The sequence below is a fragment of the Rhodoferax saidenbachensis genome (assembly GCF_031457975.1).
GTDB classification, from domain to species: Bacteria; Pseudomonadota; Gammaproteobacteria; order Burkholderiales; family Burkholderiaceae_C; genus Allorhodoferax; species Allorhodoferax saidenbachensis_A.
Window position 1 is genome coordinate 1 of sequence record NZ_JAVDXO010000011.1, and the last position, 57,540, is coordinate 57,540.

At 59.5% G+C, this 57,540-nt stretch carries 49 protein-coding genes, 2 tRNA genes and 1 riboswitch (1 of these 52 only partly in view); of the genes, 17 read left to right on the forward strand and 34 right to left on the reverse strand.

From position 1 onward, the window contains the following. Window positions 1-606: 606 nt before the first annotated feature. From J2X15_RS18455 to cysS, 5 genes are all read right to left on the reverse strand, one after another. Window positions 607-699 (reverse strand) — tRNA-Ser (locus J2X15_RS18455). A 67-nt stretch (window positions 700-766) separates the two neighbouring features. Continuing rightward, window positions 767-1,741 carry a tRNA lysidine(34) synthetase TilS gene (gene tilS, locus J2X15_RS18460; protein WP_310345678.1) on the reverse strand — a complete coding sequence of 325 codons (975 nt, stop codon included), beginning with the start codon at window positions 1,739-1,741 and terminating at the stop codon, window positions 767-769. Between the two features lie 30 nt (window positions 1,742-1,771). Continuing rightward, window positions 1,772-2,749 carry an acetyl-CoA carboxylase carboxyltransferase subunit alpha gene (locus tag J2X15_RS18465; RefSeq protein WP_310345680.1) on the reverse strand — a complete coding sequence of 326 codons (978 nt, stop codon included), beginning with the start codon at window positions 2,747-2,749 and terminating at the stop codon, window positions 1,772-1,774. 13 nt (window positions 2,750-2,762) lie between these two features. Continuing rightward, complete coding sequence (locus tag J2X15_RS18470) at window positions 2,763-3,413, reverse strand: DNA-3-methyladenine glycosylase family protein (RefSeq protein ID WP_310345682.1); 651 nt, start codon at window positions 3,411-3,413, stop codon at window positions 2,763-2,765. Further along, window positions 3,413-4,792: a cysteine--tRNA ligase gene (gene cysS, locus J2X15_RS18475; protein WP_310345687.1), complete on the reverse strand. Its 1,380-nt coding sequence runs from the start codon at window positions 4,790-4,792 to the stop codon at window positions 3,413-3,415. The genes J2X15_RS18470 and cysS overlap by 1 nt, the downstream gene beginning before the upstream one ends. Before the next feature lie 224 nt (window positions 4,793-5,016). Here cysS and J2X15_RS18480 point away from each other — a divergent pair, with 224 nt between their 5' ends. The 5 genes from J2X15_RS18480 to J2X15_RS18500 are packed head-to-tail and all read left to right on the forward strand — an operon-like array spanning window position 5,017 to window position 9,479. Continuing rightward, on the forward strand, window positions 5,017-6,138 hold the full coding sequence (locus J2X15_RS18480; protein ID WP_310345690.1) for a nuclear transport factor 2 family protein: 1,122 nt from the start codon (window positions 5,017-5,019) through the stop codon (window positions 6,136-6,138). A 28-nt stretch (window positions 6,139-6,166) separates the two neighbouring features. Next, window positions 6,167-7,450, forward strand: coding sequence for a L,D-transpeptidase family protein (locus J2X15_RS18485; protein ID WP_310345692.1), 1,284 nt, complete (start codon window positions 6,167-6,169; stop codon window positions 7,448-7,450). 50 nt (window positions 7,451-7,500) lie between these two features. Beyond that, complete coding sequence (locus J2X15_RS18490) at window positions 7,501-8,148, forward strand: peptidylprolyl isomerase (protein ID WP_310345944.1); 648 nt, start codon at window positions 7,501-7,503, stop codon at window positions 8,146-8,148. A 3-nt stretch (window positions 8,149-8,151) separates the two neighbouring features. Next, window positions 8,152-8,658: a peptidylprolyl isomerase gene (locus J2X15_RS18495; RefSeq protein ID WP_310345694.1), complete on the forward strand. Its 507-nt coding sequence runs from the start codon at window positions 8,152-8,154 to the stop codon at window positions 8,656-8,658. 17 nt (window positions 8,659-8,675) lie between these two features. Then, window positions 8,676-9,479 carry a UDP-2,3-diacylglucosamine diphosphatase gene (locus J2X15_RS18500; protein ID WP_310345697.1) on the forward strand — a complete coding sequence of 268 codons (804 nt, stop codon included), beginning with the start codon at window positions 8,676-8,678 and terminating at the stop codon, window positions 9,477-9,479. On the opposite strand, the gene J2X15_RS18505 is transcribed toward J2X15_RS18500, so the two are convergent. Both J2X15_RS18505 and J2X15_RS18510 read right to left on the reverse strand, forming a co-directional pair. After that, window positions 9,454-11,076, reverse strand: a complete 1,623-nt coding sequence (locus J2X15_RS18505) for an HD domain-containing phosphohydrolase (protein WP_409034308.1) — start codon at window positions 11,074-11,076, stop codon at window positions 9,454-9,456. The genes J2X15_RS18500 and J2X15_RS18505 overlap by 26 nt on opposite strands. Before the next feature lie 58 nt (window positions 11,077-11,134). Continuing rightward, window positions 11,135-13,867, reverse strand: coding sequence for a DUF349 domain-containing protein (locus tag J2X15_RS18510; RefSeq protein WP_310345702.1), 2,733 nt, complete (start codon window positions 13,865-13,867; stop codon window positions 11,135-11,137). Window positions 13,868-14,747: 880 nt separating this feature from the next. On the opposite strand from J2X15_RS18510, the gene J2X15_RS18515 reads away from it, so the two are divergent. The 3 genes from J2X15_RS18515 to nrdR all read left to right on the forward strand — a co-directional run bounded on the left by J2X15_RS18515 (window position 14,748) and on the right by nrdR (window position 17,548). Continuing rightward, window positions 14,748-15,566, forward strand: coding sequence for a lytic transglycosylase domain-containing protein (locus J2X15_RS18515; protein ID WP_310345704.1), 819 nt, complete (start codon window positions 14,748-14,750; stop codon window positions 15,564-15,566). A gap of 18 nt (window positions 15,567-15,584) precedes the next feature. Next, a riboswitch (ZMP/ZTP riboswitch) is annotated at window positions 15,585-15,713 on the forward strand. A gap of 41 nt (window positions 15,714-15,754) precedes the next feature. Next, on the forward strand, window positions 15,755-16,999 hold the full coding sequence (glyA, locus tag J2X15_RS18520; protein ID WP_310345707.1) for a serine hydroxymethyltransferase: 1,245 nt from the start codon (window positions 15,755-15,757) through the stop codon (window positions 16,997-16,999). A gap of 99 nt (window positions 17,000-17,098) precedes the next feature. Beyond that, window positions 17,099-17,548, forward strand: a complete 450-nt coding sequence (gene nrdR / locus J2X15_RS18525) for a transcriptional regulator NrdR (RefSeq protein WP_310345709.1) — start codon at window positions 17,099-17,101, stop codon at window positions 17,546-17,548. A gap of 34 nt (window positions 17,549-17,582) precedes the next feature. Here the strand turns inward: nrdR and J2X15_RS18530 are convergent, their stop codons facing one another. From J2X15_RS18530 to J2X15_RS18555, 6 genes are read right to left on the reverse strand one after another with little or no spacing between them, the layout of a single operon-like run. Next, window positions 17,583-18,005: a type IV pilin protein gene (locus J2X15_RS18530; protein ID WP_310345711.1), complete on the reverse strand. Its 423-nt coding sequence runs from the start codon at window positions 18,003-18,005 to the stop codon at window positions 17,583-17,585. Window positions 18,006-18,024: 19 nt separating this feature from the next. Beyond that, window positions 18,025-22,671 carry a pilus assembly protein gene (locus J2X15_RS18535; RefSeq protein WP_310345713.1) on the reverse strand — a complete coding sequence of 1,549 codons (4,647 nt, stop codon included), beginning with the start codon at window positions 22,669-22,671 and terminating at the stop codon, window positions 18,025-18,027. A 16-nt stretch (window positions 22,672-22,687) separates the two neighbouring features. Beyond that, complete coding sequence (locus tag J2X15_RS18540) at window positions 22,688-23,263, reverse strand: pilus assembly PilX family protein (protein WP_310345715.1); 576 nt, start codon at window positions 23,261-23,263, stop codon at window positions 22,688-22,690. Window positions 23,264-23,288: 25 nt separating this feature from the next. Then, window positions 23,289-24,503, reverse strand: coding sequence for a PilW family protein (locus J2X15_RS18545; RefSeq protein WP_310345717.1), 1,215 nt, complete (start codon window positions 24,501-24,503; stop codon window positions 23,289-23,291). Further along, complete coding sequence (gene pilV / locus J2X15_RS18550; protein ID WP_310345720.1) at window positions 24,500-25,027, reverse strand: type IV pilus modification protein PilV; 528 nt, start codon at window positions 25,025-25,027, stop codon at window positions 24,500-24,502. Before pilV ends, J2X15_RS18545 begins: the two co-directional genes overlap by 4 nt. Window positions 25,028-25,035: 8 nt before the next feature. Next, window positions 25,036-25,671 (reverse strand): GspH/FimT family pseudopilin, encoded by a 636-nt coding sequence (locus tag J2X15_RS18555; RefSeq protein WP_310345721.1) that lies wholly within the window; start codon window positions 25,669-25,671, stop codon window positions 25,036-25,038. A gap of 89 nt (window positions 25,672-25,760) precedes the next feature. Between J2X15_RS18555 and ribD the strand changes: the two genes are divergently transcribed. Together ribD and J2X15_RS18565 are read left to right on the forward strand one after the other, a co-directional pair. Continuing rightward, window positions 25,761-26,888 (forward strand): bifunctional diaminohydroxyphosphoribosylaminopyrimidine deaminase/5-amino-6-(5-phosphoribosylamino)uracil reductase RibD, encoded by a 1,128-nt coding sequence (ribD, locus tag J2X15_RS18560; RefSeq protein ID WP_310345724.1) that lies wholly within the window; start codon window positions 25,761-25,763, stop codon window positions 26,886-26,888. Between the two features lie 53 nt (window positions 26,889-26,941). Beyond that, the gene (locus J2X15_RS18565) at window positions 26,942-27,571 is read left to right on the forward strand and encodes a riboflavin synthase (protein ID WP_310345726.1); all 630 of its coding nucleotides are present in this window, start codon (window positions 26,942-26,944) and stop codon (window positions 27,569-27,571) included. Here the strand turns inward: J2X15_RS18565 and rpiA are convergent. After that, the gene (gene rpiA, locus J2X15_RS18570; protein ID WP_310345728.1) at window positions 27,568-28,254 is read right to left on the reverse strand and encodes a ribose-5-phosphate isomerase RpiA; all 687 of its coding nucleotides are present in this window, start codon (window positions 28,252-28,254) and stop codon (window positions 27,568-27,570) included. The two genes, J2X15_RS18565 and rpiA, sit on opposite strands and share 4 nt — an antisense overlap. Before the next feature lie 45 nt (window positions 28,255-28,299). On the opposite strand from rpiA, the gene J2X15_RS18575 reads away from it, so the two are divergent. Then, entirely contained in the window at window positions 28,300-29,388 is a 1,089-nt protein-coding gene (locus tag J2X15_RS18575; protein ID WP_310345731.1) for a quinone-dependent dihydroorotate dehydrogenase, read from the forward strand. Between the two features lie 43 nt (window positions 29,389-29,431). On the opposite strand, the gene J2X15_RS18580 is transcribed toward J2X15_RS18575, so the two are convergent. Both J2X15_RS18580 and J2X15_RS18585 read right to left on the reverse strand, forming a co-directional pair. Beyond that, window positions 29,432-30,316 (reverse strand): DUF4394 domain-containing protein, encoded by an 885-nt coding sequence (locus tag J2X15_RS18580; protein WP_310345733.1) that lies wholly within the window; start codon window positions 30,314-30,316, stop codon window positions 29,432-29,434. Window positions 30,317-30,341: 25 nt separating this feature from the next. Further along, the gene (locus J2X15_RS18585; RefSeq protein ID WP_409034309.1) at window positions 30,342-31,439 is read right to left on the reverse strand and encodes an NAD(P)/FAD-dependent oxidoreductase; all 1,098 of its coding nucleotides are present in this window, start codon (window positions 31,437-31,439) and stop codon (window positions 30,342-30,344) included. 148 nt (window positions 31,440-31,587) lie between these two features. Here J2X15_RS18585 and J2X15_RS18590 point away from each other — a divergent pair, with 148 nt between their 5' ends. Continuing rightward, complete coding sequence (locus tag J2X15_RS18590; RefSeq protein WP_310345735.1) at window positions 31,588-32,271, forward strand: PilZ domain-containing protein; 684 nt, start codon at window positions 31,588-31,590, stop codon at window positions 32,269-32,271. A 74-nt stretch (window positions 32,272-32,345) separates the two neighbouring features. On the opposite strand, the gene J2X15_RS18595 is transcribed toward J2X15_RS18590, so the two are convergent. The 10 genes from J2X15_RS18595 to uvrB all read right to left on the reverse strand — a co-directional run bounded on the left by J2X15_RS18595 (window position 32,346) and on the right by uvrB (window position 40,727). Beyond that, window positions 32,346-32,420, reverse strand: a tRNA-Val gene (locus J2X15_RS18595). 40 nt (window positions 32,421-32,460) lie between these two features. Next, window positions 32,461-33,174, reverse strand: coding sequence for a DNA polymerase III subunit epsilon (gene dnaQ, locus J2X15_RS18600; RefSeq protein ID WP_310345737.1), 714 nt, complete (start codon window positions 33,172-33,174; stop codon window positions 32,461-32,463). Window positions 33,175-33,183: 9 nt separating this feature from the next. Continuing rightward, the gene (gene fdx, locus J2X15_RS18605; protein WP_310345739.1) at window positions 33,184-33,522 is read right to left on the reverse strand and encodes an ISC system 2Fe-2S type ferredoxin; all 339 of its coding nucleotides are present in this window, start codon (window positions 33,520-33,522) and stop codon (window positions 33,184-33,186) included. An 18-nt stretch (window positions 33,523-33,540) separates the two neighbouring features. Beyond that, window positions 33,541-35,397: a Fe-S protein assembly chaperone HscA gene (hscA, locus tag J2X15_RS18610; protein ID WP_310345741.1), complete on the reverse strand. Its 1,857-nt coding sequence runs from the start codon at window positions 35,395-35,397 to the stop codon at window positions 33,541-33,543. A gap of 8 nt (window positions 35,398-35,405) precedes the next feature. Beyond that, window positions 35,406-35,921 carry a Fe-S protein assembly co-chaperone HscB gene (hscB, locus tag J2X15_RS18615; RefSeq protein ID WP_310345742.1) on the reverse strand — a complete coding sequence of 172 codons (516 nt, stop codon included), beginning with the start codon at window positions 35,919-35,921 and terminating at the stop codon, window positions 35,406-35,408. Next, entirely contained in the window at window positions 35,918-36,241 is a 324-nt protein-coding gene (gene iscA, locus J2X15_RS18620) for an iron-sulfur cluster assembly protein IscA (RefSeq protein ID WP_105259531.1), read from the reverse strand. The genes hscB and iscA overlap by 4 nt, the downstream gene beginning before the upstream one ends. Before the next feature lie 48 nt (window positions 36,242-36,289). Further along, on the reverse strand, window positions 36,290-36,676 hold the full coding sequence (gene iscU / locus J2X15_RS18625) for a Fe-S cluster assembly scaffold IscU (RefSeq protein ID WP_105259532.1): 387 nt from the start codon (window positions 36,674-36,676) through the stop codon (window positions 36,290-36,292). 30 nt (window positions 36,677-36,706) lie between these two features. Further along, window positions 36,707-37,927 (reverse strand): IscS subfamily cysteine desulfurase, encoded by a 1,221-nt coding sequence (locus J2X15_RS18630; RefSeq protein ID WP_310345748.1) that lies wholly within the window; start codon window positions 37,925-37,927, stop codon window positions 36,707-36,709. A gap of 36 nt (window positions 37,928-37,963) precedes the next feature. Next, the gene (gene iscR, locus J2X15_RS18635) at window positions 37,964-38,500 is read right to left on the reverse strand and encodes a Fe-S cluster assembly transcriptional regulator IscR (protein ID WP_310345751.1); all 537 of its coding nucleotides are present in this window, start codon (window positions 38,498-38,500) and stop codon (window positions 37,964-37,966) included. 112 nt (window positions 38,501-38,612) lie between these two features. Further along, a complete protein-coding gene (gene uvrB, locus J2X15_RS18640; RefSeq protein WP_310345754.1) occupies window positions 38,613-40,727 on the reverse strand; it encodes an excinuclease ABC subunit UvrB in 2,115 nt (704 codons plus the stop codon). Between the two features lie 66 nt (window positions 40,728-40,793). Between uvrB and J2X15_RS18645 the strand changes: the two genes are divergently transcribed. The 5 genes from J2X15_RS18645 to rsxB all read left to right on the forward strand — a co-directional run bounded on the left by J2X15_RS18645 (window position 40,794) and on the right by rsxB (window position 46,706). Beyond that, window positions 40,794-41,837, forward strand: coding sequence for an NAD(P)H-dependent flavin oxidoreductase (locus tag J2X15_RS18645; RefSeq protein WP_310345757.1), 1,044 nt, complete (start codon window positions 40,794-40,796; stop codon window positions 41,835-41,837). A gap of 105 nt (window positions 41,838-41,942) precedes the next feature. Continuing rightward, a complete protein-coding gene (locus J2X15_RS18650; protein ID WP_310345759.1) occupies window positions 41,943-43,151 on the forward strand; it encodes an amino acid aminotransferase in 1,209 nt (402 codons plus the stop codon). A 76-nt stretch (window positions 43,152-43,227) separates the two neighbouring features. Continuing rightward, the gene (locus J2X15_RS18655) at window positions 43,228-44,556 is read left to right on the forward strand and encodes a phospholipase C/P1 nuclease family protein (protein WP_310345762.1); all 1,329 of its coding nucleotides are present in this window, start codon (window positions 43,228-43,230) and stop codon (window positions 44,554-44,556) included. Window positions 44,557-44,601: 45 nt separating this feature from the next. After that, window positions 44,602-46,026: a polyhydroxyalkanoate depolymerase gene (locus tag J2X15_RS18660; protein ID WP_310345764.1), complete on the forward strand. Its 1,425-nt coding sequence runs from the start codon at window positions 44,602-44,604 to the stop codon at window positions 46,024-46,026. After that, the gene (gene rsxB, locus J2X15_RS18665) at window positions 46,023-46,706 is read left to right on the forward strand and encodes an electron transport complex subunit RsxB (RefSeq protein ID WP_310345767.1); all 684 of its coding nucleotides are present in this window, start codon (window positions 46,023-46,025) and stop codon (window positions 46,704-46,706) included. The genes J2X15_RS18660 and rsxB overlap by 4 nt, the downstream gene beginning before the upstream one ends. Here the strand turns inward: rsxB and J2X15_RS18670 are convergent. From J2X15_RS18670 to scpA, 8 genes are all read right to left on the reverse strand, one after another. Continuing rightward, window positions 46,703-49,027, reverse strand: coding sequence for a methyl-accepting chemotaxis protein (locus J2X15_RS18670; protein ID WP_310345769.1), 2,325 nt, complete (start codon window positions 49,025-49,027; stop codon window positions 46,703-46,705). The genes rsxB and J2X15_RS18670 overlap by 4 nt on opposite strands. Window positions 49,028-49,152: 125 nt before the next feature. Next, window positions 49,153-49,626: a VOC family protein gene (locus J2X15_RS18675; protein ID WP_310345772.1), complete on the reverse strand. Its 474-nt coding sequence runs from the start codon at window positions 49,624-49,626 to the stop codon at window positions 49,153-49,155. Beyond that, entirely contained in the window at window positions 49,623-51,671 is a 2,049-nt protein-coding gene (locus J2X15_RS18680; RefSeq protein WP_310345775.1) for an acetyl-CoA carboxylase biotin carboxylase subunit, read from the reverse strand. The genes J2X15_RS18675 and J2X15_RS18680 overlap by 4 nt, the downstream gene beginning before the upstream one ends. A gap of 10 nt (window positions 51,672-51,681) precedes the next feature. After that, window positions 51,682-51,972 (reverse strand): helix-hairpin-helix domain-containing protein, encoded by a 291-nt coding sequence (locus J2X15_RS18685; protein ID WP_310345776.1) that lies wholly within the window; start codon window positions 51,970-51,972, stop codon window positions 51,682-51,684. After that, window positions 51,965-52,870, reverse strand: coding sequence for an alpha/beta fold hydrolase (locus J2X15_RS18690; protein WP_310345778.1), 906 nt, complete (start codon window positions 52,868-52,870; stop codon window positions 51,965-51,967). The genes J2X15_RS18685 and J2X15_RS18690 overlap by 8 nt, the downstream gene beginning before the upstream one ends. 11 nt (window positions 52,871-52,881) lie before the next feature. Next, the gene (locus J2X15_RS18695; RefSeq protein WP_310345782.1) at window positions 52,882-54,414 is read right to left on the reverse strand and encodes an acyl-CoA carboxylase subunit beta; all 1,533 of its coding nucleotides are present in this window, start codon (window positions 54,412-54,414) and stop codon (window positions 52,882-52,884) included. 36 nt (window positions 54,415-54,450) lie between these two features. Beyond that, entirely contained in the window at window positions 54,451-55,476 is a 1,026-nt protein-coding gene (gene meaB, locus J2X15_RS18700) for a methylmalonyl Co-A mutase-associated GTPase MeaB (protein ID WP_310345785.1), read from the reverse strand. Further along, on the reverse strand, window positions 55,473-57,540 hold the 3' portion of the coding sequence (gene scpA / locus J2X15_RS18705; protein ID WP_310345786.1) for a methylmalonyl-CoA mutase. Its footprint extends 104 nt past the window's final position; 2,068 of the gene's 2,172 nt are visible here — the last part of the coding sequence; its start codon lies beyond the right edge, outside the window; its stop codon occupies window positions 55,473-55,475. Before scpA ends, meaB begins: the two co-directional genes overlap by 4 nt.

Here is a 57,540-nt window from a genome sequence, read left to right on the forward strand (position 1 = left end):
CGGATTCGGTCTTCGTACGAATACATGAACTACCTCCAAGTAGTCCAAGATTTTGTCCGCACCCCCAGTGGATCAGTTTTCAACGGAAATCAACAGACAAGGATTCAGTCGCCCCAGACTACGTCTTCTGCTACCGTCTAGAGAAGCCCAGAAGACACGCATCACGAAATGCTCCGTGAACGGGTGGCCAATAAATGACCACAGACTTGTTGCAAGTTTTAGCTCGCGCATTCCAAACGAGCCTTCCAGCACCAGTTGATGCCAGCAAGATTGCCGAATTGCTCAGCAGGATTCAATTATGGATGATCCGTGACATAAATTCAATATGTGCGCCAGTGGCTGGCTGTGAACACGGTCACAGCGTGCGCTATTTCGCCTCAGAAGGCGGGGCCGCCTGGCACTCGCGCTACTTTCCACAGTCTGTCGCGGCAACGCGCCACACCGCAACTCGGTTGTGGAAACAATCCAGCCAAAATTCAGCGTGACCCTGCCCACTATTTCTCGTAAGCTCTCTTCGCTTCTCTTCGTGATTCATGGGTGAATTCATGGGAGCGCAAATGAAAAAAGCAGCCTAAGCTGCTTTTCCATTGGAGAAAACTCCATATTTGGCGGAGACGGAGGGATTCGAACCCTCGATGAGGCTCTACACCCCATACTCCCTTAGCAGGGGAGCACCTTCGGCCACTCGGTCACGTCTCCTAAAGGTCAGGCGAGATTATCGCACGACTCTGACCCGTTTTTCCTCAAACAGCGGCTTGGGTTGCGATCAACGGGATGTTGATGCTGGGTACCAGACCAACACAGGCCCTCTGCGCTCCACAAAACCCTGCGCCACCTTGATGTGGATGCGGTGACCGCGCGTGGTACAGGCCAGGATCTGCTGTTGCAACTCCGCCAACTGTGCCGTGCTCGGAATCACGCTATAAGCGTTGGCCAACCAATGGCGCAAGGCGTTGGCCTGGCGCGCGACATTCAGCACCTGCAAAGCCTTCACCATGGGCAAACCGTCGTTCGCACGACAGATGGTCAGTAGATCCGCAGCAGCCATTTCGTCCAGCAGCCCCTGAGCTTGGGCCGCGTGGGCAGCGCTGCGGGCCAACGTATCCCGAAACTGTGGGAACGCAGCCTCGAGCGCGGGCAGCAATTGGGCACGGATGCGGTTGCGGGTGAAGCGCTGGTCGGTGTTGGTCGGGTCTTCGACAAAGCTAGCCCCACGCTCAGCCAGCCATGCCCGAATGTCGGCCGCCGAGACCTGCAGCAGGGGCCGGTAAAAGTCCAGGCCGTCACGCTGCCACTGCGCCGGCATGGCGCTCAGGCCACGCAAACCCGCACCGCGGCTCAGCGCCAGCAACAGGGTCTCCACCTGGTCATCCGCGTGCTGTGCAAGTGCTATTGATTTAATAGCTTCTTGCGCATATTCCACGCGGGCTAGAGCACCAAAAGCCTTATAGCGGGCGATGCGGGCTGCATCTTCGGGGCTTTGACCCGATGCGTGCCCGGCATCCACTTTCAACACCCGCAGAGGCACATCCAGCTGCGCGCACAGCGCAGCGCAGCGGGTTTCAAAGTCGGCTGCGGCAGCCTGCAAACCGTGGTTGACATGCAGGGCCACCACCTGTCCCGGCCAACGCTCGGCACAGGTGATCAGCAAGGCAGTCGAATCCGCACCACCGCTGAATGCCACGCCCAAAGGCAAAGCGGGCTGAAAAGCCCGCAGGGCCGCATCCAGTGACTGGGTCATGGCGTGCGGCAGGTCGCCGGTGCAACCGGCCTATTTGCCAGTGGCCTTGGTGTCGGTAAAGCGGCCGTAGCTTTGCAGACGCTCGTAGCGGCGGTCCAGCAACTCTTTGACCTTGAGGTCGCTGATCTGGCGGTAGGCATCGCCCAGTGCGCGCTTCAAGAAGGCCGCGGCCTGTTTGGTATCGCGGTGCGCGCCACCCACGGGTTCGTTGACGATCTTGTCCACCAGACCCAGGGCCTTGAGGCGGTGGGCGGTGATGCCCAGCGCATCGGCAGCGTCCTGCGCCTTGTCGGAGGTCTTCCATAAGATCGAGGCGCAGCCTTCAGGGCTGATGACCGAATAGATGGAGTACTGCAGCATGATGACCTGGTCAGCCACCGAAATCGCCAGCGCGCCACCAGAACCGCCTTCGCCAATGATGGTGGTGATGATTGGTACTTCGAGTTGCGCCATCTCAAAGATGTTGCGGCCAATGGCCTCCGACTGGCCGCGTTCTTCGGCGTCAATACCGGGGTAGGCACCGGGGGTATCCACAAAGGTAAACACCGGCAGCTTGAACTTCTCGGCCAGCTTCATGAGTCGCAGCGCCTTGCGGTAGCCCTCGGGCTTGCTCATGCCGAAGTTGCGCAGGCCGCGTTCCTTGGTATCACGACCTTTTTGCTGGCCAATCACCATACACGGTGTGCCGTTGAAGCGGGCCAAGCCGCCTACGATGCTCAGGTCGTCGGCAAAGTGGCGGTCACCGTGCAGTTCCACGAAGTGCGTGAAGATGTCGTTGACGTAGTCCAGCGTGTAGGGACGCTCGGCATGGCGCGCGATCTTGGTGATTTGCCAAGGGGTCAAATCACTGTAAATGTCTTTGGTGAGCTGCTGGCTCTTCTTGCTGAGTTGGTCGATCTCGGCGGAAATGTCCACCGCAGACTCGTTTTGCACATAGCGCAACTCTTCGATCTTGCCTTCCAGCTCGGCAATGGGTTGTTCAAAGTCGAGAAATGTCTTTTTAGCCAACGCGGTTCTCCTTCTAGTACGCGACCGGTAGGGGGTCGAGAGACCGCCAAATATACCAAGTTGCCACGCTGCAGTACGGCGCCCAGGCGGCAGCCACCTCGCGCGCATCGCTGCGGCTCACTACATCGTCCGAAAAATAGTTCTTGCTAATGCCCTGAATCAGGCCGTCATCGTCCAGCGGCAGCACATTGGGCCGCATCAGGTGGAAGATCAGGAACATCTCCGCCGTCCAGCGGCCAATGCCGCGGATAGCCACCAGTTCCGCGATGATTTCCTCATCGCCCATGCCGTCCCAGTCCTTGACGTGCAGGGCTCCATTGTCAAAGTGCAGGGCCAGGTCCACCAAATATTCGACTTTGCGCACGCTCAAGCCCGCGGCGCGCATGTCATCCACCTTGAGTTTGAGCACATTGGCCGGGGTCATCTTGCGCGGCAGCAGTGCAAAGCGGTCCCACACGGTCTGGGCGGATTTGACCGAGATCTGCTGACCCACAATGCTGCGCGCCAGGGTCACGAAGGCATCGCCCCGGGTTTGCAGGCAGGCATCGCCAAACTGGGGAATCAGGCGCTTCATCACCCGGTCTTTTTTCATCAGGTGCTTGCAGGCCTCTTCCCAAAAATAGGGAATGGCTACCGTCTCTGCGGGCTTAATAGATGTAGCCATTACTGCGCGGCTTCCCAAGTCGTGCCCGCGGCCGAGTCTTTCAGCACGATGCCCTGGGCCAGCAAATCCTTGCGGATGGTGTCAGCCAGGGCAAAATCTTTGGCGGCCTTGGCGGCAGCACGCTGGGCAATCAAGGCCTGGATAGCGGTATCACCCAAGGACGCACCCGCTTGCAAAAACGCTTTAGGGTCCGCTTGCAACAGACCCAAGCAAGCGCCCAAGGCTTTCAACTGCCCGGCCAACGCAGGGGATTTGCTACGGTTTACCTCAGTCGCCAAGTCAAACAGCACGGCCACGGCCTCGGGCGTGCCGAAATCCTCGTCCATACCGGCCTTGAACCGTGCCGCAAACGGCTCAGACCAATCGATCGCTGCTGGCAGCTGGGGCGCCACGAGATCCAATGCGGTGTACAGACGGCGCAACGCGGCGTGGGCGTCGTTCAGGTGCGCATCGCTGTAATTCAGCGCCGTACGGTAATGGGTACGCACCAGGAAGAAACGCACGGTCTCCACGTCGTACTTGGCCAAGACCTCGCGGATGGTGAAAAAATTACCCAGACTCTTGGACATCTTCTCGTTGTCCACCCGCACAAAGCCGTTGTGTACCCAGAAGGCCGCCAGCGGCTTGCCATTGGCGCCTTCGCTCTGGGCAATCTCGTTTTCGTGGTGAGGAAACTGCAGATCAGCCCCACCGCCATGGATGTCGAAGGTTTCGCCCAGCGTCGTGCCGCACATAGCAGAGCACTCGATGTGCCAACCAGGGCGGCCTGCACCAAACGCGCTGTCCCACTTGGCATCGGCCGGTTCTTCAGGCTTGGCGGCCTTCCACAGCACAAAGTCCAAGGGATCTTCTTTGCCGTCCAGTACGGCCACTCGCTCCCCGGCCCGCAGTTCGTCCAGCGATTTGCCCGAGAGCTTGCCGTAGCCGACAAACTTGCGCACCGAGTAATTCACATCACCATTGCTGGCGCGGTAGGCCAGGCCCTTGTCCTCCAACCGCCCAATCAGTGACAGCATCTGCGGCACGTATTCGGTGGCGCGTGGCTCCAAAGTGGGGGGCTCAATGCCCAGCGCGCCAATGTCAGCGTGCATGGCGGCAATCATTTCATCGGTGAGCTGGCGGATGGTGATGCCACGCTCCAGCGCGCGCTTGATGATCTTGTCGTCGATATCGGTGATGTTGCGCACATAGGTCACACGGTAGCCACTGCTCTTAAGCCAGCGCTGCACCACGTCGAAGGCCATCATCATCCGGGCATGGCCGATATGGCACAGGTCGTAGATGGTCATGCCGCAGACGTACATGCGCACATGCCCCGCCTCGATCGGTGAAAACGTTTCCAACTCACGCGATAGCGTGTTGTAAATGCGCAAACTCATGGGTATCTCAAAACCAACACACAAAAGCAGCGAGCCCATGGCAACTCGGGTGCGGGTTGCGGGGCTCGCGCGGGGTGAATCCGGGGTATTTGCCGGGGAGAGACAGGCTACCCCTCAGCTACAATGCAACGCAGTATAAAGCCCCGGCCAGAGGGCCATCACCCGCGCAGAAATCCAAAGGCAATATGAAGCACGCCCCCTCTCTCGTATTCTCATCACTCCGAATGGCAGCCCTTGCGGTCTCCATGATGCTGTCGGTAGCCCATGCGGATGAATATGCGGACGTGTCCCAACTGGTGCGCAATGGCAAGCTGGCCGATGCCCTCACCAAGGCCGACCAGTACCTGGCGACCAAGCCACGTGATCCACAAATGCGCTTTCTCAAGGGTGTGATCCAGCGCGATTCGGGCAAAACCAGCGACGCCATCGCCACCTTTACCCGCCTGACCGAAGACTATCCCGAGCTGCCCGAGCCCTATAACAACTTGGCCGTGCTATACGCTGGCCAGAGCCAGTTTGACAAGGCCCGCACGGCGCTGGAAATGGCCATCCGCACCAACCCCAGCTACACCACCGCCCATGAAAACCTGGGCGACGTGTATGCCAAGCTGGCCAGCCAGGCCTATGGCAAAGCGCTGCAGCTCGACGCCTCCAACACCGCCGTGGCACCCAAGCTGGCCCTGATTCGCGAGCTGTTCAACCCCGCCGCCAAGGGCCAGCGCCCCACGGCCGCCGCAACGCTCCCCTCCCCTGTGCCGGCAGTGCCCAGCGCTGCCGTGGTTGCTACGGCGCCCCCTGCCAAAGCCCCGCCAACCTTGCCAGCCCAGGCCCCAGTCAAGGCGCCCCCCACTTTGGCCACTGCACCAGCACCCGCCGCCACTGTGGCAGTTGCCACACCACCTGCGGTGACTGCGCCGCCCGTTGCGGCAGCACCAACAGTAGCGGCCACACCGGCCCCTACGCCCACACCACAACCGGCTGCCGCGCCCGCCCATGTGGCCGCCAACGGCAACAAGGAAGTAGAAGCGGCGGTGCGCGCATGGGCCCATGCCTGGGCGTCCAAAGACGTGAAAGGCTATCTAGCCTCGTATGGCAAAGAGTTTGACCCACCCGGCAACGCCAACCGCAGCGCCTGGGAAGAAGAGCGCCGCCAGCGCATCACCAGCAAGTCCAAAATCAGCGTGAAACTGGAAAACCTGAATATCTCCGTCAATGGCAACAAAGCAGTAGCCAAGTTCCGCCAGGACTACAAGGCCAATGAACTGGCCGTATCCAGTCGCAAGGCGCTGGACTTGGTCAAGGCCGGTGAACGCTGGGTCATCGTGCGGGAGTCGGTGGTCAACTGAGTCCCAGCGACTGCAGTTTGTGTTCACCATGCTTTGCTCCCCCCAGACCTTGCGCCATTCTCCGGACTTCTCTTTGCAGGCCACGCTACGCACCGTAGCGGTGGTGCTCGCTTTCTGCCTGGGCAGCAGCTTGGCGTTTGCAGCAAAGCGCGCAGCCAAACCCAGCCCTGCGCCCGCCCCGGTCACGCAGCAGCCCTCGGACTCCGACGGCGTGGCCGAGGCCCGCTTGATCGAGGTCTACACCCTGATTGGCAAGGGCCAGAACCGCGAGGCGCTGGCCAAAGCGGAGCACTTGGCACAAGACCTGCCGCACTTTCAGCTGGCCCAATTGGTGTATGGGGACCTGCTGGCTGCGCGCACCCGTCCGCTGGCCATGGTGGGCGATGTACCCGAGGCTATGGCACGCGAAGCCTCCGGTACCCTGGGCGAACTGCGCGAAGAGTCTCTGCGCCGCGTGCGGGCTCTGAAGGAGCGCCCGACTGCCGGCATGGTGCCCACCCAGTTTTTGCAACTGTCCCAGCGCACCAAGCATGCGATTGCGGTGGATGCTTCACGCTCGCGCTTGTACCTGTTTGAAAACACCGCGTCGGGCCTGAATTTGGTGGCGGACTACTACATCTCGGTGGGCAAGGCCGGGACGTCCAAAACCGCAGAGGGTGACCAGCGTACGCCGCTGGGCATCTACTACATCACCAGCAATCTGGACCGCAAGTCGCTCAAGGAGTTTTATGGCTCCGGCGCCCTGCCCATCAACTACCCCAACATTCTGGACACCAAGCGTGGCAAGACCGGTGGCGGCATTTGGCTGCATGGCACACCACCCAACCAGTTCTCGCGCCCGCCCTTGGCCACTGACGGCTGCGTGGTGCTGGCCAATCCCGATCTGGACCACATCATCCGTACAGTAGAGGTGCGCTCCACGCCTGTGGTGATTTCGCCCCAGCTGCAATGGGCGTCGCCCAACAGCTCGCGCGGCGAGGCCAAACCGTTTGAAGACGCCCTGCTGGCCTGGCGCAATGCCAAGACCTCCGGCGACATCAACCAGGTACTGTCCTTCTACACCTCAGACTTTTCCAGCAATGGCAAGTCGCTGGCGCAATGGACGCCCACTCTGCGCTCCGAGATGGACAAAATGCAGGGCCGTACCATCCAGCTCAAGGACGTGTCCTACCTGCGGTGGACAGACAGTGCCGACACCATGGTGGCCACCTTTGGCGAAGTTGCCGATGGGGTGCGCGTGGGCTGGACCAAGCGCCAGTACTGGATACGCCAGGGTAACCATTGGAAAATATTCTTCGAAGGAGTCTTGTAGTGGGACTGTTCAGCTCTGTACTTGCCTCGGTGCCCGCGCGCCGCGCCGCCATGGCCGTGTGCGCCACGCTTTTGCTGCCGGCCATGGCACTGGCAGACGAGCTGCCGCGCGTGAAGTTCCAGACATCGGCTGGGGAGTTTGTGGTGGAGTTGTATGCCGACAAGGCACCGAAGACAGTGGAAAACTTCCTGCAGTACGTGAAAGACAAGCACTACAACGGCACAATTTTTCACCGCGTCATCCCCAACTTCATGGTGCAGGGCGGCGGCTACGACACCAAATACAACGAGCGCCCCACCCGTGCGCCCGTGGCGCATGAAGGCCGGGATGCTTTGGCCAAAGGTGGCCCGCGCAACGTGCTGGGCACGCTGGCCATGGCCCGCACCAATGACCCCCAATCCGCCACCGCACAATTTTTCATCAATGTGCAGGACAATGCGTTCCTGGACCCGGTGCTGATTCCACCGGGCGACCCGGTTCCCCGTTTTGAGTACCAGGGCCAGGTGTACAAAGACACCCCCCGCGCAGCACTGCTGAACTCGCCCCAGTTGTTCGGCTACACCGTGTTTGGCAAAGTCATCAGCGGCATGGAGGTGGTCATGAAAATCAAGGCGACTCCTACCGGCGCAGGCGGACCTTTCCGCAGCGACGTTCCCCAAACCCCCATCATCATCAACTCCGCCACAGTGGCGAAATAAACCATGAGCAATCCCCAAGTCGAACTCCACATCACCGGCTACGGCGTCATCACGCTGGAACTGGACGGTGACAAAGCCCCCAAGTCCACGGCCAACTTCCTGGCCTATGTGAACAAGGGCCACTACAACAACACCATCTTCCACCGCGTCATCCCCGGCTTCATGGTGCAAGGTGGCGGCATGGAACCTGGCATGGGCCAGAAGTCCACCGACGCACCCATTGAGAATGAAGCCAACAACGGCCTCAAGAACAATGTGTACACCGTGGCCATGGCACGCACGGGCGATCCCCACTCCGCCACGGCCCAGTTCTTCATCAACATTGCCGACAACGGCTTCCTGAACCACACTGCGCCCTCTACCCAGGGCTGGGGCTACGCCGTGTTTGGGAAAGTGATTTCGGGCACGGAAGTGGTCGACAAGATCAAGGCCGTGAAGACGGGCCGCAAGGGCTTTCATGACGACGTACCAAAAGAAGACGTCATCATCGAAAAAGCCGTCGCACTGTAAGCACCAGGTGCCGGGGGATGGAACTGCACGCACCATCCCACTGGCAACGCGTCGACTTTATTTCTGACCTGCACCTGCAGGCCAGTGAACCGCAGACCTTCGAGGCCTGGCGCCAGTACTTGGGCCAGACCGCGGCGGATGCGGTTTTTATTTTGGGCGATCTGTTTGAAGTGTGGGTGGGTGACGATGTGCTGACCCAGGCCTCCAGCTTTGAGGCCGAGTGCAGCCGCGTGTTGTTGCAAACGGCACGGCGCCTGCCCGTCTACCTCATGCATGGTAACCGCGATTTCCTGATGGGCGACGCTCTCATGCAAGCCTGCGGCGCCACCCTGCTCCCCGATCCCACCGTGCTTCAGTTCGGCCCGGCGCGCTGGCTACTGAGCCATGGCGATGCCTTGTGCCTGGACGATACCGACTACCAAGTCTTTCGCACCCAGGTGCGCAGCCCGGAATGGCAACGCACGTTCCTGAGTCAACCTCTGTCCACACGGCAAGACATTGCCCGCAACCTGCGCAGCCAGAGCGAAGCCAAAAAACGGGTGGAAACCGAGTACGCCGATGTGGACACAGCCGCGGCGCTGCAATGGCTGGCAGCCGGCAATGCGCCGCACCTGCTGCACGGCCACACCCACAAACCCGGTTTTCACACGCTGGATGCCACGCACGACCGCACGGTGCTCAGCGATTGGGATTTGCGCGCTGTACCGCCGCGCGCCGAGGTACTTCGCCTGTCATGGACCTCGCAGGCCAAAACGGGCGTACAGGTCAGCCGCCTGCCACCCGACAGCCCCGAGATCAGTTCACCCAGGCTTGCGGATTGACTTCGTCAATCTGCCAAGGATCCAGAAACTGCTGGGCGTAGCGCAGGTAGACCTGTTCCTGCACAAAGATGTCAAACAAGTCGGGGTCAATATGGCCGCCGGTGCGGAACTTGTGCATGATGCCCATGGCCTGTGACAACTTCATGCCCTGTTTGTAGGGGCGGTCCCGCGCGGTCAGTGCCTCAAAAATATCGGCAATGCCCATGACCCGGGCTTGCACCGACATCTGCTCGCGCGTCAGCCCCTTGGGGTAGCCCTTGCCGTCCATGCGCTCGTGGTGGCCACCGGCGTACTCAGGTACATTCTTCAGGTGCTTGGGCCAGGGCAACTGCTCCAGCATCTTGATGGTGGCAACGATGTGATAGTTGATGATGTCGCGCTCGCCGGCCGTCAGGGTGCCAGCGCGAATCGTCAGGTTCTCGATCTCTTCAGCCGTCAGGAAATCCGACTCCACCCCATCGGTATTGCGCCACCGCGCGCCGGTACCAATCTGGCGGACCCGCTCAATGTCGGCATCCTTCATGAACTCACCGCCCTGGTTGGCCTTGCGCAGAAATTCGCGGTCGTCATTCAGTGCGTCAATGGCCGTGCGGGCGGTGGACATGACGTCTGCCTCAGCGGTGGCATCCCGTACCTCGCGCAAAGCCAGTTGTTCGCGCAACGCGGTAATTTCCAGGTCACGCTTCAGCACTTCAAAGCGCGTGTCCACCAGCTGCATCCGGTCAAACAGGGTTTGCAGTTTGGTGGCCTTGTCCACCACGTGCACGGGCGTGGTGACCTTGCCGCAGTCGTGCAACAGCCCCGCGATCTTGAGCTCGTAACGGTCGCGGTCGTCCATCGTGAAATCGGCCAGCGGCCCGCCCTGAGTGGCATTCACAGCCTCGGCCAGCATCATGGTCAGCGCCGGCACGCGCTGGCAGTGGCCCCCGGTGTAGTGTGATTTCTCGTCAATGGCCAGGTTGATCAGGCTGATGAAGGACTCGAACAGTGCCTCCAACTGCGTCATCAGGTTGCGGTTGGTGATGGCTATGGCCGCCTGCGAAGCCAGGGACTCGGCCAGACTCTGGTCCGCACTGGAGAAAGAAACCACCTCGCCGGTTTGCGGGTGTTTGGCGTTGATGAGCTGCAGTACCCCGATCACGTCGCCTTCGTGGTCCTTCATGGGCACGGCCAGGAAGGACTGCGAGCGGTAGCCCGTGCGCTCGTCAAACAGACGCGTGCCCGAGAAGTCGAAATTGGCCTCGGTATAGGCGTCGGCGATGTTGACGGTCTGGTTGTTCAGCGCCGCGTAGGCGGCCACCAGGGAATCATTGTGCTTACCCTCTGCGTCACGCAGCGGCAGATTGGGGAAATTGATGGGGTTACCGGACGTTCCGCCCATGGCGATGTGCAGGGAATCGGTCCGCAAAATCTCGAACCGCAAGGCCTGCTGGTCATCGGTCATGCGGTACAGCGTGCCGCCGTCCGCGTGGGTGATCGTCTTGGCCGCCACCAGGATGCTCTCCAGCAAGCGCGTGATGTCACGCTCTTTGGAGAGGGCCGTCCCGATGGCGTTGAGTTGCTCCAGCCTGCGCAGCAGGTCGTCCACTGAGTCCACAGTTTCCCCCTTGGTCAAAACGCCCTCCCTCGCTGGCAGCGCCATTGTTCCACGCCGCTTAGCGCTTGAGCAACACTTTCAGCGCACTCTGCAAACGGCGGGCATCGGCCGCGTTAAATTCACCCGCCAGCACGGCGGCAGTATCCTGGCCCCAGGTTTGGGCAGGGGCCGGATCGTTGCGGCGCGTCAGCAATTGCAACTGCAGGCCACGGCGGGCATCCAGGTGCTCGGCGGGCGTGGGTACTTCGGCGGCCATTTCCAGGCGCAGCAATGACTGGGCGGCTTGCGGCTTGGCACTGCCTTCCACGGCCTTCACCCACACCGGGCGGTTTTGGGCGGCAGCGCGGTTGCCCAGCTCCTGCGCAGGTGGCAAGAGGCTGGCATCGCGCTTTTCCCAAGCGGTTAGCAACTGGGTCAACGCCTCGCCGTGGGCCTGGGCAGCCAGTTTTTTCAGGGCCAATTGAGCATGTTCCAGCGCGTCACGTTGGGCACGGAAGGCGGTATCGCCCAGGCGCGGCGCGGCTGGCGCAAAGCCGCGGTCACCACGATCGCCTCGGTCATCACGGCGTGGGCCACGTTCACCCCAAGGTGCTGCGGCACCATCACGGCCACCACGACCGGCACCGGCATCCTTGCGGTCGCCAAATTTGCCACCACGGCCACCGGGCGCGGCAGGCGCTTCTTTTTTCATGCCAGGCCGATCATCGCCACGCACGGCGACCACCGGCTTGGGAGCCGGTTTGGCTGGCGCTGCGGGCGCCGCAGGGGCTTCCGGCGGCGCGGCGTCTTCGGCTGCAACGTCAGTCTCAGCAGCATCTGCTACAGATTCAGGAGCTGCTGGCGCAGATTGCACGGGGGCTACAGGCATATTGGGTGCCTCAGCAGCGGCGGACTGGGCCGCCTGCTCCTGCACACCGGCCGCGGTCACGTCAGCTTGCGCCTGGGCTTGGCCTTGCAAAGCGGCTTCTAGTGCGGCCATGGCGGCACGAATGGCTTGGGCGTCGCCGGAGGCATTGGCAGCCTCCAATGCCTTGGCCGCGTCCAACACCATGCGGTCACGCGCGCCCAAAGCGGTTTCTGCCTTTTCACGCTCGGTGGTCTTGCGGTTGAACGCGTCGTCGATCGGTTTGCGGAAGGCATCCCACAGCTTTTGCTCCTGGCGGCGGTCAATTGGCACCGCATGGGCTTGGGCTTGCCAGCGCTGTTGCAGCGCCTTGACCGCGTCAATGCGCAGTACTGGAGCATCGCCCAGCACCTTGGCTTCTTCGATCATGGCGTGGCGGGCCGCCAGGCTTTGGGCCTGCAGGGCTTCCAGCGGGGCGGCGGCGTTGGCAATGGCGGCTTTCCACAGGGGCTGCAGCTCGGCAAACACCTTTTCGCCCACGTGTCCGCCTTCGCGCCAGCGGTCGCCGAACTGGTGCAGGATGCGGTTGAAGCCCTTCCAGTCATCGTCCAGTGCGGTACGGTTGGCTTCGGCCCAGGCGTTGACCTCGGCAATCAGGGCCAGGCGCTGGGCTTTGTGCTCGGCGGATTCGGCCTTCACCTTCTCCAGCCAGCCCTCCACCACCTTGTAGGCCTCGTTGCAGGCTTCGTCAAAACGCTTCCACAGCGCGTGGTTGGGCACGCCGCCTTGGTCGGTTTGCTTCCACTGGTCGCGCAGGGTGCGCAGGGTTTCCTGCATCTTGCGTCCGCCGATGGCTTGGCCTTCTGGGCGTTTCAACAGGCCTTCGGCCTTGGTGACCAGTTCCTCGCGGATCTGGTCGGCGCGCCAACGCTGCCAGCCTTCCAGTTCACCGGCGGCAGCCAGCGCGGCATGGGCCTGGTTTTCCAGCTTGCCGTCGATGACTTTGCCAAATTCTTTAAGCGCATTGCGCAGCGCGTTGGCCGCACCGGCGCTGGCCTTGCCATGGCCTTCGGCCACTTCCAGCTCCAGCGTAGTCAACGCAGCACGCACGGCGGCGCTGGCTTGGGCACGCACTTCGGGATCAATCTTGGGTTTGGCCTGCTTGGGCGGTGCTTCAGCAGGCACGCCGCGCGCGATGCGCAACTCATCGGCCCACACGGGCACGGGCGGCAGGGGTGCGCTGGCGTCGGCCGCAGCGGCCACGGCTAGGTTCAAAGCAGCCTGGAATGCGTCCCACACCACCAACAGTTGGCCGCGGGAAGCGTCCAGCAGCGGCGGGAACTTCAGGTCCACACTGGCCCAACTAACATGCGCCACCAGCGCAGTAGCCTGGGTTTGCCAATGCTCCACATCGGCGCGCAAGGCATCCAGCGCGGCTTGGGCATCGCCCCAAGGTTTGGTCGACAGCACTTCAATGCGCTGGGCCAACAACACGGCGGCCTCGCGCTGCACCTGCACCTGGTGCTGCAGGTCTTCAATGCCACGCACACGCTCGGCGAGTTGGGTTTTGAGAGTGGCGAGCGGCTCTTTGCTCAGGGGGGCACCGGCTTTGGCGGCATCGCGCTGCCAGGCCAAGGCATCGGCAATATTGAGCTTGGCCGTGTCAATCAGCGCCTGGGCGCGGGCGGCCCACTCGGCGGCTAGGGCCTCTTGCCCCTTGGAGCGGCGGGCTTCGTCGAGTTTTTCGCGCACCAGTTTGGCAGCGCCCTTGTCCTTGATGCTGAGTTCCTTGAACACTTCGGACAGCTGTTCGGCCGCTGGGTTGCCCAACAACCACTCCCGAATGCGGGATGCGCGCTCGCCCGACGTGGCCGCAGTGAAGGCGCCCCCGGTCAGGCTATCTAGGTGGGCAATATCGGTGTGTTTGGCAGAGGTGGGCGACGTCACAGTGGGCTCGGGAATAGGTTGAATGCAAATGCGCAACCGGCTATTTTCGCCGCGAAATGAAGCCCCTATCGATGTTTTTGATATGCCCCGCAAGCGGTGTGGCAAGCTGACCTCTGTTGGCGCCTCATTTTTGAAGAAAATAAGGCCCTAGCCCCCGTATTCATTGCGCAAGCAGCTATCAAATGAATAGCATAGTGAACGAACGCGTCTACAGGAGAGCGACAGCATCTGCTCTATCTATATAGAGGGACTGTGCGATTCCCCCAGAAGACACTGCGCAAAAACAAGAAAGCCCGACACCAGTCTTCACAGACAGGTGCCGGGCTCGATGGCTGACCACAGGTCCATGCCATCCGGGGTTGCCGCAAGGGAGTATGGCGTCCCAAGCGGTCTAGAAGCAATAGATTGCCTCCTTTGAAGTTACCGGGGCCGCTTTATCACGGTGCCTTCAGCACGGACTGGCTACTGCCGGTAATTCGCCTGCAACTGCAGACCGCCCCACTCTAGTCATGGTCACGGCGGGATGCAAATCGATCTTTCAATGGATCTTGAGGGTCCGATTGGAGGGATTGAGGCCCGCACTCTATTTGCCCGGGTTTTGGCTGTTTTACCTCCCAAAACGCCCTCTTCAAATCACCATAAATATAAAGAATCGATTTGTTATTGTTGACTATGTATATAAAAGCCCCCTAGAATCCGCCCATTCCCAGTTTTGACTAGGGATTACCCGCCCCGCTGCCGAACCCGGCATATTCAAATCGCTGCACATGTCGAGACGACGCCGCAGGATATTGATAGCGTACCAACCCAAACGAGGTGTCGAACCGCCCCGCTGAATAGCAGCGCCAAGGTGCCGGCCCCCGCCTAAGAAGGAAGAGCTATGACAGCGACTCAACAATTCACCAAGGGCCTGCGCATCGTTGCGACAGACATTGCCCAAGGTTTCTTCGAAATCACACACAACGGCTTCGCCCTGCTGGGCTTGGCCGTCATGTTTGCCGTTATCACCCTGACGGCAAAACCCGAAATCCGCCAAGCCGGAGAAGTTCAGCTCATGGGCTGGCTGCAAAACCGCCACGTGGTCGAGACCGGTCTGGTCACCGAGCCCGAAGCGGTGGACAGGGCCACTGCGACGAACCCGCAAGGCTTGCCCAAGCAACAGGCGGCCGTGGCCTTCTGGCTCAGCCGCAAGTACGGCATAGCACCCGAGCCTCTGAGTGCTTTGGTGGCCGAGGCCTATGAAACCGGCCAGCGGACCAAGATGGACCCCACCTTGATCCTGGCCGTCATGGCCATTGAATCCGGTTTCAACCCGTTCGCCCAAAGCCACGTGGGGGCTCAGGGCCTGATGCAGGTCATGACCAAGGTCCACAGCGACAAGTATGAGAGCTTCGGCGGCAAGATGGCCGCCTTTGATCCCGTGTCCAACCTGCGCGTGGGCGTGAAGGTGCTGCAAGAGTGCATCGCCCGCGCCGGCTCCGTGGAAGGTGGCCTGAAGTTCTATGTCGGCGCAGGCAACATGGAAGAAGACGGCGGCTACAGCGCCAAGGTGTTGGCAGAACATGCCCGCCTGCAATTGGTCGCCTCTGGCCGCGCTGCGCCCATGGCATCGCCCATGCCTGTGCCCGTCAAGCTGCAAACACCCTCTACGGCCACTCCCGCCACCGTGGAAAACGTGGCCAGCCTCGCCAACTCCTGAGCCGAGTCGGGTAAACTCCGCATTGCACGCAACTGGCGATAGGCGCCTGATCCAGCCGGATCATCGGCGCTGACGTGGGACACCACTGGGAAGCGTGCCGCAACACCTTCTCGGGCTTGTGATCAGCCGTTCGCCTGGGCAGCCCTGTGTCTTTCAGACCCACAGGCCCTTTGTCTTTTAGGACTGCCATGTACGACCGCAACATCCTCGTTGAACAAGCCGACCCCGAATTGTGGGCTGCCATCTTGGCCGAGAACGCACGCCAGGAACACCACATTGAGCTGATCGCCAGCGAAAACTACGCCTCCCCCGCCGTCATGGCCGCCCAAGGCAGCCAGTTGACCAACAAATACGCCGAAGGCTACCCCGGCCGCCGCTACTACGGTGGCTGCGAACATGTGGACGTGGCCGAGCAACTGGCCATTGACCGCATCAAGCAGATTTTTGGCGCCGAAGCCGCCAACGTGCAGCCCCATTGCGGCGCATCGGCCAACGAAGCCGTTTTCCTGGCCTTCCTGAAGCCTGGCGACACCATCATGGGCATGAGCCTGGCCGAAGGCGGCCACCTGACCCACGGCATGGCCCTGAACATGAGCGGCAAGTGGTTCAACGTGGTGAGCTACGGCCTGGACGCCAATGAAGCCATCGACTACGACGCTATGGAGCGTAAGGCCCATGAAACCAAGCCCAAGCTGATCATCGCTGGCGCTTCTGCCTATTCCCTGGCTATCGACTTTGAGCGTTTCGCCAAAGTGGCCAAGGATGTTGGCGCCATCTTCATGGTGGACATGGCCCATTACGCGGGCCTGATTGCTGCCGGCGTGTACCCCAACCCGGTGCCCCACGCCGACGTGGTGACCTCCACCACCCACAAGAGCCTGCGCGGCCCCCGTGGCGGCATCATTCTGATGAAGGCTGAGCACGAAAAGGCCATCAACAGCGCTATCTTCCCCGGCCTACAAGGTGGCCCGCTGATGCACGTGATCGCCGCCAAGGCCGTTGCGTTTAAGGAAGCGCTGGCGCCCGAGTTCAAGGCCTACCAACAGCAAGTGGCGCGCAACGCCAAAATCGTGGCCGAAACACTGACCGCACGCGGTCTGCGCATCGTCAGCGGTGGCACCGACAGCCATGTCATGCTGGTGGACCTACGCGCCAAGGGCATTACCGGCAAGGAAGCCGAGGCCGTGCTGGGCGCCGCCCACATGACCATCAACAAGAACGCCATCCCTAACGACCCCGAGAAGCCCATGGTCACCAGCGGCGTGCGTATTGGCACCCCCGCCATGACTACCCGCGGTTTCAAGGACGAGGAAGCCCGCGCCACGGCCAACCTGATCGCCGATGTGCTGGACAACCCGCGCGATGAGGCCAACATTGCAGCGGTGCGCGCCAAGGTGCATGCCCTGACCTCGCGCTTCCCGGTTTACCGCTAAGCCCAATGGCAAGCGCAAGCACTACCATTTTGATAGCTGCTTGCGCTTGTTTCATAAGGGCTAGAGCCATATATGGCACTTAATTGAACACCACAGCCCATGAAATGCCCCTTTTGCAGTCACTCTGAAACTCAGGTCGTGGAGACTCGAATTTCTGAAGACGGGGACTTCATCCGCCGCCGCCGCCAGTGCGGATCGTGCGAAAAGCGCTTCACCACCTATGAGCGCCCAGACGTAAACTTTCCGGCCATCGTCAAGAAAGACGGCCGCCGCATCGAGTTTGAACGCGCCAAACTGCTCGCCTCCATGAACTTGGCCCTGCGCAAGCGGCCTGTGAGCACCGAGCAAATTGACAGCGCCATCGAGCGCATTGAAGAAAAACTCCTCAACCTGGGCCTGCGCGAAGTCCAGTCCACCCGCATCGGCGAACTCGTCATGCGGGAGCTCAAGAAACTGGACAAAGTGGCCTATGTACGCTTTGCCAGCGTGTACCGGAGCTTTGAGGATATTGATGAGTTCAAGACGTTGGTGGATGAGGTGAGCCGGTAACTGTCGGGCGAATGAATAATTTGCCGGGTAGCAATTATTTATTCCAACAATCCGCAGTTGTACCAGACGTTTGCCCTTTATCTCCAAGATTCGTCAAGGTCAAGTTCCCGCACAAGCCGTCGGTCCACCCGGTGGGCGTAGCAGTCACTGTGTAAGAGGTGGCATCGGCCGTCACGCTTATATTGTAACGCGGCGCACCTTGATCAGGGGATACCTGCAAATTTGACGGCAAAGTCGGTGGATTGGATGCCCCATCTACATATTTAAAATTAATAGATTTATAACGCTCCATAAACTGAGCCGCATTAAGTAGCACGGTTTTTGCATGGCCTCGATAACCTCGTTGTATGTACTGAGTGTAAGCAGGAAGGGCTATAGCACTCAATATTCCTATAATGGCAACAGTAACCATCAATTCTATGAGGGTAAAGCCACCATTTTTATTGAGTCGATTCATACAATTTCCAGAAAATATATTACTTAAGCTGACGCCAAACTTGGCGTGAACCAGCGGTTGCTCCAACTATTGATTTAGTTAACTTGATACCAATAACTTGAGTTGTCCCACAAACACCATTAATACAAACAGTTTGCTGGCCACCTACACTAGTTGTATATGTTGTTGTAGGAGTAGTAGTGCTAAAGACCGTTTGGCTAATATACAAAGCGGGGTCTCCTCCATCTTGGAGCACAAACACCCCACGAGGCGAGCCTCCCACAACCTTGACCGAATTTGATGCCAAGCCATCAAAAATAATTGCTTTGTTTCCTGTCATTGCATCAACTCCGGTAATCCAAGCATCTACACCCGCGACACAATCATCAATGCCTGGGACAATAGAAGTGAATAGAAAGGAGTCCACCTTTCCAGCTACTGTGTAGCGAACTGGTGGGGCAATAACACGCTCCCCTGCAACGACGTTGGTTCCAGACAAGGGAAGGACCCAACCTTTTTTTCCGGATTGTAAGTACCACGGCGTGGAACTAGTTGATGTGGTCCTTACATCGTCAGTACTGGCAGTCATAGTTAGCGATTGCACTACCAGAGTAGATTCAGCAACAGACGGTGATGTATTCAAAGTCCACAGAAGATCATCATAGATGCCATAGAGTGCTTGACGTGGACTCGTGACCAATGGATCAGACGAGTTCAGATAGCTTCCGGTGCCAAAATAAATCATCTTGCTGCCAAGAAGTGCAGGAGCTCCCGTAGCATCACCAATCTTAATTTCAGCCGTGATAGGTCTGCCCGTTGGAGTTGTATAGACAAGAGCAGCATTCGCCGGCCAACCAGCAGTCAGCGAAGTTACGCCAGAAAGATCAAATCGCCAAATATTTCCTTTGTAATCAGCGCTATACACATACTCTATCGTGTCCTTATTTCCAGTGCTTTTCAATACAATTTCGGTACTACCCAAACCATTATTCAAAATTGCATTATTTGTGGGAATTTCTTTAATAATTGCCCCTGTAGCAAGATTTACCACGAACAAATTCGCAGTTCCAACAGTGCTGTTATAGCCATTACCAAAAATCGCCACCCAAGTTCCGCTATTGAGCTTACCGATGACTGGCCGCCCCATTACATTTCCCAAGGTTCCCGCAGTGGGCAATGTAGTATTTGAATTTATTTCCCAAAGGACGCTGCTTGCAGAGTAAGTTTGAGAAGTTGTATTGACAGCAAAAACAGTTTGAGCACCCGCACCACCCGCTGCAACCGCAACGGAACACCATTGCGTGGTCGCCTCGCAACCGCTTATCAAGGATCCAAGCTTCGCATGTCCGAGTCCGATAGAACCATCAAGAATGAATCTGTGACTATATGCAGGTGTAGCCAAATCCTTAATACTCCCCCTAGCCGCCTGAGGCATAAAGCCCAGCAGCTCCCCGCCTCCTGCCGTAGTTGGCGCGGCGTCAAAAATATGGAAAAAACCGTCATTTGCAGAAACAGCTAGTGACTCCGTAGTTATAGTAGCAAGAAAACTAGAGTAAGTGGCATCTCCCAATGAATAACCATAGTTCTTCTTGCTGATAATTTGAGGGTCAGAATTTACAATATCCCCCAAAACAGATCCAGCATCATTTTGTGCAGTGGTGCCTCGATTTCTGAACGTCCCCGCTAAGCCTTTCCGCTCCTCATTGCTCTTATCGCCTAGCAGATACTCATAAATCGTCGCGTTACCAAAATCTGTTTGTTCTGCCGCACTAAGTGATGAATAATTACCTGAAGTCAAAGGCAATGGAGTCGAATTACCCCCTTGACCTAGAAACAATTTAGTTCGAGTAGCAGGAACACCGATTTTCGAGGAAACCTCCCATAATGTCGAATTCGAAACGACTCCCGAGGCCAACACGCTAAATGCATACAAGCGAGATGTCCATGTCAGCGAATCATAGTTCGCTTGGTAAATTGCAGCACTTCCCAAACTGCGCTGACCGACCCCCACAACGCTAGTACTCGCCACGGCAGCAATAGCAGCAGCAGATCGGAATGCCTTCCCCATTTGTCCAGGTAAAGTGGAGGCATTTGTTACCCTGAAGTAATTGATGGGGTCACCAGTAGCCGGATCCCTCGGACCACCATATTTTGCGGCATACCACAGTGGATCATGCGGGACATAGGACCCGAGGGTAGAAGAAGAGGCTCCAAAAGTAAACTCGCGTGATGCTTGTGGTACGGCACCGGTCGAGGCCAAGTTGGATACACCAACGGGCAATCGAACTGTATTGTGGCGGTATGGATAACTGCTAGGCGCAGGTACTTGATTAGCAAGAGTATCCAAATAATTAATGTCAGTAGCTGCTGCACCAGCTTTGACGACTTCTTGATACAAACCATCCGCAGTGGTTCCAGAAATCACATATCCAAGAGTTGATATGCGCCCCGCACCATCGTAGAAAAGATCAATTTCCACCTTAGGTTTTTTTGTTATAGGATCAATTCTCAATATATAGAATGCCTTTTCATCCATATCATTGTCAGTACCCTGCCCTGCATTGGAAAAACTAACCATGAAACGAAGATATGGATATCCGGAGTTAACTGCATTGTTAATATTGGCCGTTGTAGTATTAGCCATTTGATCTACAAAAAAACCTGTAATAGCACCGGTTTCTTGGTATGGAGCAGGACCGGGGCCAGTTCCATCAAAGGCATTTACACCACCGCCGGAAATGGTTTTCAGCACCGGTACTATTGAAATTTTGTTACCAAGGTAACTAAGTTCGATGGGAGGCACAACACTTCCCAACGCGATACTAATAGTATCAACCGTCACATTGGTGGCCGGAACGCCACCTCCAGGACCAGCACTGATACCCGTCTCTTTCCCAAATTTTGCTACGCTGGCAGCAAAATAGCCACCGTGAGATAACGTCTCATCTGGTGCATGTCCACGAATATTGGAAAAGCTAGTTACTGATTTCGCAGTAGGATTGCCATCCGCAACGGAACCCGACTGTCCGATAAAGAACTTCTTAGTTGTGCTGCCAAATTCTGATTGCCAAATTGCATCAGCTTGTGTCACAACATTGAGGCCCACAATTGTTTTATCTGCACTAGTCAATGGCGCTGCACCACCTGACGTAGTCGAAAATTTTGCTTCCGCCCCAGGCAATTGATCCGTATCAAAAGACGTCAAAGGGTCTGCAATCACCATTTGTACTGGGCGCGAGCAAATTGGATTTCCACCAGATGCTTTTGGTCGAAATGGATTAGCCCAGCTTGTCAAAGTAGGCAATTCCAATTGCGAATCAGGGCTTGCAGCCGCAGCAACACCATTAATATAGGCCGAGGTGGGCACAACGAAAGATGTAGTACCTGCGTTAAAGTACCTTAACCCCTCATACATCATTTCTGCCACTGGAGCCCCCCACATATGGCAAGACCCCTGATTCCTCAGACTAGCATAAAAATATCCACACGTATAGTCACTATTATAAAATCCATAATTCTGAATATTATTAATAGTATAAACAATGCCTTTCACAGAGGGTTTATATACACCCTTAGCATCAACTTCATCGTTAAACGTACCTATATCTTTGCGAAGAACGCCACCCGAGTAATTATTGAGGTATGAACCCGTCATTAATCCAAACTTGAGACTATCACTTGTGGCGTAGTCATGCAAAACTCCCTTGGGCTTCCAGTAGGTACTCCCACCGGTGGTATAGCTTTGACATTCTGATTCACGCCCCACCCCTCCCCCCAAGTCAACACAAGCTTCAACTGCAATACTAAATCTGTTAACTCCATTATTAGTTGTGGTTGTTCCGGCAAAAGTGTCTGGACCTACCGGCTGTTCGTTGGAGACCCAGTTCCACACACGAGCCGTAGTGCGATCCACATTTTGCACGATACGAAATGTAGGTGGCGGAAGCAACAAATTCGCATGGGTGACTGTTGCAGGAGTTGGTATCGGGTCACTTTTGACCATAAACACGTGTTGCTTACCCGCTGTGGGAGCCGCTAAGCTCGTGTAATAGCTAATATCGTAAGTATCTGGACCGGTGCTAGTATTGCCAGCAGTTGTAGGTGGTCTAAATTCCTTCCCCCAAACATGGCTATCGGCAGGAACCGGCGTACCCTGCAACACCGTCACCCCCCCAACAGTCGAAGCATCTATAGAACGATATCCACCATATAGGACGCGCCGCAGGGCATCCATTCGCGATGTCGTCAACCAGTTTAGCCAATTTCCATGCCATCGAGCCGAACTAGGCGCCGAAAAACAGCCGTTGGTATTGCTTGCTACAGATTTTGGACTGAACCTCTTATTTGTAGCGTCATATGCATAGCATCGAGTGGGGACAAAGTAGCCATAGTATGTAATCGCGGGATTGAATCCAACGTCAATGACTCCGTCGGCGTTCAAATCACTATTATCCGTATAAGCAGAATAAAACAGTCTGTGATCTCTGCTCATTGTTAGCATGACCAATCCAGGTGCACTTTTCAAGGCCAGCAAAGGAACTTGGGAAAGTGCGACCGTCGTTTGAGCCCAAGCCGACGCACAAAAAATTAACTGAGCAGCAAAAAGAATTTGCAAAGCAAGCATATATCGCTTTAACAAATTCACAAAGAAAATACCTGACGCTGTTTTTTCAAACGGCTTGTTCATAACAACACCTCAAAGATCATGGAGTCGTAGTACGCACATACATTGTCTGCAGGACAACATCGGCATTCCCTGAACCACCAGTACTACGCGAAGTAATTCTGTAGGTCCACTGTGTAGAGGTTCCATCAGAAACCGAGGATATAAATTCAATAACAAATTGCGCCTTATTTGCGATTTGAGTGCTACTGAAGTCGTATTTATTTGCCACAGTAGCAGAGCAACTAGTCCAACTGAAAGGAGTAGTGGTAGCGCAATTGGCAACGGATACTGTGGCACCATCACCTTTATTCCAAAAAGTCGTAGTTCCCCCGTTGGTCAATGGAGCACTGTAGTAACCTGTGCCTATCGCACTTAAAGGAGTGGGAGTAACTGCCGCAAACGAATTTTCAACCTTCACCAAGGCTTCCTTGCCAGCATTCTCTGCAGATTGAAAAGAGATATTTCGATCAACTGTATTCCCAGTCATGCGCTCAGACATAGTAGTATTACGAAAACCTATAGTACTAATTACCATCAGCATCAATAAGAAAACAAGCCCAATCAACAAAGTCATTCCCTGCTGTTTTTTACGAAAAACGATGGTAAGTTGCATGGATTTTTTTAGCATTGGAGTTTCACTATCTAGGCGCAACGCGGTTTCTTAGCACGACCGTTGTAGAAAACTCTTTGCGCAACCTAGTGGAAAGCGCCCCCGTAGGCAAAGTGTATGAAAGCCCCAGCAAAGTGGGAGATGCTGGAGTAACGTCAATGTTGGCACGGCTGTCATCACTCACCATCATGAGACCAATCCGTACCGCAACTACACGAGACCAATTAGTGACAGAGGCCGCACTTGTACGCCACACATCTGCTTGAAGAGTTGCAACACATGTTGCCCCACCTGAGGACAAAATACATGAAGATGAGGTAGCACTATCGACGCCATTTAAATTTTCACCATAGTGAATTCTCATTCCCTCAACGTTGGCAACAAGCTCTTCAGCATTTTTGCGTGCGTTGCCATCAAAAGTTACACGGTAGAGACTGGGAGTATCTGCCCCTGAGCGAGTGGCAATATAGTAAAAGCTCCATTCCACCGGCATTACCAATGCATCAGTGCCGTACATTGCATTGGATGGAAATGTATCAGCTGTATTTCCAAGTGCTGCAGCATGGCTAATTTGAAGCCCACTAGCGGCGGTTTTTGCAGCAAAAATACTAGATTTGGCGCAGTCAGAAACTATCATGGTGTACACACCACCATTAGCTGTAGCATTGTGCCAACCAAAGGGATCTGAACCGATTGTCAATACCTCATCAGAAAAAGTTTGAGCACTGGTTAATGAAACGGCGTTTGCCCCTCCACTTGAGAAAAACAAACTGTCCGCACCGACCGTTATAGGTTGTGCAGCGAGTGCAAACATTGTTGTAGGGAAAGTACTGCCATCAAACCCTCTAAGGAAATTAGAGGGCGACAGAGGCTGCATTGTCACCATAGCCTCAGACGGGAATACAGTCGCCATTGGATTTGGGCCATTTATCCCATCAGGAGAGGCGGAAGACAGAGACAGTTGAGGGTAATAAGTTAAAACACTACTGACAATTAACCCATCCACCCCCCGACAGCCTGCGAATCCCGCCATCCGTAGATCTTTAGAGATACTCTCCAATGCAAATGTTGCATCCTCTTGCAGGCGCCCGGCTGTTTCTTGGAAACGAAATGATTGTTTTGCAGCAACATATACTGCCGACATCGCAAGCAACACACCTAACCCAAGTGCAATGGAAATCATCAACTCAATAAGGGTAACGCCAAATTGGTCGTTCCGCACTCTTAGTTTTAAGTTACTCATAATTGCAACTCAAAATTAATAGTACGAAATGCAGTTGTCGAATCGTCACGACATGCCGTTTGGTCCGCATCATTAATAGTACCCATGCATTTTGACCAACGAACTTCGATATTAACCTTTCGCTGTCCGCCACCCACGGTATTGTATATACGCCCTTTACCTTGAGGCAGTTGTGCGGCGAGGGCTTGCATCCATTCTTTTTTATCTTTTGCAGCAATGGTTGTAGGACTCGAAGGAACTGTGTCGCTATAACTAAGGAGATATTCGCTTGTCGCAGAAAGAGCTACCACAGGATTGGCCCGGATTCGATCAGCCATATCAGCAGCAAGCTGATTCGCTTTAGCCAGAGACTCAGAATCTGCGGCATTGGATACTCCACCTACAAGCAACCCAGCCACACCCAACAAGCCGAAGCACAATATCAGTATCGTCACCAATACCTCAATCAAGCTAAACCCCATCTGGTGTAATCCCCTGCTTGCCAAATGGTATGAGCCTGCTCTCAATTTTGTTACTACGTTCATTTTCCACCTTAATCCACAGCACAGCTTTGTGTGTTCCCAACACGGGAACTGCGCACTCGACCAGTATTATTAATAATCACGCAATATAAATCGCTGTTGGCCTCAAAAAACCAGAATGATCTATTCGCGGCGGCACCAGTAGATGTAATTAAACGACCTTGCCCGTTGTAGGTGAAATAGTTGAGCGAACCTGTTTGACTAAACCCTACAGTTGCAGACGGGGGTGCAACAATCTCCAGCCGAGTGACACAATTACTCGCGCATGAACTAGCGCTGTCTGCTGTTGGCGCAATACCAGCATTCGCATTCGTGGTCCCATCAACGAAAACAGTCCATCCCTTGTTCCAACTGCCAGCGGTGGTATTGGCAGCGACTGTCACACGGGCATCCGTACCGCGCTTCACCGCTTCTGACCGCGCCAGATTCAAAGACATCTGGAGTGCAGAAGATGCAGCGGACAATCGATTCTTCTGCATCAAGTTGGCCATAGAAGGTGCAGCCAAAGATGCCAATACAGCAACGATCGTTACCACCACCATAGTTTCAATGAGGGATAGACCTTGAAGACCTTGAATTCCCCAAGATGAGCCATTCCTCCGTTTTAGAAGACGTAGTTGTGTTGGTAGATTGGTCCGCTCATTCATGGTGCGATGATAGAGTTTTCAATCTACCAGCCAATCGCGAATCTGATGGGCGGTCATGCAAAGTGCCCTGACGGCAGGCGATGTAACAGATGAACACATTCATGAACTTGGCGGTGGAACTGGCAACGAGTAACCGCTTCGCTCCCCCTCCGAATCCCAGTGTTGGCTGCGCCATCGGAACACCCGAGTCTTCCAAACTAGGCCAAGGCCACACCCAACGCGCCGGAGGTCCTCACGCCGAAATCATGGCCCTGCGCGATGCGGCGGGCAAGGGGAATTCCGTAGTGGGTGCTACAGCCTACGTCACCTTGGAACCCTGCTCCCACCATGGCCGCACCGGCCCCTGCTGTGATGCGTTGATTGCGGCTGGCATCAAAAAAGTCGTTGCCACCAACTTGGATCCCAACCCGCTGGTGGCCGGCCAAGGCTTTGCGCGGCTGCGAGCTGCGGGGGTTGAGGTTGAAGTTCTCGACCCCACCGATCCGATGGCTATTGCCTCCCGCGAACTCAACATTGGCTTCTTCAGCCGCATGATCCGCAAGACGCCCTGGGTGCGCATGAAGGTTGCAGCCTCTTTGGATGGAACTACAGCGCTCAACAATGGCGCCAGCCAGTGGATTACTTCCCCTGAGGCGCGCGCGGATGGGCACACATGGCGTGCACGCTCATGCGCCATCTTGACCGGTATAGGTACCGTGCTGGCGGACAAGCCGCGGCTGGATGTGCGTCTGGTTGAGACATCACGCCAACCGCACCTGGTAGTGGTGGACAGTGACTTGCAAACGCCGCTAAACGCTCCTTTTTTCATAGCTGGTCGCACGGTATTCATCTACGCGGCAATCCGAAGTGATGCCAGGCAAGCGGCACTGGAAGCACTGGGTGCCAAGGTAATTTATCTGCCCGGATACAACGCGCAAGGCCAACCCACCGGTAAGGTGGATCTGACCGCCATGCTTACGGACCTGGGCCAACGAGAGATCAATGAACTGCACGTGGAAGCCGGCTTCAAACTCAATGGTTCGCTGGTGCGCGAAGGGCTGGTGGACGAGTTTGTGGTCTACCTGGCGCCCAAGCTGCTGGGCCAGGGCGCCGGCATGTTCAACATCGGCCCACTGCCCGAGTTGGCCCAAGGCGTGGCGCTGGATTTCAAGTCCACCGACATGGTGGGGCCCGATCTGCGCATCGTCGCACGCGTACAGGGACGCGACAACTTCTAGGGCTTTGCCATGCGGGGGCCTGCGCCCTGCCCTTTCCCTGCGAAAATGCAGCCATGTTCACAGGCATCATCACCGGCGTAGGCCGCATTTCCGCCGTCCAGGCTCTGGGCGAATCAGCAACCCATGGCAAACGCCTCACTATCCAGACGCCCATTGGCTACCTGGACGATGTGGGCTTGGGTGACAGCATTGCGCTCAACGGCGCCTGCATGACAGTCACCACCTTCGATGTGGCCCAAAAACAGTTCACTATCGACATCTCCGCCGAATCGCTGGACAAGACCGCTGGGCTGGATACGCTGGGGCCCATCAACCTCGAAAAAGCCCTGCGCGCGCATGATCGCCTGGGTGGCCACCTGGTGTCGGGCCATGTGGATGGCATGGGCACGGTGAGCCACTTTGCCCAGGTGGGTGAAAGCTGGGAATTGCGCGTTCTGGCGCCCGTGGCGCTGGGCAAGTACTTGGCCTACAAGGGCTCCATCACCATCAACGGCGTGAGCCTGACGGTGAACCGCATTGCCGATGTGGCGGGTGGCTGCGAGGTCAGCATCAACCTGATTCCCCACACGGTAGAAAACACGGCGCTGCACACGCTGGCCGTGGGCAAAAAAGTGAACCTGGAGATTGACCTGATCGCGCGCTATGTGGAGCGCATGATGACGGCGCCTGCCGCCCAGGCTTAAAACGTCAGCGTCTTCACGCCACTAGCGGTACCTAGCAGGCACACCTGCGCGCGCTGGAACGCAAACACGCCCACCGTCACCACGCCGGGCCATTGGCTCACCTCGGACTCAAATGCCAGCGGGTCGACGATCTGCAGGCCGGTCACGTCCACAATCCATTGGCCGTTGTCAGTTACCAGCGGCTTGCCGTCCTTCTGGCGCACCTTGCCCACGCCGCCCTTGGCAGCAAACTGGGCGATCACGCGCTGCGTGGCCATGGGGATGACCTCCACGGGCAGCGGGAAGGCGCCTAGTGTCTTGACCAGTTTGGACTCGTCGGCAATGCAAACAAACTTGGCGCTTTGTGCTGCCACAATCTTTTCACGGGTCAGTGCTGCGCCGCCGCCCTTGACCATATTTCCAGCGCCGTCGATCTCGTCCGCGCCGTCGATATAAACCGAGAGCTTGTCCACCTCGTTGCTGTCGAATACTTTGATGCCCAAGGCCTGCAGGCGCTCGGTGCTGGCCACGGAGCTGGATACGGCGCCCTTGATCTGGTCCTTGATGGTGGCCAGCGCGTCGATGAACTTGTTGACCGTGGAGCCGGTGCCCACGCCCACAATCTCGCCGGGCACCACATACTGCAGCGCGGCCTGGCCCACCAGGGTTTTGAGTTCGTCTTGGGAGAGTGCGGGTGTGCTCATGGGGGACAATCGAAGAAGTTGAAATCTGAAAGCAGGAATTATCCGATGTCTCTGGTGCCCTACGCCCTCGCCCGCAGCGTTTTGTTCAATCTGGACCCCGAAGTCGCCCACGACATCACCATGGCCGGGCTGGCCGCCACCCAGGGCAACCCGCTCAAGCTGGCCTACTGCAACAGCCGGGTGGACGACCCTATCACCCTGGCGGGGCTGAAGTTTCCCAACCGCGTGGGCATGGCCGCCGGCCTGGACAAGAACGCCCGCTGCATCGACGGCCTGGGCGCCATGGGCTTTGGTTTTGTGGAAGTGGGCACCGTCACCCCACTGGCCCAGCCTGGCAACCCCAAGCCACGCATGTTCCGCCTGCCCGCGGCCCATGCACTCATCAACCGCCTGGGCTTCAACAACGGCGGGCTGGACGCCTTCATTGCCAACGTGCAACGCTCCGCCCTGCGCCAGAGCAAAAACCCGTCGCTGCTGCTGGGCCTGAACATCGGCAAGAACGCCGCCACCCCGATTGAAAAAGCCACTGACGACTACCTGATCTGCCTGGACGGCGTGTACCCGCATGCGGACTACATCACCGTCAACATCTCCAGCCCCAACACCAAGAACCTGCGCAGCCTGCAGAGCGATGAGGCGCTGGACGCGCTGCTAGGCGCCATCGCTGAGCGCCGCGAGCAGTTGGCCCAAAAGCACGGCCAACGCAAACCCATCTTCCTGAAAATCGCCCCCGATCTGGAGGCCGACCAGGTAGCGGTGATTGCCGCCACGCTCAAGCGCTACGGCACCGACAGCCACGGCCAGGTCAACAACGCCTGGGGTGTGATTGGCACCAACACCACGCTGTCACGCGAGGCGGTGAAAGGCATGCCCCATGCCGAAGAAACCGGTGGCCTGTCGGGCGCGCCCGTGCTGGAAAAAAGCAATGCCGTGATTGCCCAACTGCGCACCGCACTGGGCCGCGACTTCCCCATCATTGGCGTGGGCGGCATCATGAGCGCGGCCGATGCGGTGAGCAAAATCCAGGCGGGTGCGGATGTGGTGCAGATCTACACCGGGCTGATCTACAGCGGCCCCCAACTGGTGCGGGATGCAGCGCTGGCCATCAAGGCCATAAACAAAAAGAGTCGATAGTCCTCGTCAATATTGCGCTAACAGCTCCTAAATTCATAGCAAATCAGGGTTCGACGGCCAGCCCTAAAATCGGCGCCCCGTCAGCCAACGTGCCCACCAGTGTGGCTTTGCCGCTGCTGAGGTCAACGGTGTAGAGCTTGGTGGTGGGATGGCTGGTGCTGCGCACCGCGGCGAAGGCAATGCCCGAGACATCTGCAATATCCAACGACGCATCCAGCAAAGGGCCGGTACCCAGCGGCCCCACTGTGCGCAGCTGCCCGGTGTTGGGCGACACCACGGGCTGCACGCCCTCCACAGAGCCCTGCGTCACCAACATGCCGGCACGGCGGTCGATGGCGTAGTTGGTGGTGAGCTTGTCGTCTTTCTTGTTGTAGGTGTAGCCGGCGGCCACCACTTCGGGCTGCTGGCCTGCCTGCGGGTCGCCAGGCGCGTAGCTCAAAGGGGTGTCGGTCGCCACGAGGGCGCCGGTGTCGGGGTGCAAACGCAGGTTCTGGCCACTGGCACTGACCACACGCACCCGATCCGCCACCGGGTTGAAATCCACACCAAAGCTGCTGCCCTGCAAGGCCACGCCCGCCACGCTGCCCACTACGGTGAGCACGCCCGTAGGCACATCCAGCGTGTACAGGCGCCCTGCACTGCTTAGCGCAAACAGCATGCCTTTGGATACACGGTAGTCCATACCCACCAAGGTCTCACCCGTGAGCGCCCCCGTCACCAAGGTGCGCTGCAGCACCTTGTCCGGCTGTCCCACGTTGATGGTCAGCAGCTCCATTTTCTGGGTCAGCACATGCAGCGTTTCCTTGTGCGCGGCCCCCTGGCCTTCCGGCACGCTGGCGCAGCCCGCCAGCACCGCCAGGGCCAGAACCGCCCCCACCCCATACACATTCGATGCGTTGAACTTCATCACAGCGACCTCCTCAGACATGGAAAAAACCGGGTCATCCGATTCCTCATACAAGCCCCTGCACATATTCGGCGATTGCCAGCGCACTGGTCAAGCCCGGCGACTCAATCCCAAACAAATTCACCAACCCCGGCACCCCATGCACCGCCGGGCCCTGGATCACAAAGTCTGAGGCTGGCGTGCCGGGGCCGTGGATCTTGGAGCGTATGCCGGCATAGGCCGGTAACAGTGCGCCGTCGGGCAAGGCCGGCCAGTATTTGCGCACCTCGGCGTAAAACGCATCGCCGCGCGCGGGGTCCACTTCCAGGTCCTGCGGATCGTCCACCCACTGCACATCGGGACCGAAGCGCGCCTGGCCACCCAAATCAATGGTCAAATGCACGCCCAAACCCGCCGCCTCGGGCACCGGATAAATCAAGCGCGAGAAGGGGCTGCGCCCCGCCAGCGTGAAGTAGTTGCCCTTGGCAAAGTGGGCCTGCGGTACGTGACGTGCATCCAGCCCCGCAAAGCTGGCTGCCAGGGCCGGGGCCAGTACGCCGGCAGCATTCACCACGGTATTGGCACGCAAACGGGTACCATCCTCCGCTACCAAATCAATAGCACCTTGCGCAATATCTGCGAGGGCCAGAGGCGAATTCAGCGCCAAGACACCGCCCGCACGCTCCAAATCCCCCAACAACGACAGCATGAAGGCGTGGCTATCCACAATGCCGGTGGACGGCGAATGCAAGGCCGCCAGACACTGCAGCTGTGGCTCGGCCGTGCGCGCTTGTGCCGCATCCAGCAACACCAAATCGGTCACCCCATTGGCAGCGGCCTTGGCCTGGATGACCTGGAGTTGCGCTACCTGGGCTGTGTCGGTGGCCACAATGAATTTGCCGCAGCGTTGGTGTGGCAGGCTGCGTTCGGCGCAGTAGTCGTACAGCAGCTGCTTGCCACGCACACACAACTGCGCCTTGAGCGAACCAGCGGGGTAGTAAATGCCGGCGTGGATCACCTCGCTGTTGCGCGCACTGGTTTGCGTGCCAAACGCGTCACAGGCCTCCAGCACCAACACATCACGCCCGGCCAGCGCCAGCGTGCGCGCCACGGCCAGCCCCACCACTCCGGCACCAATCACCACACAGTCAACGTGTTCTGTCATGTGCTTCCTCAGGTTGCGTCGTTTTCGTTCGCCGTTGTAGCTCTTTCGTCCACGCCCGCGCGGTGCGGGCCGTGTAGTATCTTATGGAAGCGATGTGCAAGAACTGACACAGACGCATTGCCACTTCCATCCAACCGCACTATCGACCATGGACACACCTGAACCTGCTGGTGACACTATTCTGCGCATCCCTCTGAAGTCCATGGGCCTGCGCTCCGGCATGGCGCTGCAAACACGTCGACTAGTGGAAGGTGCCAGCAAAAAAGAGGCTCAGTTTTTCGGCGCCATCGAAGGCAAGGGCGTGATGGTTGGCCCACCAGGGTCTGATGCCACGCAAACCGGACTGGAAGAAGGCGAGGTGTGCGTGGTGCGCGGATTTACCGGGCAGTACGAGTTCTCGTTTCTGAGCAAGGTGCTGCAGACCTTCGAGAAACCTTTTGCCTATGCCCTGCTGGCCTATCCCGCGCAAGTGGATGCCAAGAAGGTACGCCAGTCCATGCGCACCAAGGTCTCCTGGCCCACGCAGGCCCGGCCTGCAGGCGTAGCGGAAGATACGCCTGCGCTGGACCTCATGCTGGTGGACATCAGCCCAGCCGGGGCCATGGTCAGCAGCCCGGCTACGCTAGGTGGCATTGGTGATCTGGTGCAACTGGGTATGGATGTGCAGTTTGAAGACAACCCGGTGCGCCTGCAGCTCACGGGCAGCATTTGCCACCACAACCGTGCCGCAGGCCAAGACCAGTTTTTCGTTGGGCTGGCGTTCAAGAACCTGAGCCAGAACGACAAGCTGGTGTTGCACTACCTGACCCAGGCCCAAGTGCCCAACGCCTAAGCATCAACGCGACAAACGCCGCGTTGAACGCACAAAACAAAAAAGCCTAGCTCGTTGAGCTAGGCTTTTTAATGTGGTGGGCGATGCAAGTTTCGAACTTGCGACCCCTGCAGTGTGAATGCAGTGCTCTACCCCTGAGCTAATCGCCCTGAATTCTTATCAGGTAAGCCTCAAATTATATAACAAAATTTACGCAGTTTGCCGCCACAGCGTTTTCCCATTGCTGGATTTGTCCAACTGGGTCAGCACCTCGTCATGGGCAGTCATTTCCTGTGCATTGGCACCCAGCACGGGCAGTTCGATCGTGCGCAGATCCACACGCTCCACCACAATGCCCTTGGTTTCTTGTGTGCCCGTGTCCATCAGCAGCGCGTCTTGGCCGCGCGTCATGTTGATGTAGACATCGGCCAACAGCTCGGCATCGAGCAAGGCGCCGTGCAGCGTGCGCCCGGAGTTGTCCACCTCCAGGCGGTCGCACAGCGCATCCAGGCTGTTGCGCTTGCCAGGGAACATCTCCTTGGCCATCACCAGGGTGTCCCGCACGCTCCCAATGTATTCCTTGAAACGCAGGCGACCGGTACGCGCCAGTTCCATGTCGAGGAACGCCAAATCGAAAGGCGCATTGTGGATGATCACTTCGTCTGCGTCGGCGACATAGTCCACCAATTGCTGCGCGATCTCTTCAAAGCGGGGTTTGTCGCTCAAGAATTGCGTTGTCAATCCGTGCACACGCAAAGCGCCCTCGTCACTGTCACGCCCTGGATTTACATAGAAATGCAGGTTGTTGCCCGTGAGCTTGCGGTTGACCAGCTCCACGCACCCGATCTCCACCATACGATCCGGGTTGTCCGGATGGTTGGCGTAAAAGCCCGTGGTTTCAGTGTCCAGAACAATTTGGCGCATGGCAATGCTTCAGTGGTTTTCTTTGGCGTGGTTGATCGAGTACTTGGGGATCTCCACCACCAGGTCCTTTTGGGCCAAAAATGCCTGGCAGCTCAGGCGGGAGTTGGGCTCCAGGCCCCAAGCCCGGTCCAGTAAATCCTCTTCCGTTTCTTCTTGTTCGTTCAACGATGCAAAGCCCTCACGCACCACCACGTGGCAGGTGGTACAGGCACAGCTCATGTCACAGGCGTGTTCGATGTTGATGCCGTTTTCCAGCAAGGCTTCGCAAATGGAAGTGCCGGCCGGGGCCGTCAACTCGGCGCCTGCAGGGCAGTATTCCGGGTGCGGCAGGATTTTGATAATGGGCATGGTGCTTACCGGAAAAAATCAGATGGATTCAATGTTCTTGCCCGCCAGCGCCTGCGCGATGCCGCGGTTCATGCGCATAGCCGCAAAGGCTTCGGTGGCCTGGGCCAGGGCTTTGGATTGGGCTTCGACGAAGGCCGCGTCGTCGCTGGCACGGGCAGCGTCCAGCGCGTGCATCGCAGTGTCAACCTCGGCGCGCTCTTGCGCACTGAGCAAGTCGCCGTCAGCAGCCAGCGCACTGTGGGTGGCCAGCAGCAGGCGGTCGGCGTCCACCCGGGCTTCCACCAACGCACGTGCACGCATGTCGGCCTCGGCAGTGGTGAAACTGTCCTTCAGCATTTGCGCAATCTGGTCGTCAGAGAGGCCATAGGATGGCTTCACATCAATGCGCGCCTCCACCCCACTCACCTGCTCCTTGGCAGCAACGTTGAGCAAGCCATCGGCATCCACCGTGAAGGTCACGCGGATGCGCGCTGCACCGGCCGCCATGGGCGGAATGCCACGCAGCTCAAAACGGGCCAAACTGCGGCAGTCGGCCACCAGGTCGCGCTCGCCCTGCACTACGTGCAAAGCCAATGCCGTTTGGCCGTCCTTATAGGTCGTGAAATCCTGCGCCATGGCAGTGGGAATAGTTTGGTTGCGCGGCACGATGCGCTCAACCAAACCACCCATGGTCTCCACTCCCAGGGACAAAGGAATCACGTCCAGCAGCAGCAGATCACCCGTGGGGTTATTACCAGCCAGTTGGTTCGCCTGGATGGCAGCACCCAGCGCCACCACCTCGTCAGGGTTCAGGTTGGTCAAAGGCGTTTGACCAAAGAAATCGGCCACGGCGCGACGCACCTGCGGCATGCGGGTCGAACCGCCCACCATCACTATGCCCTGGATATCGTCTTTGCCGAGGCTGGCATCCCGCAGCGTCTTGCGCACGGCCTGCAGGGTCCGCGCGGTCAGCGCAGCGGTCGCCTCTTCAAACTGCTCGCGGTTCAGCGACAGGTCCAACCCGCCAGTGGACAGGTCTGCCTCCGCGGTCACGATGTCTTCGTCCGACAACGCCTCTTTGCAGCGGCGCGCCTCTGCCATCAGCACCGCTTGGTCTTCGGGCGTATGGGCTTCCAGGCCGGCCTGGGCCAGCAACCAGTCGGCCAAGGCCCGGTCATAGTCATCACCACCCAAAGCAGAGTCGCCACCCGTGGCCAGCACCTCAAACACACCGGCCGACAGGCGCAGGATGGAAATATCAAAAGTGCCACCGCCCAAGTCGTACACGGCATACACACCTTCGGACGCATTGTCCAAACCATAGGCAATCGCCGCTGCGGTAGGTTCGTTGATCAGCCGCAGCACATTCAGGCCGGCCAGTTGCGCCGCATCCTTGGTGGCCTGGCGCTGCGCGTCGTCGAAGTAGGCGGGCACCGTCACCACGGCGCCATAGATATCGTCGTTAAAGGTATCTTCGGCGCGAAAGCGCAGCGTGGCCAAAATCTCGCCGCTCACTTCCACGGGGCTCTTGTCGCCCGCAATGGTGCGCACCTTGACCATGCCTGGGGTTTCCAGCAGCGCATACGGCAGCTTGCTGGCGTGGGCAATGTCCTTCATGCCCCGTCCCATCAGGCGTTTGACTGAGGCAATGGTATTGCCAGGGTCATTGATTTGCTGCTCCAACGCTGCATAGCCGATTTGGCGGCGATCTGCATCCACATAGCGCACCACGCTGGGCAAAATCACCCGGCCCTCGGCATCCGGCAGGCATTCCGCCGTGCCATTGCGCACCGCCGCCACCAAGGAATGTGTGGTGCCCAGGTCAATGCCCACGGCAATACGGCGCTCGTGCGGGTTGGGCGATTGCCCGGGTTCAGAAATTTGTAGAAGCGCCATGGCGGTAATTATTCAAACTGGTCAAAGCGCTGGTTTAGATCTTGGGTGAATTTCTCAATGAACATCAGGGCCCGCACGGGGCCGACTGCCGCGACGGCATCGTGTTGTTCGTCCAGCAGGGATGCACATTGTTGCAGCAATTGCGCACGCGAGGCGTCCACCTCGGCCTGCAAAGCCTCCAGCGCGGGCACCGCATTCGCATCGTCCAGCGCCTCGCGCCACTCCATCTGCTGCATCAGAAAAGCGGCCGGCATGGCCGTGTTGCTATGGGCGTTCACAGGTGCACCACCCAACTCACACAAGTACGCCGCACGTTTCAGCGGTTCTTTGAGGCGCTGGTAGGCCTCGTTGATACGCACCGACCATTGCATAGCCACGCGCTGCGCAGCGGCTCCCTGGGCGGCAAACTTGTCAGGATGGGCTTCACGCTGCAGCGCCTTCCAGCGGGCGTCGAGCGCGGCGCGGTCTTGCGCGAACTGCCGGGTCAGACCAAACAGTTCGAAATCATCGGCCTGCAGGTTCACACGCGGAAAGATTCACCGCAGCCACACTTGTCGCGCTCATTGGGGTTGTTGAAGCGAAAGCCTTCGTTCAACCCTTCACGCACAAAGTCCAGTTGCGTACCGTCGATGTAGGCCAGACTTTTAGGGTCCACCAGCACCTTCACACCAAAGCCTTCAAACACAATGTCCTCGGGCGACAACTCATCCACGTACTCCAGTTGGTACGCCAAACCAGAGCAACCCGTAGTTTTGACGCCCAGACGCACGCCCACCCCTTTGCCGCGCTTGGTCAAGTAGCGGGTCACGTGCCGTGCGGCGGCCTCGGTCAGAGAAACTGTCATGTTTTCAATCAGTTGGGGACAGAGCTAAAGATCTGTCCCGCAAACCTATTAGTTGAGGTGTTTTTTCTTGTAGTCATCCACAGCGGCCTTGATGGCATCTTCGGCCAGGATGGAGCAGTGAATTTTTACCGGCGGCAAGGCCAGTTCTTCGGCGATCTGGCTGTTCTTGAGCGCCGCCGCCTCATCCAGTGTCTTGCCCTTGACCCATTCGGTCACCAGCGAGCTGGAGGCAATGGCCGAGCCACAGCCATAGGTCTTGAAGCGTGCATCTTCAATCACGCCAGTCAGTGGATTGACCTTGATCTGCAGTTTCATCACGTCGCCGCAGGCGGGCGCGCCCACCATGCCGGTACCAACGCTGTCATCGCCTTTTTCAAAGCTGCCCACGTTGCGGGGGTTTTCGTAGTGATCAACGACTTTGTCTGAATATGCCATTTGGATTACCTCTTAACTCTTCAATAACTTTTAGTGCGCAGCCCACTGGATGGTGCTGATATCGATGCCTTCCTGGTACATGTCCCAGAGCGGACTCAAGTCACGCAGCTTGGCCACGTTTTTCTTGATAGTGTCCACGGCGTAGTCGATGTCAGCCTCGGTGGTCCAGCGGCCAATCGTCATGCGCAGGCTGCTGTGCGCCAGTTCGTCGCTGCGGCCCAGGGCGCGCAGCACATAGCTGGGTTCCAGGGACGCGGAGGTACAGGCAGAACCTGAAGATACCGCCAGACCCTTGATGCCCATGATCAGCGACTCGCCTTCCACATAGTTGAAGCTCATGTTCAGGTTGTGGGGCACGCGCTTGGACTCGTGGCCGTTGATGAACACCTGCTCAATGTCCTTCAGGCCATTCAACATGCGGTCATGCAGGGCCTGGATACGGACGTTCTCAGCGTGCATTTCTTCTTTGGCAATGCGGTACGCCTCGCCCATGCCGACGATCTGGTGCGTGGGTAAGGTGCCGCTGCGCATTCCGCGCTCATGGCCACCACCGTGCATTTGTGCCTCCAGGCGGATGCGTGGCTTGCGGCGCACAAACAGCGCGCCGATGCCCTTGGGGCCATAGGTCTTGTGCGAGGTCAGGCTCATCAAATCGACCGGCAGTGTTGCCATGTCGATGTCCACACGGCCGGTGGCCTGCGCAGCATCCACATGGAAGATCACACCCTTTTCACGGCAAATGGCACCAATGGCAGCGATGTCCTGGATCACACCGATTTCGTTATTGACGAACATCACGCTGGCCAGGATGGTGTCGGGGCGGATGGCGGCCTTGAAGGCATCCAGATTCACCAGACCATCTTCCTGCACGTCCAGGTAGGTCACGTCAAAGCCCTGGCGCTCCAGTTCGCGGCAAGTGTCCAGCACAGCCTTGTGCTCGGTCTTGACGGTGATGATGTGTTTGCCCTTGCTCTTGTAGAACTGGGCAGCACCCTTCAAGGCCAGGTTGTTGGACTCGGTCGCACCCGAGGTCCAGACGATTTCACGGGGGTCGGCGTGGATCAGTGCGGCAACTTGCTCACGTGCTTTTTCAACTGCGGCTTCGGCTTCCCAGCCCCAGGCATGGCTGCGCGATGCGGGGTTGCCAAAGTGGTTGCGCAACCAGGGAACCATGGCATCCACCACCCGCTCGTCGCAGGGGTTGGTGGCGCTGTAGTCCATGTAGATGGGGAAGTGGGGAGTGGTGTCCATGGCTGGCTCGATGCTGGCTAAAAAGTAAAACGGAAATCAGGATTTGGAGAACGCGTTGCCCAAGGCAAAGACCGAGTTGGGCGCATTCACGCGAATGGGCTTGACCACGGGCATGGCGGAAATGGCACGCTTCACGCTGGGCTTGTCTTCGATCTGCAGGCCCTTGGCCAGTTGGTCGTCCACGAGTTTTTGCAGGCTCACGGAGTCCAAAAACTCCACCATGCGGGTGTTCAGGGAGGCCCACAGGTCATGGGTCATGCAGCGGTTGCCTTCACCCAAGCAGTTTTCCTTGCCGGCACACTGCGTCGCATCAATGGGTTCATCCACCGACACGATGATGTCGGCCACGGTAATTTCGCTGGCCTTGCGGGCCAGGGTGTAGCCGCCACCGGGGCCGCGGGTGGATTCCACCAGTTCATGGCGGCGCAGCTTGCCAAACAACTGCTCCAGATAGGACAGGGAAATTTGCTGGCGCTGGCTAATGGCCGCCAAAGTCACCGGGCCAGAGCTCTGACGCAGACCCAGATCGATCATGGCGGTGACCGCAAAACGGCCTTTGGTAGTGAGACGCATGGCAAGCTCCTTGAGTCAGGTTGGTTGACTAACGCAGTCAAGTATACCAAAAAGCCCCGAGGTTTGCTCAAGTAATAAAGGGGAAACCCGTAGGGTTGGGGATGCCCACCGTTCAGCCAAGGTTCACCACGTTGTCGGAGCCCGGCGCACCGAAGGCCTGCTGCTTCAGGATGCCCAGTTGGTCCCGCACCCGCGCAGCCTTTTCAAACTCCAGATTGCGGGCGTGTTCCATCATCAGCTTCTCCAGGCGCTTGATTTCGCGGGAAATGTCCTTCTCACTCATGTCTTCCACCTGGGCGCGCTGCTGGGCGTCTCGCTCCAGGCGATCGGCTTCCTTGCCCGCCTTCTCGCTGTAAACACCGTCGATCAGGTCGCGCACCTTTTTGACGATGGCGCGCGGGGTAATACCCCTCTCCAGATTATGGGCAATCTGCTTCTTCCGCCGCCGCTCGGTCTCGCCAATCGCGCGCTCCATCGAATCGGTGATCTTGTCGGCATACAGGATGGCGCGCCCCTCTAAGTTGCGCGCGGCCCGGCCAATGGTCTGGATCAGGGAGCGCTCAGAGCGCAAAAAGCCTTCCTTGTCCGCGTCCAGAATCGCCACCAGCGACACCTCGGGAATGTCCAGCCCCTCGCGGAGCAGGTTGATGCCGACCAGCACATCGAAAGTGCCCAGGCGCAGATCGCGCAGGATCTCCACGCGTTCCACGGTGTCCACGTCGCTGTGCAGGTAGCGCACCTTCACGCCGTTGTCGGTCAGGTAATCGGTCAACTGCTCGGCCATGCGCTTGGTCAGCGTAGTGATCAACACGCGCTCGTTTTTCTCCACGCGGATGCGAATTTCCTGCAGCACGTCGTCTACCTGGCTAGTCGCAGGGCGCACCTCCACCTCCGGGTCCACCAAGCCGGTGGGCCGCACCAACTGCTCCACCACCTTGCCCGCATGGTCTTTCTCCCACTGCGCGGGCGTGGCGGACACGAAGATGGCCTGGCGCATCTTGGTCTCGAATTCTTCGAACTTCAGTGGCCGGTTGTCCAGCGCGCTGGGCAGGCGAAAGCCGTACTCCACCAGCGTGGTCTTGCGCGCCCGGTCACCGTTGTACATGCCGCCAAACTGGCCGATCAGCACATGGCTTTCGTCCAGAAACATCACCGCATCCTTGGGCAAGTAGTCGGTCAGCGTGGACGGTGGCTCGCCCGGCTCAGTACCGCTCAAGTGGCGCGAGTAGTTCTCGATGCCCTTGCAGTGCCCCACTTCGCTCAGCATTTCCAGGTCAAAGCGCGTGCGCTGCTCCAGGCGCTGGGCTTCCACCAGTTTGCCCATGCTGACAAACTCTTTCAGTCGGTCCGACAACTCGGTCTTGATGGTCTCCACGGCCATCAGCACCTGTTCGCGCGGCGTTACATAGTGGCTGCTGGGGTAGACCGTAAAACGCGGGATCTTCTGGCGGATGCGCCCGGTCAGCGGGTCAAACAGCTGCAGGCTCTCGATCTCGTCGTCAAACAGCTCCACGCGGATCGCCATCTCGCTGTGCTCGGCGGGGAAGATGTCGATGGTGTCACCGCGCACGCGGAAGGCACCGCGGCTGAAATCCATGTCGTTGCGCTGGTACTGCATACGCACCAGCTGGGCAATCATGTCCCGCTGGCCCAGCTTGTCGCCTGTGCGCAGCGTCATCACCATCTGGTGGTAGCTCTCGGGCTTGCCGATACCGTAAATGGCCGACACCGTGGCCACGATCACCACGTCGCGCCGCTCCAGCAGGCTCTTTGTGCAGCTCAGGCGCATCTGCTCGATGTGCTCGTTGATCGCACTGTCCTTCTCGATGAACAGGTCGCGCTGCGGCACATAGGCCTCGGGCTGGTAGTAGTCGTAGTAGCTGACGAAATACTCCACGGCGTTCTTGGGGAAAAACTCGCGGAACTCGCTGTACAGCTGCGCGGCCAGCGTTTTGTTGGGTGCAAACACAATGGCCGGGCGGCCCAGGCGGGCAATCACATTGGCCATGGTGAAGGTCTTGCCCGAGCCGGTCACGCCCAGCAGGGTCTGGAACACTTCGCCGTCTGTTACCCCCTCCACCAGCTGGTCAATCGCCTCAGGCTGGTCACCTGCCGGAGGGTAGGGCTGGTACAGCTCGTAGGGGGAGTCCGGGTAGCGCACAAACGTGCCGGTTCGCACCTGTTCGGCGTCGTCGGTCACTGCGGGGGTGGGCTGGCTGGAGGACATGGCGGCGTGCTCAAAAGGGGCAAAGGTAGAACTGTAGACTAGACCGCGAATCTGCAGGAACCCACTATGCCAAACCCTTCATTCTTGGGCACCGCCCTCCCCCTGATTCAGGCCCCCATGGCGGGCGTGCAAGGCCATGCACTCGCCGCCGCGGTGTGCAAGGCAGGCGGCCTGGGCTCGATTCCCGCCGCCATGCTGAGTCTGGACGCACTGCGTACCGAACTCACGCAGCTGACTGCGCTGACCGACAAGCCTTATAACGTCAACTTCTTTTGCCATACGCCCCCGGCACCCGACCCGACCCGGGACGCGGCCTGGCAACAAACCCTGCAGCCTTTCTATAAAGAACTGGGGCTCTCATTGGCTGACATCGTCCCCGGCCCAGGCCGCGCGCCCTTCAGCGACCAAGTGGCCGATGTGGTGGAAGCGTTCAAGCCCCCCGTGGTGAGTTTCCATTTTGGTCTGCCGTCCCCACAGTTGCTGGCGCGCGTCAAGTCATGGGGCAGTGTCGTGCTGGGGAACGCCACCACGGTGGAGGAAGCCCTGTGGCTGCAAGCCCAGGGCGTAGATGCCATCATTGCCCAAGGGCTTGAGGCAGGGGGCCACCGTGGCATCTTCCTCGGGGATGACCTGAGCACCCAAGTGGGCACCATGGCGCTGCTGCCGCAAATTGTGCAGGCCGTGCAGGTACCGGTGATTGCCGCCGGTGGCATTGCCGATGCGGCCGGCGTGGCCGCAGCCATGGCGCTGGGAGCGTCGGCCGTGCAGATTGGCACGGCCTATATGTGCTGCCCGGAGTCCACCACTTCCGCCCTGCACCGCGCGGCCCTGCAAAGCCCCGCAGCGCGCCACACCGCACTCACCACCCTGTTCACCGGTCGTCCGGCGCGCGGCATCATGAATCGGCTGATGCGCGAGCTGGGCCCACTGAGCCCGGCCGCCCCCGCCTTTCCGCTGGCCACCAGCGCCATTGCCCCGCTGCGCGCGCGCGCCGAGAGCCAAGGCAGCACAGATTTTTCTCCGCTGTGGAGCGGACAAAACGCCTCGCAATGCCGAAATGTGCCTGCTACCGAGGTGACGCGTGCACTGGCACAGGGCCTTGCGCGTTAAGCACCCAGAAAAGGCACCAGCGCGGTGCCCGGTAAAATAGGGGTTACCCGCATCGCAGGCCGCGGAGCGGGTAACCCCCCGACATTCCAATCACAGGACTTTTCCATGTCTCTTTTCTCTGCCGTCGAAATGGCCCCCCGCGACCCCATCCTGGGTCTGAACGAACAATTCAACGCTGACACCAACCCCAATAAGGTGAACTTGGGCGTAGGCGTGTATTTCGACGACAACGGCAAGCTGCCCCTGCTGCAGTGCGTGCAAGCCGCCGAAAAAACCATGATGGACAAGCCCACCGCCCGCGGCTACCTGCCCATCGACGGCATCGTGGCCTACGACAACGCCGTCAAAGGCCTTGTGTTCGGTGTCGACAGCGAACCCGTTACCTCTGGCCGCGTGGCCACGGTGCAGGCCATTGGCGGCACCGGCGGCCTGAAGATTGGCGCTGACTTCCTGAAGAAGCTCAACCCCACCGCCAAGGTGCTGATCTCCGACCCCAGCTGGGAAAACCACCGCGCACTGTTCACCAATGCCGGCTTTGAAGTGGGCACCTATGCGTACTTTGACGCAGCAGCCAACGGTGGCAAGGGTGGCGTGAACTTTGAAGGTTACCTGGCCAGCCTGAACGCTGCGGCCGCAGGTACCGTGGTCGTGCTGCACGCCTGCTGCCACAACCCCACCGGCTACGACATCACCCCCGAGCAATGGGACCAGGTGATTGCGGTGGTGAAGGCCAAGAACCTCACGCCTTTCCTGGACATGGCCTACCAAGGCTTTGGCTACGGTATCTCTGAAGACGGCGCTGTGATCGCCAAGTTCGTCGCCGCCGGCCTGAACTTCTTTGTGTCCACCTCGTTCTCCAAGAGCTTCAGCCTGTACGGCGAACGCGTTGGTGGCTTGTCCGTGCTGTGCAAGGACAAGGAAGAAGCCGGTCGCGTGTTGAGCCAGCTCAAGATCGTCATCCGCACCAACTACTCCAACCCACCTACCCACGGCGGTGCCGTCGTGGCTGCTGTACTGAACAACCCCGAGCTGCGCGCCCTGTGGGAAAAAGAGCTGGGCGAAATGCGCGTGCGCATCAAGGCCATGCGCCAGAAGCTGGTCGACGGCCTGAAGGCCGCCGGTGTGAAGCAGGACATGTCCTTCATCACCACCCAGATCGGCATGTTCAGCTACTCCGGCCTCTCCAAGGACCAGATGGTGCGCCTGCGCAGCGAGTTTGGTGTCTACGGCACCGACACCGGCCGCATGTGCGTGGCCGCGCTGAACAGCAAAAACATCGACTACGTCTGCCAGGCGATTGCCAAGGTCATCTAACTTGATGACAAAAACAGCTGCTAGCCCCCGTGCAATATGCGCCAGCAGCTCCTGAAACCATAGCAAAGATCTCACTTTGACTATGCGTGGCCTGGCTTTGGTGGTGTGGTGGGGGCTGTCCGTGGGACAGGCCTGTGCGGGGGCCAACCACGCACAGGCTAGCTACCGGGCATTGGAGAAGATGCCCGAGGTGGCCCACGCCCCCCGGGTCAGCGCCGAGCCGCTGGATGCATTCCTCAGGGCCGAAGAAAAAACCCTGGAGGCCCTGCTGGCCAGCCACGAGGCCTGGGCCATGGCCTCGTTGGAAAACTACCCAGCGCGCCCGGAAGCACTGGCCTTTGTGGCCAACCCGACTCGCAATGAAGAAACCCGGCGCCAAGCCTTTTTGACCGCTTTGCGCGTTGCCCCCAATAGCAAATGGGCGCTGTATGTGCAGCCGGACGCCCAGGACGCTCCGATCACCAGCGGCCTGCTGGCCTGGACCGACATCAGCCCCTTGCCCGCCAGCAGCCTGCCCCAGGCCAGCACGCGGCAGTTTTTACCCCTGCGCCCCGGCGAGCTGGTGAGCGCGCTTACCGTGGTGGCCACCGCCACCGACGAACCGGACTACGGCCTGGACGCTTTTCTGTGGGAAGACAGCCCCGGCCCCTGGGGCCGCCAGTACGGGCTGGGACCGCAGCCCTTTGGCAACCCTGCCCTGGTGGCCGACTCTCAAGCGCCCTTCAATAGGGGCTTCTTCTTTGAGGACCGCATGCTGCTGGGCGTGGCGCCCTGGGCCAAGCGCTCGCTGGTGCTGTCGCGCTTCTACCAGTACTCCAGCCTGGCATCGCTGGCGTTTCGCACGGGGCACGACTACTGGGGTTGGCGCTTCGCCGGCCTGGCGCTGCACTATGTGCAGGCCCTGACCCAGCCCTACCACGCCAGCCTGGCGCCCGGCGAATCTACGACCAAGCTGCTGGGCTTCTACGCCTTGGCCCGCATGGGCCTGCCGCGCCTGCGCAACGAGCAGATCCGCCTGATTGGCAACCGCCGCGTGGCGCTAGACCTGGTGCAGGCCGAGTGGCTCGAATCGGCCGACAAGGCCCTGCAGGCCAGTGACAAGGACCGCAACTACCCGGAATGGAACGACCGCTACGTACGCGACGTGGTGGCCGCCCAGTCGGCCGCGGCCGGCAATCGGGCCCAGGCTGTCTTGCTAGCCTCTCTTCCGCCAGAATGGGTGTCTGACCCGCAAGTCGATTTGCAATCACCCGAGCGCACCCTGGCTCTTCTGGAAGACACCCTGCGCAACGAACCCGCCAAGCGGGCCCGGCTGCAGGCGCTGCTGGCGGAATGGATGGGTAATTTTGGTGCGCACAGCCGCAACGCCTTACGGGCTATTGTCAAATCCGGCAACCTGTATTAAAGCAATTACTGTTATATTGCACTGCAACATTTAAGAGGTCTCCCCATGCTGTACCAGCTCTACGAAACCCAACGCTCCCTGATGGAGCCGTTTTCTGACCTGGCTCTGGCAGCGGCCAAGCTCTACAGCAACCCGCTGTCCGTCGTTGGACAAAACCCCTTTGCACAGCGCCTGTCGGCCGGCTACGACCTGATGCACCGCCTGGGCAAGGACTACGAAAAGCCAGAATTCGGCCTGCGCACCATTGATGTGGACGGCGTGGACGTGGCCATCCACGAGCGCGTGGAAGTCACCAAGCCGTTTTGCGAGCTGCGCCGCTTCAAGCGCTTCACCGACGACACCAAGACCCTGGACAAGATCAAGGGCCAGCCCGTGGTGCTGATCGTGGCGCCCCTGTCGGGCCACTACGCCACGCTGCTGCGCGACACTGTCAAAACCATGCTGAAGGACCACAAGGTCTACATCACCGACTGGAAAAACGCCCGTCTGGTGCCGCTGGCAGACGGCACCTTCCACCTGGACGACTATGTGAACTACGTGCAGGAGTTCATCCGCCACGTGCAGGGCAAGTACGGCAACTGCCATGTGATGAGCGTGTGCCAGCCCACCGTGCCCGTATTGGCAGCCGTGTCGCTGATGGCCAGCCGGGGCGAAACCACGCCGCTGACCATGACCATGATGGGCGGCCCCATCGACGCCCGCAAGTCGCCTACCGCGGTGAACAACCTGGCCATGAACAAGAGCCACAGCTGGTTCGAGAACAACGTGATCTACCGCGTGCCCACCAATTTTCCGGGCTCCGGGCGCCGCGTTTACCCTGGCTTCCTGCAGCACAGCGGCTTTGTGGCCATGAATCCCGACCACCACGCCAAGAGCCACTACGACTACTTCAAGGATCTGATCAAGGGTGACGACGCCAGCACCGAAGCCCACCGCAAGTTCTACGACGAGTACAACGCCGTGCTGGACATGGACGCCGACTACTACCTGGAGACCATCAAGGTGGTGTTCCAGGAATTCAGCCTGGTCAACGGCACCTGGGATGTGAAAAACCCTCAGGGCAAGCTGGAGCGCGTGAAACCCGCCGACATCAAGACTACCGCCCTGATGTCAGTGGAAGGCGAGCTGGATGACATCTCCGGCGCCGGCCAGACCGAGGCCGTGCACGACATCTGCAGCGGCGTGCCCAAGAGCCAGCAGCGCCACTTTGAGGCCAAGGGCGCTGGCCACTACGGCATTTTCTCGGGCCGCCGCTGGCGCGAGCATGTGTACCCGCAGGTCAAGGCTTTTATCAAGGCACACCCCCTACCGGTGGCGAAGGCATCCCCTGCTGCCACACCGGCTCCTGCAGAAGCAACCCAGCCCGCCGCCAAGCCCGTTGCAGCTAAAAAAGTGGCTGCAGCCCCCGTCAAATCTGCGCCAGCAGCTCCTAAAAAGGTAGCAGCCAAGCGCAGCACCAAAACCAAGTGACCGCCGGCACCACCGCTGCACCAGCCCTGGTGCAGCGCCTGCTGGATGCCCTGCCCCAGACCCAGTGCACCCGCTGCGGCTACCCCGACTGCGCGGGCTACGCCCAAGCTGTGGCCGCGGGTGAGGCGGGTATCAACCAATGTCCGCCCGGCGGCGCCGAAGGCATCCGCCGCTTGGCCGCCCTCACCGGCCAACCCATCGTTCCTCTGGACCCCGCGTTTGGCGTCGAGGGCCCGCGCAGCGTGGTGTTCATCGACGAAAACTGGTGCATAGGCTGCACGCTGTGCATCGCCGCCTGCCCTACCGACGCCATCATTGGCAGCAACAAGCGCATGCACACGGTGCAAGAGCAACACTGCACCGGCTGCGAACTGTGCCTGCCCGTGTGCCCGGTGGACTGCATCCTGCTGGAAAACGTGAGCGGCACCCAAACCGGCTGGAACGCCTGGTCGCAACCCCTGGCCGACCATGCCCGTACGCGCTACAGCGCCAGCCAGACCCGCCGCACGCGTGAAGAAGCCGAACAGGCCCAGCGCCTGCAAGACAAAGCTGAAATGAAACTGGCGGACCTGCCCGCCCATTCCCAGCACACCGACCCGGCCGTGCTGGACAAAAAACGTGCGGTCATTGAAGCGGCCCTGGCGCGTGCCCGCGCCAAGCAGACGCCCAAGCCCTCTTAGGTCGTCACCAGGTTTTTGTAGACCCCGCAGCCCACATATACGTCGTCCACCTGCTGGACATACGAGAGCTTGGTCTGCACCTTGCCCGTGGCGGGGTTGGTGATTTCGTACTCCACCCAACCGGGGTCCTGGCTGGCTTGGCGGATGATGGAAGCGATCAATGCATCGCCATCGATACCCGCCACATCCTGCACCCGCGTGCCCACCTTGGCAGGGTTGCCACCAAAGGCCAGGTAGGTGCCTTTGGCGTCCAGCACAAAGACATACATGTCGCGGTCGAACAGGCCGCTTTCCTTGGGCGTGACTTGGCGCACAAACGCATCGCGCGAACCGCTGCGCTGGCGCAGCGCAATGGCGCGGTCCACCAATTCATGCGCCTCGTCCGTCGTACCCTGCTGCAGCTTGAACACATCCACCGCCTGGGACAGCGTAGAGGCGCGCACCTGCAAGTCGGTGGACTGCGCGACCGCACGCTCCACCATGGTCGCGTTCTGCTGCGTGATCTCGTCCAGCTGGCGCACCGCCGCCGTGATTTCCGCCAGGCTGGAGCTCTGCTCGACGCTGGAGGCCGATATCTGCGACATATTGGCCGCCACCCCGCGCACGCCCTCCACGATGCGGTTGATGTTCTCGCCCGCCGCACGAATCTGCGCCACGCCTGTGGCCACCTGCGCGCTGGACGAGGTGATGAGCTTGCGAATTTCCTTGGCCGATTCGGCCGAGCGCCCGGCCAGCGAGCGCACCTCGGAGGCCACCACAGCAAAGCCACGGCCCGACTCACCGGCCCGCGCGGCTTCCACCGCGGCGTTCAGCGCCAGGATGTTGGTCTGGAAGGCCAGGCCGTCAATCACACCCACGATTTCATCCATGCGCTTAGTGCTGGCTTCGATGGCTTCCACCGAGGCAATGGCCTGCACCATGCCCCGCGCGCCCTCTTCGGCCGTCTCACGCACGCGCTGGGTGGTGCTGTCGGACTGTTGCGCTACCTGGGCGTTGCCATCCACCGTGGACGACAACTCCTCCACGCTGGCCGCAGTTTGCTCCAGGTTGGCGGCCTGCTGCTCGGTGCGGCCCGAAAGCGCCTCGTTGCCGCGTACCAGGCTCTCGCCCGCATGCGACACGAGTGCCGCATTGCTGCGCACACTGGCCACCATGACTGACACATTGGTCACCATGGCCTGCAGGGCAACTGCCATCTGGGACAGTTCGTCCTTGCCCAACACCTTTGCCTTGTGGCGCAGGTTGCCGTTGGCGGTCTGCGTCATGAACTCCAGCACTTCTTTCAAATCTGCCGCAAAGCTCATGTTGAACGCCAGCGTGAAATACACCACCAGCAGCACAGCCACACCACTGCCCAGTGCCGTCATCCAGAGCATGCGAGTCACAGCGTCCAGCCGGGCCTGCAACTGCTCCTGCAAGCCGGTAATCGCCGAACGCTGGAATTTGGCGACCTCACCAATCGTCTGCGTGCCAGCGGCAAAATAGGTTTGCGAATCGCTCAGAGCCGCACCAGCTGCAAAGCGCTCACGCGTCACGCGCGTAAATTCAGTCGTAGCCGTCTGGGCCTGCGTGGCAGTGGGGTCTTTGTAGTTGAACTTGGCCATCAGGCCCTGCGAATACTGGGCATCGCGCACCCAAACGTCCAATGCGTCCACCTGCGCGCGCACGCGTGCAGCGCCCGCCTCATCCAGCGTGGGCTGACTCAGCAGCCCTGACCCCAAGCCGCGCAGTTGTCCCACCTTTTCGGTCCAGGGGATCACACGCGACACCACCGTATCCATCAGCAAATAGGTCAGCGGATCGGGGTCGTACAGCAGGCTGGAGCTGTCGGCCACGCCGTAGACAAAGCGCCCCAGGTCTTCAATCAGGGCGGTGTGTATGGCAAAGCTCTCGGGAGCACCCTTGCCCTCCAGCGCGGGCACCAGGCCGTCAATGCGACTGCGCAACTCGGGCCATGCGGTGGGGGCATCAAAGGTGGTGATGGCGCCCAGCTTTTTGTCCAGGCTGTCGCGCGCGGCGCGCAAGGCTTCGCGGGTCTTCTCGCGCCCGGCCTGAACACCGGTATTGCCCGCCAACACCATGTTGGACTGACCGCGGTGGATTTGTATCTGACGAACCAGCTCACTGGTGCCGTCCACCACCACAATACCTTCCAGTTCGGCGCGGGCAATCTCCATGTCGCCGACCTCGCGCGCAAGGAGCTGCCAGACGATCAAGAGCATGGGCAGCAGCAAGACAGCCGAGAGCGCCCCCAGCTTGGTACCAAAGCGCATATTGCGCATCACCCACATGCCTGCCGAAAAAACCTTACCCAGCTTCATTTATTTTGTCTCCTGAACCGCATTCCCTGATTCAACCACCGCAAGCTGACTGTAAACCTACCGAAAGCGGCGTAAATCCTCAGAAACCAGCAAGAAACCAGGCCAAATGCCTGCCGAAACGGCCTTCAGTCGGTCAAGGCGGCCACAACGTCCGGCGGCGCCTGCACCAATTCAATCAACACCCCCTCCCCTGCAATCGGGAACTCGTCATTGCTTTTGGGGTGCAAAAAGCAGATATCGAAGCCCGCAGCGCCTTTGCGGATACCACCTGGCGCAAAGCGCACGCCCTTGGCAGTCAACCACTCCACGGCGCGCGGCAGGTCGTCAATCCACAGGCCCACGTGGTTCAGCGGCGTGGTGTGCACAGCTGGCTTTTTGTCGGGGTCCAGCGGTTGCATCAGGTCCACCTCCACCTTGTAGGGGCCGGTGCCCATGGCGCAGATGTCCTCGTCCACGTTCTCTTTTTCGCTCTTGAACGTGCCGGTGACTTCCAGGCCCAGCATCTCCACCCACAGCGTTTGCAGGCGTTTTTTGTCGGGGCCGCCAATGGCGATTTGCTGGATGCCCAGCACCTTAAAGGGCCTCGTGTTCTGGCTCATACAAACTCCACAATCGCCTGGTCCACGCTCAGGCTCTCGCCCTTGGCGGCCAGCACCTTGCCCACCACGCCGTCGGCCGCGGCAAACAGCACGTTCTCCATCTTCATCGCTTCGATCACGGCCACGCGTTCACCCGCCTGCACCTTCTGGCCGGGCACCACGGCCACATCCACCAGCAGGCCTGGCATGGGCGAGAGCACGTAGCGGCTCATGTCGGGTGGTGCTTTGTGCGGCATCATCTTGTGCAGCTCCGCCATGCGTGGCGAGATCACCAGCACGTCGATGCGGGTGCCGTCATGCTGCACACGCAGGGCCAACGGGTTCTTGGGTGTGCCACGTTCAATCTGCGCAATGAACGGCTTGCCATTCACCGTGCCGTTGATGGCGATGTCGTTCAGGCGCGATTTGCTGCGAATCACATAGCTATTTCCCCCCACCAGCACCCGGGCAGAGCCGGTTTCGCCTTCAAACTCGTCCACATGCACCGCGGTGTAAGCGTTCTGGCCGTCGGCGGCCAGGGTGACCACCACATAGTCCTTGCCCGCATTCACCGCATAGCCCGGCAGCTGGCCCGTCAGGCCGGTGGCGCGCTCGCGCGACTTGCGGCGCACAAAGGCGGCCAGCGCCACCAGAAAATTCGCGTCATCATGCGGCACGTCCTCAGCATGGAAGCCCTTGCCGTAGTTCTCGGCAATAAAGCCGGTGTTGAAATCGCCCGCCACAAACTTGGGGTGCGCCAACAGCGCCGCCTGGAACGGGATGTTGCTGCTGATGCCGCGGATCACAAAGCCGTTCAAGGCTTCGCGCATCTTGGCAATCGCTTCATGGCGGTCCTTGCCGTGCACGATGAGCTTGGCGATCATCGAGTCGTAAAACATCGGAATCTCGCCACCATCCTGCACGCCGGTGTCCACGCGCACGCCCAACAGGTGGTCTGTGTTGCCCTGCCACATGGTCTGCTCTGGGGGCGCAAAGCGCACCAGGCGACCGGTGGATGGCAAAAAGTTGCGGAACGGGTCTTCGGCGTTGATACGGCACTCGATGGCCCAGCCATTGCGCTGCACATCTTGTTGTTCCAGCGGCAGCTTTTCTCCGGCAGCAACGCGAATCATCAGCTCCACCAGGTCCAGCCCGGTGATGACTTCGGTCACCGGGTGCTCCACCTGCAGGCGGGTGTTCATTTCCAAAAAGTAGAAGCTCTGGTCCTTGCCGACCACAAACTCCACCGTGCCTGCACTCTGGTATTTCACGGCCTTGGCCAGTGCCACGGCTTGCTCGCCCATCGCCTTGCGGGTTGCATCGCTGATGAAGGGGCTTGGCGCCTCTTCAATGACCTTCTGGTGGCGGCGCTGGATCGAGCATTCACGCTCGTTCAGGTAAATCACATTGCCATGGCTGTCGCCAATCAACTGGATTTCGATGTGGCGTGGCTCTTCCACAAACTTCTCGATAAACACCCGGTCATCGCCAAAGCTGTTGCGCGCTTCGTTGCGGCAGGAGGTAAAACCTTCCAGCGCTTCCTTGTCGTTGAAGGCCACGCGCAGCCCCTTGCCACCGCCGCCAGCCGATGCTTTGATCATCACCGGGTAGCCAATGCCCTCGGCAATCTCCACGGCTTTCTCGGCGGTTTCAATCGCGTCGTTGACGCCGGGGATGCAGTTCACCCCCGCCTTGCCCGCCAGCTTCTTGGATTCGATCTTGTCGCCCATGGCGCCAATCGAATAGTGCTTCGGGCCAATGAAAACAATGCCCTCTTCTTCGCAGCGTTTGGAGAACTCAGCGTTCTCACTCAAAAAGCCATAGCCGGGGTGCACCGCTTGTGCACCGGTTTGTTTGCAGGCGGCAATGATTTTGTCGCCCAGCAGATAGCTCTCGCGGCTGGGTGCGGGGCCAATGTGGACGGCCTCGTCGGCCAGCGCCACGTGGCGCGCTTCCTTGTCGGCGTCGGAATACACGGCCACGGTTTTGATACCCATCTTGCGGGCAGTCGCAATCACGCGGCAGGCGATTTCGCCGCGGTTGGCGATCAGGATTTTGGTGAACATTCGCAGTCTCCTATTCGGGAATCAGTTTTTGTGCTTTGCGCAGCGGCGTGAAGTGCCACCAGGGAAGGGCTGGGCCGCCATTCATAAAGTCTTTAGCGGCCAGAAAGGTGTCGAGAACGCAGGGGTCATGCCGCGCCCCCATGGGCGTGCGCAGCGCCTCGTACGTCGCGATCGGGTCCATCGCGGCCACATCGGCCGGCGTGTGCACGCCCAGGCCGCGCAGGTCTGCGGCAATGGATTTACCAATGTTGGGGATGTCGGTCAGCACGCGGGCTTGCGATGCGTCGGTGGTTTTAGGCATGGCGGGCAACCTCCAGCGGACCTTGCAGCAGCGCCTGCACAAAGCGCTGCGGGTCTTCCAGATCAGGGAAGTGACCGCAGTTGTCCAACACCACCACTTGCGCGTGCGGCACATCGTGCAGGATGGCGCGGGGTTCCGTGAACTTGTGAGAGCGGTCTTGCGTGCCCCACAGCACAGTGCACGGCACACCATGCAGGCGCGCAGCGTCCCCGGGTTCACGCAGCAGGCCCTGCACCACACCGGCCAGGCTGAAGCAGCCACCACAGCGCAGCGCACGGTGCGACACGCTGCGGAATGGCTCTGCATTCGTCGTCTTGGGCAGTGCAATGCGGTACCAGGCCGTGGCCATCTTCTGGCGGAACACACGGCTCAGCAGTTGCCCCAGCAGCGGCAGCTTCAGCACCTTGGGCACCACGCGATCGGTCCAGCGGTGCATGGCCGCAAGCGACGGCGTTTGCGACAGCACCAGCCGCTCCACGCGCTGTGGCGCCATCTGCGCCACGCGGATGGCGTAGAAACCGTTGGCACAGCTCAGCGCCAGCGTGGCCTTGGCCACACCCAGCTGGTCCATCAACTCCAACATGGCTTTGGCGCCGCGCTGCAGGCTATGGTCGTAAGTGCTTCCGGGCGCCGAGAAGCCAAAGCCCGGCATGTCGAAACACAGCACGCGGTAGTGCTGCGTCAGTAACGCAATCACCGCTGCGTAGTGCTCGATCACATTGGGCCCGTCGGGCGACAGCACGAGGCAGGGCTTGTCGCCCCCCGAGTCGAACACGCGGATGGCCGCTTGCGTGGTGTCCACCCAGCGCACGGGCAAGCCTGCGGGCGGCGCCAGGCGCGCACGCTGCACCGCACCGGCGCTCAGCCGTGCGTCCAACCAGGCACTCCAGTTCGCCATGCTTTGGCGCCTCAGAGCGGGATGTTTCCGTGCTTGCGCCACGGGTTTTCCAGCTTCTTGTCCTTGAGCATCACCAGGCTGCGGCAGATGCGCTTGCGGGTTTCGTGCGGCAGGATCACGTCGTCGATAAAGCCACGGGCGCCGGCCACAAACGGGTTGGCAAAGCGGGCCTTGTATTCGGCCTCTTTGGCGGCCAGCTTGGCGGGGTCGCCCTTGTCTTCGCGGAAGATGATTTCCACTGCGCCCTTGGCGCCCATCACGGCGATCTCAGCGTTGGGCCAGGCGAAGTTCACGTCGCCCCGCAGGTGCTTGGACGCCATCACGTCGTACGCACCGCCGTAGGCCTTGCGCGTGATGACCGTGATCTTGGGCACGGTGCACTCGGCATAGGCATAGAGCAGCTTGGCGCCGTGCTTGATGATGCCGCCGTACTCTTGCGATGTACCGGGCATGAAGCCGGGCACGTCAACAAAGGTGATCACCGGGATATTGAACGCATCGCAGAAGCGCACAAAGCGCGCGGCCTTGATGGAACTCTTGATGTCCAGGCAGCCGGCCAGCACCAACGGCTGGTTGGCGACGATGCCCACCGTCTGGCCGTCCATGCGGGCAAAGCCGATCAGGATGTTCTTGGCGTACTCGGGCTGCAGCTCAAAGAAGTCGCCATCGTCCACGGTTTTGACGATCAGCTCCTTCATGTCATAGGCCTTGTTGGCGTTCTCGGGCACCAGGGTGTCCAGGCTCGCGTCCATGCGGTCGAGCGGGTCGCCGCTCTTGCGCACCGGGGCTTTCTCGCGGTTGTTCAGCGGCAGGTAGTTGTAGAGGCGGCGCAGCATCAGCAGCGCCTCCACGTCATTCTCAAACGCCAAGTCGGCCACGCCACTCTTGGTGGTGTGGGTGATCGCGCCGCCCAGCTCTTCGGCCGTCACTTCTTCGTGCGTCACCGTCTTCACCACCTCGGGGCCGGTGACGAACATGTAGCTGGAGTCTTTCACCATAAAGATGAAGTCCGTCATCGCTGGCGAATACACCGCGCCGCCAGCACTTGGCCCCATGATCATGCTGATCTGAGGAATCACGCCGCTGGCCATCACATTGCGCTGGAACACATCGGCATAGCCACCCAGGGACGCCACACCCTCCTGAATGCGCGCGCCGCCCGAATCGTTCAGGCCAATCACCGGCGCACCGACCTTCATCGCCTGGTCCATCACCTTGCAGATCTTCTCGGCGTGCGCCTCGCTCAACGCGCCGCCAAACACCGTGAAATCCTGGCTGAACACAAACACCAGGCGGCCATTGATCATGCCGTAGCCGGTGACCACGCCGTCGCCGGGAATCTTCTGGTCCTGCATGCCGAAGTCCACACAGCGGTGCTCGACAAACATGTCCCACTCTTCAAACGTGCCTTCGTCCAGCAGGATCTCCAGCCGCTCGCGCGCAGTGAGCTTGCCTTTTTTGTGCTGGGCGGCGATGCGCTTTTCGCCGCCGCCCTGGCGCGCGAGTTCGCGCTTGGCTTCGAGTTGTTCAAGAATGGCTTGCATGAAAAATCCTTCTCGTCTGAAACTGGTGTTTGCTATCTATTTAGGAGCTGCTGGCGCAATGAATTCAAGGGCTGAGAGCAGATTTCGCGCTGCAGTGCTGGCTGCCAGCTCTCCTGCCTGCACTGCCGCTGTCAGCCGGGGCAAGGCTTCGCGCACCGCCGGGTTGTGCTTGAACGCATGCTTGAGCCCCGCGTCAATGCGCTCCCACATCCAGGCCAGGGACTGGTTCTGGCGGCGGGTGTTAAAAAATCCATTGGCCGTTTGCAGGGTCTTGAATTCGCTCACCGCGGCCCAGAAGGCGTCCACACCCGTGCCATGCAAGGCACTGAGCGACATCACTTTCGGCTGCCAATGCTTGTCGCTGTGGGGATCGTTCGGGTTGCCATGCATGCCCAACAGCCGCAGGCTGGAGGTGATCATGGCCTGCGCGCGTGTGGCCGCATCGGCGTCAATGTCCGCCTTGTTGATCACCACCAGATCCGCAAGCTCCATCACGCCCTTCTTGATCGCCTGCAAATCATCGCCCGCATTGGGCAGCTGCATCAGCACAAACATGTCCGTCATGCCCTGCACCGCCGTCTCGCTCTGGCCCACGCCCACGGTTTCCACAATCACGATGTCGTAGCCCGCAGCCTCGCAGACCAGCATGGCCTCACGCGTCTTCTCGGCCACGCCACCCAGTGTGCCGCTGCTTGGGCTGGGGCGGATAAACGCTTTCTCGTGCATGGAAAGCTTTTCCATGCGCGTCTTGTCCCCCAGGATGGAGCCGCCGGAGACGCTGGAAGACGGGTCGATAGTGAGCACCGCCACGCGGTGGCCTTGGTCTATCAGGTACAGGCCCAGCGCTTCGATGAAGGTGGATTTGCCCACGCCTGGCACGCCGCTGATGCCCAGGCGCAGTGACTTGCCGGTGTGCGGCAAGAGCGCAGTCAGCAGTACATCGCCCTGCGCGCGGTGGTCCGCCCGCGTGGACTCTAGCAGCGTGATGGCTTTGGCAATGGCACGGCGTTGCGTGAGGGACTCGCCCCCCAGCAATCCGACCTGAACCGATTCAGGGGTCACCCGAGGGCCTTTTCAATCTGGCTGAGAACGTCACCCGCAGACACCGGGATTGGCGTGCCCGGGCCGTAGATGCCCTTGACGCCTGCGGCGTACAAAAAGTCATAGTCTTGCCGCGGGATCACGCCGCCGACGAAGACGATGATGTCGTCGGCGCCCTGCTTTTTCAGCTCGGCAATGATGGCGGGCACCAGGGTTTTGTGGCCGGCGGCCAGGGTGGACACGCCAACCGCGTGCACGTCGTTTTCAATCGCCTGGCGGGCGCATTCTTCGGGGGTCTGGAACAGCGGGCCCATGTCCACATCAAAACCCAGGTCGGCAAACGCCGTGGCCACCACCTTGGCGCCGCGGTCGTGGCCGTCCTGGCCCAGCTTGCTGATCATCACGCGCGGGCGGCGGCCCTGCTTCTCGGCAAAGCTGGCGATGTCGGCTTTCAGCGTGTTCCAGTACTCCATGGTGTCTCCATTGGCGCTGTCGTAAGCCGCAGCGTACACGCCGCTGACCTTGTTGGTATCGGCACGGTGGCGGCCAAAGGCCTTCTCCAGCGCGTCACTCACCTCGCCCACCGTGGCGCGCAGGCGCATCGCCTGGATGCTCAGGTCCAGCAGGTTACCCGTGCCAGATTCCGCTGCAGAAGTGATAGCAGCCAGCGCAGCGTCTACGCGGGCTGCATCGCGTTTTGATCGAATTTCCTTGAGGCGGGCCACTTGCGACTCGCGCACCGCCACGTTGTCAATGTCGCGCGCTTCGACCACGTCTTCGCTTTTCAGCTTGTACTTGTTGACGCCCACAATCACGTCCTGCCCGCTGTCGATGCGCGCCTGCTTGTCGGCGGCGGCGGCTTCGATCTTCAGCTTGGCCCAGCCGCTGTCTACCGCCTTGGTCATGCCGCCCATGGCTTCCACTTCTTCGATGATGGTCCACGCGGCGTCGGCCATGTCTTGCGTCAGCTTTTCCATCATGTAGCTGCCCGCCCAGGGGTCGATCACATTGGTGATGTGGGTCTCTTCCTGAATGATGAGCTGGGTGTTGCGCGCAATGCGGCTGGAGAACTCGGTGGGCAGCGCAATGGCTTCGTCCAGTGCGTTAGTGTGCAGGCTCTGCGTGCCGCCAAACACCGCGGCCATCGCCTCAATCGTCGTGCGCACCACGTTGTTGTACGGGTCCTGCTCGGTCAGGCTCCAGCCGCTGGTCTGGCAGTGCGTGCGCAGCATCAGGCTCTTGGGGTTCTTGGCGTCAAAGCCCTTCATGATGCGGCACCACAGCAACCGCGCCGCGCGCATCTTGGCAACCTCTAAATAGAAGTTCATGCCAATCGCCCAGAAGAAACTCAGGCGCCCGGCAAAGTCGTCCACGTCCAGCCCGGTGGCAATGGCGGTCTTCACATACTCCTTGCCGTCGGCCAGCGTAAAGGCCAATTCGAGGGCCTGGTTCGCGCCCGCCTCCTGCATGTGGTAACCGGAGATGCTGATCGAGTTGAACTTGGGCATGTTCTTGGCCGTGTAGCCAATGATGTCGCCGATGATGCGCATGCTGGGCGCGGGCGGGTAGATGTAGGTGTTGCGCACCATGAACTCTTTCAGAATGTCGTTCTGAATCGTTCCCGAGAGCTGGTCTTGCGACACGCCCTGCTCTTCAGCCGCCACCACATAGCCCGCCAACACCGGCAACACCGCGCCGTTCATCGTCATCGAGACCGATACCTTGTCCAGCGGAATCTGGTCGAACAGGATCTTCATGTCCTCGACCGAATCAATCGCCACACCGGCCTTACCCACATCACCCGTCACACGCGGGTGGTCGGAGTCATAGCCGCGGTGCGTGGCCAGATCGAACGCCACCGATACGCCCTGCCCGCCTGCGGCCAGCGCCTTGCGGTAGAACGCATTGGATTCTTCGGCGGTGGAGAAGCCCGCGTACTGGCGAATCGTCCAGGGGCGCACGGCGTACATTGTGGCCTGCGGGCCGCGCAGGTAGGGCTCAAACCCGGGCAGCGTGTCGGCGTGCTTCAAATCCGCCGTGTCTGCCGCCGTATACAAGGGCTTGACCGCGATGCCGTCGGGCGTG

What these genes read in the sequence shown, in the direction of transcription:
- tilS (WP_310345678.1), bottom strand. Translation starts at nt 1,741, where the DNA reads ATGACCCAGTCACTGGATGCGGCCCTGCGGGCTTTTCAGCCCGCTTTG.
- J2X15_RS18470 (WP_310345682.1), bottom strand. Translation starts at nt 3,413, where the DNA reads ATGGCTACATCTATTAAGCCCGCAGAGACGGTAGCCATTCCCTATTTT.
- cysS (WP_310345687.1), bottom strand. Translation starts at nt 4,792, where the DNA reads ATGAGTTTGCGCATTTACAACACGCTATCGCGTGAGTTGGAAACGTTT.
- J2X15_RS18480 (WP_310345690.1), top strand. Translation starts at nt 5,017, where the DNA reads ATGGCAGCCCTTGCGGTCTCCATGATGCTGTCGGTAGCCCATGCGGAT.
- J2X15_RS18485 (WP_310345692.1), top strand. Translation starts at nt 6,167, where the DNA reads ATGCTTTGCTCCCCCCAGACCTTGCGCCATTCTCCGGACTTCTCTTTG.
- J2X15_RS18490 (WP_310345944.1), top strand. Translation starts at nt 7,501, where the DNA reads ATGGCCGTGTGCGCCACGCTTTTGCTGCCGGCCATGGCACTGGCAGAC.
- J2X15_RS18495 (WP_310345694.1), top strand. Translation starts at nt 8,152, where the DNA reads ATGAGCAATCCCCAAGTCGAACTCCACATCACCGGCTACGGCGTCATC.
- J2X15_RS18500 (WP_310345697.1), top strand. Translation starts at nt 8,676, where the DNA reads ATGGAACTGCACGCACCATCCCACTGGCAACGCGTCGACTTTATTTCT.
- J2X15_RS18515 (WP_310345704.1), top strand. Translation starts at nt 14,748, where the DNA reads ATGACAGCGACTCAACAATTCACCAAGGGCCTGCGCATCGTTGCGACA.
- glyA (WP_310345707.1), top strand. Translation starts at nt 15,755, where the DNA reads ATGTACGACCGCAACATCCTCGTTGAACAAGCCGACCCCGAATTGTGG.
- nrdR (WP_310345709.1), top strand. Translation starts at nt 17,099, where the DNA reads ATGAAATGCCCCTTTTGCAGTCACTCTGAAACTCAGGTCGTGGAGACT.
- J2X15_RS18530 (WP_310345711.1), bottom strand. Translation starts at nt 18,005, where the DNA reads ATGAATCGACTCAATAAAAATGGTGGCTTTACCCTCATAGAATTGATG.
- J2X15_RS18535 (WP_310345713.1), bottom strand. Translation starts at nt 22,671, where the DNA reads ATGAACAAGCCGTTTGAAAAAACAGCGTCAGGTATTTTCTTTGTGAAT.
- J2X15_RS18540 (WP_310345715.1), bottom strand. Translation starts at nt 23,263, where the DNA reads ATGCAACTTACCATCGTTTTTCGTAAAAAACAGCAGGGAATGACTTTG.
- J2X15_RS18545 (WP_310345717.1), bottom strand. Translation starts at nt 24,503, where the DNA reads ATGAGTAACTTAAAACTAAGAGTGCGGAACGACCAATTTGGCGTTACC.
- pilV (WP_310345720.1), bottom strand. Translation starts at nt 25,027, where the DNA reads ATGAACGTAGTAACAAAATTGAGAGCAGGCTCATACCATTTGGCAAGC.
- J2X15_RS18555 (WP_310345721.1), bottom strand. Translation starts at nt 25,671, where the DNA reads ATGAATGAGCGGACCAATCTACCAACACAACTACGTCTTCTAAAACGG.
- ribD (WP_310345724.1), top strand. Translation starts at nt 25,761, where the DNA reads ATGAACACATTCATGAACTTGGCGGTGGAACTGGCAACGAGTAACCGC.
- J2X15_RS18565 (WP_310345726.1), top strand. Translation starts at nt 26,942, where the DNA reads ATGTTCACAGGCATCATCACCGGCGTAGGCCGCATTTCCGCCGTCCAG.
- rpiA (WP_310345728.1), bottom strand. Translation starts at nt 28,254, where the DNA reads ATGAGCACACCCGCACTCTCCCAAGACGAACTCAAAACCCTGGTGGGC.
- J2X15_RS18575 (WP_310345731.1), top strand. Translation starts at nt 28,300, where the DNA reads ATGTCTCTGGTGCCCTACGCCCTCGCCCGCAGCGTTTTGTTCAATCTG.
- J2X15_RS18580 (WP_310345733.1), bottom strand. Translation starts at nt 30,316, where the DNA reads ATGTCTGAGGAGGTCGCTGTGATGAAGTTCAACGCATCGAATGTGTAT.
- J2X15_RS18585 (WP_409034309.1), bottom strand. Translation starts at nt 31,439, where the DNA reads ATGACAGAACACGTTGACTGTGTGGTGATTGGTGCCGGAGTGGTGGGG.
- J2X15_RS18590 (WP_310345735.1), top strand. Translation starts at nt 31,588, where the DNA reads ATGGACACACCTGAACCTGCTGGTGACACTATTCTGCGCATCCCTCTG.
- dnaQ (WP_310345737.1), bottom strand. Translation starts at nt 33,174, where the DNA reads ATGCGCCAAATTGTTCTGGACACTGAAACCACGGGCTTTTACGCCAAC.
- fdx (WP_310345739.1), bottom strand. Translation starts at nt 33,522, where the DNA reads ATGCCCATTATCAAAATCCTGCCGCACCCGGAATACTGCCCTGCAGGC.
- hscA (WP_310345741.1), bottom strand. Translation starts at nt 35,397, where the DNA reads ATGGCGCTTCTACAAATTTCTGAACCCGGGCAATCGCCCAACCCGCAC.
- iscA (WP_105259531.1), bottom strand. Translation starts at nt 36,241, where the DNA reads ATGACAGTTTCTCTGACCGAGGCCGCCGCACGGCACGTGACCCGCTAC.
- iscU (WP_105259532.1), bottom strand. Translation starts at nt 36,676, where the DNA reads ATGGCATATTCAGACAAAGTCGTTGATCACTACGAAAACCCCCGCAAC.
- J2X15_RS18630 (WP_310345748.1), bottom strand. Translation starts at nt 37,927, where the DNA reads ATGGACACCACTCCCCACTTCCCCATCTACATGGACTACAGCGCCACC.
- iscR (WP_310345751.1), bottom strand. Translation starts at nt 38,500, where the DNA reads ATGCGTCTCACTACCAAAGGCCGTTTTGCGGTCACCGCCATGATCGAT.
- uvrB (WP_310345754.1), bottom strand. Translation starts at nt 40,727, where the DNA reads ATGTCCTCCAGCCAGCCCACCCCCGCAGTGACCGACGACGCCGAACAG.
- J2X15_RS18645 (WP_310345757.1), top strand. Translation starts at nt 40,794, where the DNA reads ATGCCAAACCCTTCATTCTTGGGCACCGCCCTCCCCCTGATTCAGGCC.
- J2X15_RS18650 (WP_310345759.1), top strand. Translation starts at nt 41,943, where the DNA reads ATGTCTCTTTTCTCTGCCGTCGAAATGGCCCCCCGCGACCCCATCCTG.
- J2X15_RS18660 (WP_310345764.1), top strand. Translation starts at nt 44,602, where the DNA reads ATGCTGTACCAGCTCTACGAAACCCAACGCTCCCTGATGGAGCCGTTT.
- J2X15_RS18670 (WP_310345769.1), bottom strand. Translation starts at nt 49,027, where the DNA reads ATGAAGCTGGGTAAGGTTTTTTCGGCAGGCATGTGGGTGATGCGCAAT.
- J2X15_RS18675 (WP_310345772.1), bottom strand. Translation starts at nt 49,626, where the DNA reads ATGAGCCAGAACACGAGGCCCTTTAAGGTGCTGGGCATCCAGCAAATC.
- J2X15_RS18680 (WP_310345775.1), bottom strand. Translation starts at nt 51,671, where the DNA reads ATGTTCACCAAAATCCTGATCGCCAACCGCGGCGAAATCGCCTGCCGC.
- J2X15_RS18685 (WP_310345776.1), bottom strand. Translation starts at nt 51,972, where the DNA reads ATGCCTAAAACCACCGACGCATCGCAAGCCCGCGTGCTGACCGACATC.
- J2X15_RS18690 (WP_310345778.1), bottom strand. Translation starts at nt 52,870, where the DNA reads ATGGCGAACTGGAGTGCCTGGTTGGACGCACGGCTGAGCGCCGGTGCG.
- J2X15_RS18695 (WP_310345782.1), bottom strand. Translation starts at nt 54,414, where the DNA reads ATGCAAGCCATTCTTGAACAACTCGAAGCCAAGCGCGAACTCGCGCGC.